Origin of the sequence: Alloalcanivorax gelatiniphagus (assembly GCF_005938655.1) — a bacterium.
In the GTDB taxonomy this organism is placed as follows: Bacteria; Pseudomonadota; Gammaproteobacteria; order Pseudomonadales; family Alcanivoracaceae; genus Alloalcanivorax; species Alloalcanivorax gelatiniphagus.
Map to the genome: position 1 here is coordinate 166,273 of NZ_VCQT01000045.1, position 54,997 is coordinate 221,269.

57 protein-coding genes (1 of these 57 cut by a window edge) are annotated in these 54,997 nt (G+C 63.7%); 27 read left to right on the forward strand and 30 right to left on the reverse strand.

The window, feature by feature from the left end:
• Positions 1-43: 43 nt before the first annotated feature.
• The 5 genes from FGS76_RS16520 (at position 44) to FGS76_RS16540 (ending at position 5,003) form a co-directional block, all read left to right on the forward strand.
• On the forward strand, positions 44-421 hold the full coding sequence (locus tag FGS76_RS16520; protein WP_240692578.1) for an MBL fold metallo-hydrolase: 378 nt from the start codon (positions 44-46) through the stop codon (positions 419-421).
• A gap of 161 nt (positions 422-582) precedes the next feature.
• A complete protein-coding gene (locus FGS76_RS16525) occupies positions 583-1,515 on the forward strand; it encodes a DUF4062 domain-containing protein (protein WP_138773749.1) in 933 nt (310 codons plus the stop codon).
• Positions 1,463-3,049, forward strand: a complete 1,587-nt coding sequence (locus FGS76_RS16530; RefSeq protein WP_138773750.1) for a hypothetical protein — start codon at positions 1,463-1,465, stop codon at positions 3,047-3,049. Before FGS76_RS16525 ends, FGS76_RS16530 begins: the two co-directional genes overlap by 53 nt.
• Positions 3,050-3,625: 576 nt before the next feature.
• Positions 3,626-4,015, forward strand: a complete 390-nt coding sequence (locus FGS76_RS16535) for a succinylglutamate desuccinylase/aspartoacylase family protein (protein ID WP_240692579.1) — start codon at positions 3,626-3,628, stop codon at positions 4,013-4,015.
• A gap of 25 nt (positions 4,016-4,040) precedes the next feature.
• Positions 4,041-5,003, forward strand: a complete 963-nt coding sequence (locus tag FGS76_RS16540; protein ID WP_138773752.1) for an MBL fold metallo-hydrolase — start codon at positions 4,041-4,043, stop codon at positions 5,001-5,003.
• Between the two features lie 12 nt (positions 5,004-5,015).
• Here the strand turns inward: FGS76_RS16540 and FGS76_RS16545 are convergent, their stop codons facing one another.
• The 8 genes from FGS76_RS16545 to FGS76_RS16580 all read right to left on the reverse strand — a co-directional run bounded on the left by FGS76_RS16545 (position 5,016) and on the right by FGS76_RS16580 (position 12,526).
• Positions 5,016-6,323: a TRAP transporter large permease gene (locus FGS76_RS16545; RefSeq protein WP_138773753.1), complete on the reverse strand. Its 1,308-nt coding sequence runs from the start codon at positions 6,321-6,323 to the stop codon at positions 5,016-5,018.
• On the reverse strand, positions 6,316-6,894 hold the full coding sequence (locus FGS76_RS16550) for a TRAP transporter small permease (protein WP_240692580.1): 579 nt from the start codon (positions 6,892-6,894) through the stop codon (positions 6,316-6,318). The genes FGS76_RS16545 and FGS76_RS16550 overlap by 8 nt, the downstream gene beginning before the upstream one ends.
• A gap of 28 nt (positions 6,895-6,922) precedes the next feature.
• On the reverse strand, positions 6,923-7,333 hold the full coding sequence (locus FGS76_RS16555; RefSeq protein ID WP_138773754.1) for a hotdog family protein: 411 nt from the start codon (positions 7,331-7,333) through the stop codon (positions 6,923-6,925).
• 5 nt (positions 7,334-7,338) lie between these two features.
• Entirely contained in the window at positions 7,339-7,794 is a 456-nt protein-coding gene (locus FGS76_RS16560; protein WP_138773755.1) for an FAS1-like dehydratase domain-containing protein, read from the reverse strand.
• Between the two features lie 83 nt (positions 7,795-7,877).
• Positions 7,878-9,029 (reverse strand): C4-dicarboxylate TRAP transporter substrate-binding protein, encoded by a 1,152-nt coding sequence (locus FGS76_RS16565; RefSeq protein ID WP_138773756.1) that lies wholly within the window; start codon positions 9,027-9,029, stop codon positions 7,878-7,880.
• A gap of 58 nt (positions 9,030-9,087) precedes the next feature.
• A complete protein-coding gene (locus tag FGS76_RS16570; RefSeq protein WP_138773757.1) occupies positions 9,088-10,317 on the reverse strand; it encodes a CaiB/BaiF CoA transferase family protein in 1,230 nt (409 codons plus the stop codon).
• Positions 10,314-11,243, reverse strand: coding sequence for a hydroxymethylglutaryl-CoA lyase (locus tag FGS76_RS16575; RefSeq protein ID WP_138773758.1), 930 nt, complete (start codon positions 11,241-11,243; stop codon positions 10,314-10,316). Before FGS76_RS16575 ends, FGS76_RS16570 begins: the two co-directional genes overlap by 4 nt.
• Entirely contained in the window at positions 11,240-12,526 is a 1,287-nt protein-coding gene (locus tag FGS76_RS16580) for a hydroxymethylglutaryl-CoA reductase, degradative (protein ID WP_138773759.1), read from the reverse strand. Before FGS76_RS16580 ends, FGS76_RS16575 begins: the two co-directional genes overlap by 4 nt.
• A 134-nt stretch (positions 12,527-12,660) precedes the next feature.
• Between FGS76_RS16580 and FGS76_RS16585 the strand changes: the two genes are divergently transcribed.
• The gene (locus tag FGS76_RS16585) at positions 12,661-14,037 is read left to right on the forward strand and encodes an aminotransferase-like domain-containing protein (RefSeq protein WP_240692581.1); all 1,377 of its coding nucleotides are present in this window, start codon (positions 12,661-12,663) and stop codon (positions 14,035-14,037) included.
• A 19-nt stretch (positions 14,038-14,056) separates the two neighbouring features.
• On the opposite strand, the gene FGS76_RS16590 is transcribed toward FGS76_RS16585, so the two are convergent.
• Entirely contained in the window at positions 14,057-14,671 is a 615-nt protein-coding gene (locus tag FGS76_RS16590; RefSeq protein WP_138773760.1) for a MarC family protein, read from the reverse strand.
• Between the two features lie 13 nt (positions 14,672-14,684).
• A complete protein-coding gene (locus FGS76_RS16595) occupies positions 14,685-15,548 on the reverse strand; it encodes a YicC/YloC family endoribonuclease (protein WP_138773761.1) in 864 nt (287 codons plus the stop codon).
• A gap of 196 nt (positions 15,549-15,744) precedes the next feature.
• Between FGS76_RS16595 and rph the strand changes: the two genes are divergently transcribed.
• From rph to FGS76_RS16610, 3 genes are read left to right on the forward strand one after another with little or no spacing between them, the layout of a single operon-like run.
• Positions 15,745-16,464, forward strand: coding sequence for a ribonuclease PH (gene rph, locus FGS76_RS16600; RefSeq protein ID WP_138773762.1), 720 nt, complete (start codon positions 15,745-15,747; stop codon positions 16,462-16,464).
• Positions 16,465-16,480: 16 nt separating this feature from the next.
• Positions 16,481-17,131 carry an orotate phosphoribosyltransferase gene (gene pyrE, locus FGS76_RS16605; RefSeq protein WP_138773763.1) on the forward strand — a complete coding sequence of 217 codons (651 nt, stop codon included), beginning with the start codon at positions 16,481-16,483 and terminating at the stop codon, positions 17,129-17,131.
• The gene (locus FGS76_RS16610; protein ID WP_138773764.1) at positions 17,128-17,775 is read left to right on the forward strand and encodes a hypothetical protein; all 648 of its coding nucleotides are present in this window, start codon (positions 17,128-17,130) and stop codon (positions 17,773-17,775) included. The genes pyrE and FGS76_RS16610 overlap by 4 nt, the downstream gene beginning before the upstream one ends.
• Before the next feature lie 106 nt (positions 17,776-17,881).
• Here the strand turns inward: FGS76_RS16610 and slmA are convergent, their stop codons facing one another.
• The 11 genes from slmA to FGS76_RS16665 form a co-directional block, all read right to left on the reverse strand.
• On the reverse strand, positions 17,882-18,469 hold the full coding sequence (slmA, locus tag FGS76_RS16615; protein WP_138773765.1) for a nucleoid occlusion factor SlmA: 588 nt from the start codon (positions 18,467-18,469) through the stop codon (positions 17,882-17,884).
• A 107-nt stretch (positions 18,470-18,576) separates the two neighbouring features.
• Positions 18,577-19,476 (reverse strand): acetylglutamate kinase, encoded by a 900-nt coding sequence (gene argB, locus FGS76_RS16620; protein ID WP_138773766.1) that lies wholly within the window; start codon positions 19,474-19,476, stop codon positions 18,577-18,579.
• A 32-nt stretch (positions 19,477-19,508) separates the two neighbouring features.
• Positions 19,509-21,377 carry a phosphohexomutase domain-containing protein gene (locus FGS76_RS16625; protein WP_138773767.1) on the reverse strand — a complete coding sequence of 623 codons (1,869 nt, stop codon included), beginning with the start codon at positions 21,375-21,377 and terminating at the stop codon, positions 19,509-19,511.
• 89 nt (positions 21,378-21,466) lie between these two features.
• On the reverse strand, positions 21,467-21,919 hold the full coding sequence (gene dut, locus FGS76_RS16630; RefSeq protein WP_138773768.1) for a dUTP diphosphatase: 453 nt from the start codon (positions 21,917-21,919) through the stop codon (positions 21,467-21,469).
• A 116-nt stretch (positions 21,920-22,035) separates the two neighbouring features.
• The gene (locus FGS76_RS16635; RefSeq protein WP_138773769.1) at positions 22,036-22,806 is read right to left on the reverse strand and encodes an ABC transporter permease; all 771 of its coding nucleotides are present in this window, start codon (positions 22,804-22,806) and stop codon (positions 22,036-22,038) included.
• Positions 22,803-23,645 carry an ABC transporter ATP-binding protein gene (locus FGS76_RS16640; protein WP_138773770.1) on the reverse strand — a complete coding sequence of 281 codons (843 nt, stop codon included), beginning with the start codon at positions 23,643-23,645 and terminating at the stop codon, positions 22,803-22,805. Before FGS76_RS16640 ends, FGS76_RS16635 begins: the two co-directional genes overlap by 4 nt.
• A 19-nt stretch (positions 23,646-23,664) precedes the next feature.
• Entirely contained in the window at positions 23,665-24,705 is a 1,041-nt protein-coding gene (locus FGS76_RS16645) for an ABC transporter substrate-binding protein (RefSeq protein WP_138773771.1), read from the reverse strand.
• Between the two features lie 54 nt (positions 24,706-24,759).
• Entirely contained in the window at positions 24,760-25,731 is a 972-nt protein-coding gene (locus tag FGS76_RS16650; protein WP_138773772.1) for an isopenicillin N synthase family dioxygenase, read from the reverse strand.
• A 15-nt stretch (positions 25,732-25,746) separates the two neighbouring features.
• Complete coding sequence (locus FGS76_RS16655; protein WP_138773773.1) at positions 25,747-26,514, reverse strand: SDR family NAD(P)-dependent oxidoreductase; 768 nt, start codon at positions 26,512-26,514, stop codon at positions 25,747-25,749.
• A complete protein-coding gene (locus FGS76_RS16660; RefSeq protein WP_138773774.1) occupies positions 26,511-27,617 on the reverse strand; it encodes an oxamate carbamoyltransferase subunit AllG family protein in 1,107 nt (368 codons plus the stop codon). Before FGS76_RS16660 ends, FGS76_RS16655 begins: the two co-directional genes overlap by 4 nt.
• Complete coding sequence (locus FGS76_RS16665) at positions 27,614-28,882, reverse strand: amidohydrolase/deacetylase family metallohydrolase (RefSeq protein WP_138773775.1); 1,269 nt, start codon at positions 28,880-28,882, stop codon at positions 27,614-27,616. The genes FGS76_RS16660 and FGS76_RS16665 overlap by 4 nt, the downstream gene beginning before the upstream one ends.
• Positions 28,883-29,179: 297 nt before the next feature.
• Here FGS76_RS16665 and FGS76_RS16670 point away from each other — a divergent pair, with 297 nt between their 5' ends.
• Entirely contained in the window at positions 29,180-29,668 is a 489-nt protein-coding gene (locus tag FGS76_RS16670) for a MarR family winged helix-turn-helix transcriptional regulator (RefSeq protein WP_138773776.1), read from the forward strand.
• On the opposite strand, the gene coaBC is transcribed toward FGS76_RS16670, so the two are convergent.
• Positions 29,665-30,861, reverse strand: coding sequence for a bifunctional phosphopantothenoylcysteine decarboxylase/phosphopantothenate--cysteine ligase CoaBC (gene coaBC / locus FGS76_RS16675; protein WP_138773777.1), 1,197 nt, complete (start codon positions 30,859-30,861; stop codon positions 29,665-29,667). The two genes, FGS76_RS16670 and coaBC, sit on opposite strands and share 4 nt — an antisense overlap.
• A gap of 199 nt (positions 30,862-31,060) precedes the next feature.
• On the opposite strand from coaBC, the gene radC reads away from it, so the two are divergent.
• The 15 genes from radC to FGS76_RS16750 all read left to right on the forward strand — a co-directional run bounded on the left by radC (position 31,061) and on the right by FGS76_RS16750 (position 43,127).
• Positions 31,061-31,738, forward strand: a complete 678-nt coding sequence (gene radC, locus FGS76_RS16680; protein ID WP_138773778.1) for a RadC family protein — start codon at positions 31,061-31,063, stop codon at positions 31,736-31,738.
• 99 nt (positions 31,739-31,837) lie between these two features.
• Positions 31,838-32,071, forward strand: coding sequence for a 50S ribosomal protein L28 (gene rpmB, locus FGS76_RS16685; RefSeq protein WP_138773779.1), 234 nt, complete (start codon positions 31,838-31,840; stop codon positions 32,069-32,071).
• 13 nt (positions 32,072-32,084) lie between these two features.
• Entirely contained in the window at positions 32,085-32,252 is a 168-nt protein-coding gene (gene rpmG / locus FGS76_RS16690; RefSeq protein ID WP_138773780.1) for a 50S ribosomal protein L33, read from the forward strand.
• 513 nt (positions 32,253-32,765) lie between these two features.
• Positions 32,766-33,005: a Flp family type IVb pilin gene (locus tag FGS76_RS16695; RefSeq protein ID WP_138773781.1), complete on the forward strand. Its 240-nt coding sequence runs from the start codon at positions 32,766-32,768 to the stop codon at positions 33,003-33,005.
• Positions 33,006-33,024: 19 nt separating this feature from the next.
• Positions 33,025-33,468 (forward strand): TadE/TadG family type IV pilus assembly protein, encoded by a 444-nt coding sequence (locus tag FGS76_RS16700; protein ID WP_170214499.1) that lies wholly within the window; start codon positions 33,025-33,027, stop codon positions 33,466-33,468.
• 46 nt (positions 33,469-33,514) lie between these two features.
• Positions 33,515-34,477 (forward strand): Flp pilus assembly protein CpaB, encoded by a 963-nt coding sequence (gene cpaB, locus FGS76_RS16705; protein WP_170214500.1) that lies wholly within the window; start codon positions 33,515-33,517, stop codon positions 34,475-34,477.
• On the forward strand, positions 34,467-35,627 hold the full coding sequence (locus tag FGS76_RS16710; RefSeq protein WP_138773784.1) for a type II and III secretion system protein family protein: 1,161 nt from the start codon (positions 34,467-34,469) through the stop codon (positions 35,625-35,627). The genes cpaB and FGS76_RS16710 overlap by 11 nt, the downstream gene beginning before the upstream one ends.
• Before the next feature lie 2 nt (positions 35,628-35,629).
• Complete coding sequence (locus FGS76_RS16715) at positions 35,630-36,817, forward strand: CpaE/TadZ family protein (protein ID WP_138773785.1); 1,188 nt, start codon at positions 35,630-35,632, stop codon at positions 36,815-36,817.
• 3 nt (positions 36,818-36,820) lie between these two features.
• Positions 36,821-37,987 (forward strand): TadA family conjugal transfer-associated ATPase, encoded by a 1,167-nt coding sequence (locus tag FGS76_RS16720; protein WP_138773786.1) that lies wholly within the window; start codon positions 36,821-36,823, stop codon positions 37,985-37,987.
• Entirely contained in the window at positions 37,980-38,897 is a 918-nt protein-coding gene (locus tag FGS76_RS16725; protein ID WP_138773787.1) for a type II secretion system F family protein, read from the forward strand. Before FGS76_RS16720 ends, FGS76_RS16725 begins: the two co-directional genes overlap by 8 nt.
• Positions 38,890-39,759 carry a type II secretion system F family protein gene (locus FGS76_RS16730; protein ID WP_240692582.1) on the forward strand — a complete coding sequence of 290 codons (870 nt, stop codon included), beginning with the start codon at positions 38,890-38,892 and terminating at the stop codon, positions 39,757-39,759. Before FGS76_RS16725 ends, FGS76_RS16730 begins: the two co-directional genes overlap by 8 nt.
• A gap of 22 nt (positions 39,760-39,781) precedes the next feature.
• Positions 39,782-40,462 (forward strand): tetratricopeptide repeat protein, encoded by a 681-nt coding sequence (locus FGS76_RS16735; protein WP_138773788.1) that lies wholly within the window; start codon positions 39,782-39,784, stop codon positions 40,460-40,462.
• Positions 40,459-40,725 (forward strand): hypothetical protein, encoded by a 267-nt coding sequence (locus tag FGS76_RS16740; protein ID WP_138773789.1) that lies wholly within the window; start codon positions 40,459-40,461, stop codon positions 40,723-40,725. Before FGS76_RS16735 ends, FGS76_RS16740 begins: the two co-directional genes overlap by 4 nt.
• A gap of 1 nt (position 40,726) precedes the next feature.
• Positions 40,727-42,448 carry a pilus assembly protein TadG-related protein gene (locus tag FGS76_RS16745; RefSeq protein ID WP_138773790.1) on the forward strand — a complete coding sequence of 574 codons (1,722 nt, stop codon included), beginning with the start codon at positions 40,727-40,729 and terminating at the stop codon, positions 42,446-42,448.
• A 58-nt stretch (positions 42,449-42,506) separates the two neighbouring features.
• Positions 42,507-43,127: an outer membrane beta-barrel protein gene (locus FGS76_RS16750; protein WP_170214501.1), complete on the forward strand. Its 621-nt coding sequence runs from the start codon at positions 42,507-42,509 to the stop codon at positions 43,125-43,127.
• A 48-nt stretch (positions 43,128-43,175) separates the two neighbouring features.
• Here FGS76_RS16750 and FGS76_RS16755 read toward each other — a convergent pair whose 3' ends face one another.
• Together FGS76_RS16755 and FGS76_RS16760 are read right to left on the reverse strand one after the other, a co-directional pair.
• Positions 43,176-44,378 carry a DesA family fatty acid desaturase gene (locus tag FGS76_RS16755; RefSeq protein WP_138773792.1) on the reverse strand — a complete coding sequence of 401 codons (1,203 nt, stop codon included), beginning with the start codon at positions 44,376-44,378 and terminating at the stop codon, positions 43,176-43,178.
• A 57-nt stretch (positions 44,379-44,435) separates the two neighbouring features.
• Positions 44,436-46,412 (reverse strand): hydantoinase/oxoprolinase family protein, encoded by a 1,977-nt coding sequence (locus FGS76_RS16760; protein WP_138773793.1) that lies wholly within the window; start codon positions 46,410-46,412, stop codon positions 44,436-44,438.
• Positions 46,413-46,510: 98 nt separating this feature from the next.
• On the opposite strand from FGS76_RS16760, the gene mutM reads away from it, so the two are divergent.
• A complete protein-coding gene (gene mutM, locus FGS76_RS16765; protein ID WP_138773794.1) occupies positions 46,511-47,320 on the forward strand; it encodes a bifunctional DNA-formamidopyrimidine glycosylase/DNA-(apurinic or apyrimidinic site) lyase in 810 nt (269 codons plus the stop codon).
• 249 nt (positions 47,321-47,569) lie between these two features.
• The gene (locus tag FGS76_RS16770; RefSeq protein WP_138773795.1) at positions 47,570-47,923 is read left to right on the forward strand and encodes a hypothetical protein; all 354 of its coding nucleotides are present in this window, start codon (positions 47,570-47,572) and stop codon (positions 47,921-47,923) included.
• 125 nt (positions 47,924-48,048) lie between these two features.
• Here the strand turns inward: FGS76_RS16770 and FGS76_RS16775 are convergent, their stop codons facing one another.
• The 6 genes from FGS76_RS16775 to metX form a co-directional block, all read right to left on the reverse strand.
• Complete coding sequence (locus tag FGS76_RS16775; RefSeq protein ID WP_138773796.1) at positions 48,049-51,138, reverse strand: efflux RND transporter permease subunit; 3,090 nt, start codon at positions 51,136-51,138, stop codon at positions 48,049-48,051.
• Positions 51,139-51,146: 8 nt separating this feature from the next.
• On the reverse strand, positions 51,147-52,313 hold the full coding sequence (locus FGS76_RS16780; protein WP_240692583.1) for an efflux RND transporter periplasmic adaptor subunit: 1,167 nt from the start codon (positions 52,311-52,313) through the stop codon (positions 51,147-51,149).
• A gap of 161 nt (positions 52,314-52,474) precedes the next feature.
• The gene (gene hemW / locus FGS76_RS16785; protein WP_138773797.1) at positions 52,475-53,611 is read right to left on the reverse strand and encodes a radical SAM family heme chaperone HemW; all 1,137 of its coding nucleotides are present in this window, start codon (positions 53,609-53,611) and stop codon (positions 52,475-52,477) included.
• Between the two features lie 42 nt (positions 53,612-53,653).
• Positions 53,654-54,253: an RdgB/HAM1 family non-canonical purine NTP pyrophosphatase gene (gene rdgB / locus FGS76_RS16790; RefSeq protein WP_138773959.1), complete on the reverse strand. Its 600-nt coding sequence runs from the start codon at positions 54,251-54,253 to the stop codon at positions 53,654-53,656.
• Positions 54,254-54,268: 15 nt separating this feature from the next.
• A complete protein-coding gene (gene metW / locus FGS76_RS16795) occupies positions 54,269-54,898 on the reverse strand; it encodes a methionine biosynthesis protein MetW (RefSeq protein WP_138773798.1) in 630 nt (209 codons plus the stop codon).
• Positions 54,891-54,997, reverse strand: partial view of a homoserine O-succinyltransferase MetX gene (gene metX / locus FGS76_RS16800; RefSeq protein ID WP_138773799.1) — the end only. 1,048 nt of this gene lie beyond the right edge of the window; the window shows 107 of its 1,155 coding nt (coding positions 1,049-1,155); the start codon falls outside the window, past its right edge; its stop codon occupies positions 54,891-54,893. Before metX ends, metW begins: the two co-directional genes overlap by 8 nt.

Sequence of the window (54,997 nt, forward strand, 5' to 3'; positions counted from 1 at the left end):
GTCAGAATCAGAACAAAGATGAACCCGCCCGCCTGGAGCTGAAATGCCAGCTTTCCCGATATACCAAGATCTCGACCACGACATCACCCGCATCGACACCGCCATGGTCCGGGAGGAACTGGCCGCCTGTTATCTGCTGCGGGGTGGGGATGAATTCGCGGTTATCGAAACCGGCACCCATCACACCGTGCCGATTGTGCTTGATCTGCTGGCGCAGCGGGGCATCGACCGTGGCCGGGTTAAGTATGTGATTCCCACCCATGTGCATCTGGATCACGCCGGCGGTGTGGGCGGGCTGATGCAGGCGTTGCCCGAGGTCACCGCTGGAAAAATTGCTGGAGCTGGATGTGATGTTGAACAGCCAGGGTGGGCGCGCGACGATAAGAGGCTAGGCCCTTGGGAGGGCTGCGCATGTACGTAGCGAGGAAGCTCTATCAGCCTGGAATATTGTCTTGATAAAAATAAAATATTACTTATTATTTTATTTTAAATAAATTTCCGAATTTTTCATCTTGAAATATAATCAGGTCAATTTGTAAATTTGATAGACGTCAACAAATGGTAAGCTTCGAGGGGTAAGAGGTGTCAGACAAAATTAAAATAATACGTATTTTTATTGGCTCCCCTGGTGGGTTGGACGAGGAGCGAAAAGTCGCACGTAGTGTGATTGATGAAATAAACTTGAGCAATTCAGAACATTGGAAGTGCGAGTTCAAGTTGGTTGGCTGGGAAGACACTATTCCTGGTTACCAGCGACCCCAAGACAAAATCAACGAAGATCTCGATAAATGCGAGTATTTCATAGGCGTTTTGGCTAATAGGTGGGGGTCTCGGCCATCTTCGAGTGACAGTGAATACACCTCGGGTTTCGAGGAGGAGCTTTCGAGGGCGACCAAGCATATAGAAGACGGCCGGATGAAAGATCTGGCTATATATTTTAAGAATATTCCGATACCCGACGGGCTTGAGCCAAAGGAAGAGTTTAGAAGAGTTATAGATTTTCGAAAAAAATGCGTTGATGAGAAAAAAATATTTTTTAAAGATTTTTCGATTTTAGATGAGTTTCGATCTCTCATACGTAAAAAGGTAATGGAGATCGGTTGGCGTGAGACTGAAATTTCGTCCGAGGAGCCTGAAAACGAAAGTCAGCCTGAACGTGCGCCTCTGGAAGCTAAAGAAGCTGACAAGACATCAAGTCCCAGCATGTATTTGATTGACGGTAGCGCGCGAGAATTCCTGTCTGACATACTGTCTAGGACTCCGGCATGGGAAGAAACAAATGCCCATGATATCGCAAGGTTTCGTCTAATCGCTTCCGCGGTTAGCAGGTCGGGAAATGATAATTCGTATATCGGAAATCATGACGCGAACTTGATTTTCCAGAAGCTACGAGATGTCGCCCTTTCCAATAAAGAAATAACAGCATTAATCGACTGTGGTGTTGCCGGTTTTGGATATCAAAATGTCCCTCTATGGCATTGGGTGTCTAAGGCAAAAGCGGGGGGGGGGCTATGATAGAGTTAAATTTTTATCTATCACCGGTAGCGAAATAGAAAAAAAGAATGCAATACATATCTTAAATATAGCGTGCCCCTCCTCTCTGGATGTGGGTGGAATTGCAGATAGAGAGAAAGTTCTTGAGCTATGGTTTTCAGAGAAATTAGGGCAGCAAACTTTCGAAGAGGCGTCGTCTTTTATAGCAAATAATGGGACGTTTAAAGATGTAGAATTGTTGGAAAGAGTTGGCTCTCGACTTTCTATAGATCGACGCAGCTTTATCGAATCAGCTATCGTGGAAATAATATCCAGGCAAAGTATAGACTTGGCGCTAAAACGGGTCGTTGAAAAGGGTGTCGACACAGTGACGTCGGATCTGGTTTCAAGATTATTTGAAAAGCCGGAGTCATTGACCACAGAAACGGTTAATATTTGTCTGTCTGCAAAGCCCGATAAAATAAGAATTGGTGCGGCGAAAATATTGCTTGAGCGTAAAGAGTTAAGCCAAGAGTCCGCTGAAAATTTACTTTCGGATAGCAATCATGAAATAAGGCTTCTGGCAGTTGAATTTTTATTAAAAGTAGGGCGGGACCTCGATAAATCCATTGTGAGGAAAGTGCTGACAATCGAAAGTCCAGGGCCAAAATATGGGCTTGGCACTTTTTCTGGAAAAGGCCCCGACAGTAAATTCTATGAGCGTTATGAGATCAGTCGCCTTTCCGAGCTTAATCTTTTAACGTTGAGAGAAAAAGTTATGGCTGCGGGAGTCTTTTGTGAGAGTGAGCTGGCTGCCATGTTCTGCGGTCACAGAAAGCAAACAAAAAATGAAATGAGAAGTTATTTGAAAGATGGATTCAAAAATTTTTTCTATAAAGCTTTAAAAAGAATGAAGGCAGATGGATCTGTAGACGATGAGGGCTACGGTAGGATAGTGACCCTCGAAGGGTTTATCACAAATAAATTCTGTACTATTGCGCTAGCGAATCTTTGTTTAATAGGTGATAAAGAGGACTTGTGTTTAATTAGAAAGGTTTTGGATGAATTCCGTGTGGATGCCTCCGAGAGCCTGCTTAATTATTTTTCCCGCTTCGGCGAATGGGAGGATGTGGACCGAATAAAAAATATGTCATATTACGTTGACGGCGAGAGATTTTTTTCTGTAAAAATGAACAGCGCTTCTGATGAAGGTAAAGCATTCGCTATTATAGAAATAGGAAAGAAACGGATTGCTGATATTTTTAGAATTGATGTTGGCAATTCTGTGATGAAGTTTATTATAAGGCAACTTCCGAAAAGTGTGATTTCTAGCCTAAGCGACGAAGTTATAATTGATGAATTGAAACGAAATGATGATGAATATAGAACAATATTTGCACTTCGGTGTGTGATATCGCTCCCAAAGCGCAGGCTTAAGGATTTGCTGAGCCTCTATGTTGATCATGATGGTTACCGTTATTATAACAGTATTCACTGGCTCGATTTAGGGTGCTCCTTGCCGTCTTCTGTTTCTAAAGAGATAGCTTTGCGTCAGCTTCACCGCTATAACCTGTAATTGGACCTGTTCGTTTTGTTGATGAGGCGGTTTAATTGTGAACCTGCGGGGTAAATTTCGATGCTCTAACTATGGTTGATCTGGTCTTGGGCAGCTTGCCGTTTTATGAATAAGCCCATGCCTATTTTCTAGAAAATTAGCTATTAAGGGTTGTCCGTCCATTTCTTTCGTCGAAAAGAGGTCGTCGCGTTTGGAGTGGTGTTTCCCTCGAAAACGATATTATTTAGCACTTCGTTGATATCAAATAATAGTTATTTTGGAAAAATCCCCATAAGATAGACGGCGCCATCTTCTCATTAAAAGTTCACTGCTGCTGCGCCTTCGCCGTGCACTAAAATTTGGCGTTGAGGGCCCAGGTGATTCAGTCACCACCGTCGGTTCGGATCTTCCAGGTCTTGCCGGTCGGGATGACGCTGCCGTAGCCCCACTGATGATATAGCGCGGCGACTTCTTGCAGGGCTTGCTACCAGCCCTGCGTCAGTTTCTAAGTCAGGTTATAGTCATAGGGCAGGGTGACCGGCCCTTGGGACTAGTTGCCGTCGCAAATTCGACACCGTGGTGGAGGAGCAGGGCAAGGTGTTCATCAGCACCGAGCTGCGCGGCGGCGGCACCTCCACCCCGGAAAGCGTGGCCCTGGCGGAACAGGGCGTGGAGAACGTGCTGCGCCACGCCGGCATCCTGGCCGGCGAACCCCTGGCCAGCCCCACCCGCCTGCTGGAGATTCCGGACGCCGCCCACTATCTGCAGAGCGAACACGCCGGGCTGCTGGAATTCGCCGTCAACCTGGGTGACCAGGTATGCGCCGGCGACCTGATCGCCCGGGTCCACGGCATCGAGCGCACCGGCGTCGCCCCGGCGGAATACCTGGCCCCGGTGGACGGCCTGCTGATCGGCCGCCGCCACCCGGCCCGGATCAGCCTGGGCGACACCTTCGCGGTGCTGGCGGTGCCGCTGGACGAATCATAAGAAAATCTTTCAGGAGCTCGGGACCATGTCCTTTCCGATATACCAAGATCTCGACCACGACATCACCCGCATCGACACCGCCATGGTCCGGGAGGAACTGGCCGCCTGTTATCTGCTGCGGGGTGGGGATGAATTCGCGGTTATCGAAACCGGCACCCATCACACCGTGCCGATTGTGCTTGATCTGCTGGCACAGCGGGGCATCGACCGTGGCCGGGTGAAGTATGTGATTCCCACCCATGTGCATCTGGATCACGCCGGCGGCGTGGGCGGGCTGATGCAGGCGTTGCCCGAGGCCACCCTGCTGGTGCATCCGCGTGGCGCGCGCCACATGATCGACCCGGCCAGGCTGGTGGCCGGGGCCACGGCGGTGTACGGCGAGGCGGCGTTCCGCGAGACCTACGGTGAGATCCTGCCGGTGCCGGAGCAGCGGGTGCGCACGCCCGGTGACGGCGATGAGGTGACGGTGGGGGACCGGCGGCTGGTGTTCCTGGATACCCCGGGCCACGCCAACCACCATTTCTGCGTTTACGATCCGGCCTCCGCCGGCATCTTCACCGGCGACACCTTCGGCCTGTCCTACCCGCCGCTGACCACCGAAAAGGGCCCGTTCATCCTGCCCACCACCACCCCGGTGCAGTTCGATCCCACGGCCCTGCAGGCGTCCATCGGCAAATTGATGAAGCTGCAACCGGCGCGCATGTATCTCACTCACTATGGGCCGGTGGAAGACCCCGGCCCGCTGGCCGAGCGCCTGCGCGGCATGGTGGACGACTATGTGGATCTGGCGGAGCGCGTGGCCGGTGGCGTCGGCGACGACCGCCTGGAAGCCGCCCTGCGCAGCGCCCTGCGCGACTACCTGTTCCGCCATGCGCGCGAGCACGGCTGCGAGCTGAGCGACCAGCGGCTCGACGCGCTGCTGGGCATGGATCTGACCCTCAACAGCCAGGGGCTGGCGGTGTGGCTGCGCTCCCGGCGGGCGGCCTGAGCCGGGCGCCGCTCAGCCGAGCACCCGGGGTAGGAACAGGATGATGTCGGGAAACGCCATCAGTGCCACCAGCACCGCCATGTCCATCACCAGGAACCACAACACTCCTTTGAAGATGGCGCCGGTGTTGACCAGGTCGCCGACCACGCTCTTGATCACGAAGATGTTCATGCCGATGGGCGGCGTCACCATGCCGATCTCCAGCAGTTTGGTCAGCACCACGCCGAACCAGATCAGGCTGAGGCCGGCGCTGTCGATGATCGGCAGTACGATGGGCAGGGTCAGCAGCATGGCGCCGATGGGCTCCAGGAACATGCCCAGCAGCAGATAGATCAGCACGATGATCATCAGCACGGCGAAGGTGCTGGCGCCGGCGTCGATCACCAGCGACGACAGAAAGTCGCCGGCCCCGGACAACGACAGAAAGCGGGTCAGCAGGCTGGCGCCCATGGCGATGATCAGCAGGGTGCCGGTGGTCAGCAGTGTTTCCAGAATGGCGTCGCGGAAGCGCCCCCAGGTCAGGGTGCGTTTGCACAGCGCCACCACGCAGGCCAGGGCGGCGCCCACCGCGCCCGCCTCGGTGGGCGTGAAAAGGCCGGCGAACAGGCCGCCGAAAATGCCCACCATGATCGCCACCACCGGCCACACTTCCCACAGTGCTTTCCATTTTTCCGCGCGGTCGATGTGCTCGTCGGTGGCCGGCGCCAGGGCCGGGTTCAGCTTGACCCGGGTCACCACCACGATGATGTAGCCAAGCACGGTGATCAGGCCGGCGGCGATGCCGCCCAGGAACAGCTTGGTGATCGACTCCTGGGCGATGATGCCGTACAGAATCATGATGATGGACGGCGGCAACAATGCCCCCACCGTGCCGGCGATGGCCACGGTGCTGGTGGCGAGCCCGGGCTGATAACGGTGCTCGATCATTTCCGGCACCGCCACCCGGCCCATGGCCGCGGAGCACGCCACCGACGACCCGCACACCGCGGCGAAACCGGTGGTGCCGAAGATCGAGGCCACCGCCAGGCCGCCGGGAATGCGCGTCAGCCACAGGCGTGCCGCCCGGAACAGGCCCTGGGTGAGCTGGGCGTGGTAGCACACATAGCCAAGCAACAGGAACATGGGCACCGAGCTCAGCACCCAGTTGGCGGAGAACTGATAGGGAATCAGGCCCAGGGAGCCCCAGGCGATGCCCCAGCCCATCATGTACCAGAGGCCGCCGAAGGAGACGCCGATCAGCGCCAGCCCCACGGGCAGCCGCAGGGCGATCAGCACGAACAGCACCGCCAGCCCGGAAAGACCGATCTGCACATCACTCATGGTGAGCGCCCTCCACGCCGGCCGATGGGCGCACGTCCGCCTCCCGGCGGCGCTCCTGCTCGCTGACACTCAGACCGCAGCGGGCGCCGGTCAGGTAAACCAGGAATTTGTAGACCAGCACCAGCACCATCAGGCCCAGGCCCAGAGGCAACACAAAATAGCCCGGCCAGGTAATGATGGTGGTGCCGCCCTCCACCAGGGCGGCGCCGCTTTGGAATTTGGTGACCGCTTCGTCCCAGGTTTTTACCGTCATGAAGCCCAGCACCGTGGCGCTCACCGGCAGCAGCCAGTGCGCCAGATGCCGTTGCAGCCGGCGTGGCAGCCGTTCCACCACCACCTCGACGCTGACATGGGCGTCGAGTTTCTCGGCGTAGGCCAACGGCACGAAAGCGGCCACCACCATGTAGTAATTGGACACGTAGGTGATGGTGCCGGGAATCGGCGACGAAAAAAGAAAGCGCAGCACCACGTCGGCGGTGATGTGCAGCATCATCAGGGCGATGGCAAGGCCGCCGATAAGCGTGGTGAAATCCGTCAGGCTCGAGAGCCAACGTCCTAGCCGGTACATCATTTTCTCTCCCGCTGGCCCACGGGCCGGCTCAGGGGCGCGCCTGGAAGCGCACCCGGGCGGTGGCCACGGTGGTGGTTTGATTGTTCTGATTATTCAGCGTCAGGCTGAGGGTGGCGCTCTGCCCCTCGCACTCGGTGACCTGGCCGGCGCCGGTGAGCACGTCGCCCAGGTACGCCGCCATTCGGTTGCTGTAGGCGAACGCGGTCAGCACGCCGTGCGTTCCCAGCCACTCCTCCACCATCTGGGTGAGCCAGTCGCCCTGCAGTGGTCCGTCGATCAGCAGTTGCGGGTGGCCTTCGGTTTCGCGGGTGTACGGCAGGTCGTAGTGAATACGATGGGGGTTCCAGATCGCCGCGTTATAGAGAAAAAGCTGAACGCTGTCCGCTGCGAAGGAACGTGTTTCCAGGGTGTCGCCAACGGCGACCTGAAACGTGGACATGACGATTACCTCGCAATCCGGGTGAGCAGCTCGGTGACCACGGGCTCGCCATCCCGGGTTTCGAAGCGATTTTCGAACACCATGAAAATCAGTGGCCCGGAGCCGCCCTGTTTTTCGTAAAGGTCGGCCAGCTTCTGCCGGCAGACCAGCACCTGCCCGGGCAGAATCCGGCCGTGCACCTGATACTCGCTGCCGCCGGCCATGATGCGTTTCAGCGGCAATTCGGGGATCAGCGGGCTGTCCGGCTGGCGACCGTCCGGCAGCAACTCGGAAAGTGGAATCACCGGCATCATGGCGCTGAACAGAAACATCAGCGGCGCCTCGTCGCCATCCAGGTAACGTTGCTGACGCTGGCCGGTGGCCACCGCGTACTTGCGGATGTCATTGCGGCTGACCTCGAACTCGAACGGCGCCACCTCGGTGCCGATCAGGGCGCGGATCTCATCGGTTAGAAGACTCATGCTTGTCTCGCCATGGAAAATTGCCGGGAGCGGATTCTGGTGGGACGGCGGAAGGGCGCGGCAACCCCTGCCGCGCCGTACCCTTAAAGACCGTGCTGACTGACGTCCACCTTGGAGAAAATCTCTTCCCAGTAAAGATCGGCCAGTGCCTGCTCGCTGTCCACGTCCTGTACCAGGTCGGTCCATTTTTCCAGCAGAGCACGGAATTCCTTGATCAGGGCTTCGCCGTTCTGCACGCCATAGCGGGCTTTGTAATCCTCGGCGATATGCTGCATGTCCTGTTCGATAAAGGCACGGTTCTTCTCGATCAAGGCCTGGTCGGCGTGATGAATCCGCACGCCGCGCTCCTTGGCTTCGGACAGAATGCGGTCTTCATGCTGGTGGTAGATCCAGGGCACGCCGGCGGAGAACACGCTGGCGGCGCGCATCATCACCGTGCGCTGTTGCTCGGAAAGATCTTTCCAGGTGTCGGCATTGATGTTGGTGCCGGCGATGGGCATCGGGCCCCCGGGCACGTCCATGTTGATATCGGTGACCACGTCGGTGAGCCCGAAGTTGTGAATCTCCGGGGAGGCCAGCACGATGCAGGACACCACGCCCTGGCTCAGCGCCTCGAACATTTCATTGGCGGACATGGTCACCGGTGAGGCACCCACCGCCTCCGCCCAGCGTGACCAGTTGGCGGCACCGACCCGCAGGCGCATGCCTTTCAGGTCGGCTTCGGTTTCCACCGGCTTGTTGCACACCAGACCATAGGAGGTGCCGCCGGTGCTGCCGGTGTACACCTGATTCTGCTGTTTGAATTCCTGGTTGCACTCCGGGCATTTGAAGAAGGTGAACTCGGACAGCGCGCCCATGAAAATCATGCCTTCCCGGCCCCGGGCTTTGTCGCCCAGCAGGCCCACCAGCATGGACGCTTCCACCGCCACGTTGCTGTGCGGAAACTCGGACGGAAAGTAAGAGGTCAGCACGAAGCCGATATCGGCCATGCCGTCGCGCACGCCGCCGGAGGTCTCGGCGAAGTTCAGCAGCGACATGGGAAAGACCCGCACCTTGAGATCGCCGTCCGATTGTTCCTCGACGGTGCTGGCATACTGTTTGGCCACATCCACCACGAAGGAGCTGGGTGGGTGACCAATGGCATAACGGAGGGTGCGTGCATCGGCGGCGCCGGCCAGCGTGCCGAACAGGACGGTACAGACCAGCGCCAGGCTGGCGAAATGTTTGCCGTTCATAGCGGTACCTTATTTTGTTGTTTAATGGTTTTTTGTTGGCGAAAAAACGAGGGCGGCGTTACACCACGCCGTCCCGCCGCAGTGCTTCCAATTCTTCCTCGGAGCGCCCCAACCAGCCCTGGTACACCGCCTGGTTCGACTCGCCCACCATCGGCGCGCGGGCGCCCTGCTCGTTGGTGCCGCCGGACATCTTCACCGGGTTGCCAAACACCTGAAAACGGCTGCCCTGGTACTCCACCGGAATCACCATATCCCGCTGGCGCACATGGGGATCGTCCACCACCTCATCGATGGTCTTGATCGGCGAAAGCGGGAACCGGGAACCGGTCATGGCCTCCAGCTCTTCCTTGGTATAGGCGGCGCACCAGCGTTCCACCACCGGGTGTACCCGGCGTTGGTAAACCTCGTGGTCGAAGCGTTTGGCCATGGTGTCGATCTCCGGATCGTTGATCAGCGCTTCGTCGCCGAACACCAGGCAGGCCTCCCGCCAGAATTTGTCCGTGTAGGCACCGAAGAACACATAGCCGTCCTTGCAGGCAAAGCGCCCGTAGGGTTTGACGAACGGGTGGCCGTTGCCCTCCGGCACCGCCACCTTGCCGGTGGTGGTGTAATTGACCAGGGCGTTTTCGGTGAGCGATATGATCGAGTCCTGTTGGGAGATATCCACCTGCTGGCCATGGCCGCTGCGCTCCGCCTCGCGCAGGGCGCCAAGCGTGCCGATGGCACCGTACAGGGCGGCGCTGAGATCGCCGAGCACGGTGCCCACGCGCATCGGCTCTTCCACGGTGCCGTTCATGGACCACAGGCCGCCGGCGGCCTGGGCGCTGCTGTCGAAGGCCGGGCGGGGCGCGTTGGGGCCGCTCTGCCCGAAGCCGCTGATCGAGGTCATCACAATGGCCGGGTTGGCGGCCTTGAGCACCTCATAACCCAGGTCCAGCTTGTCCATGGTGCCGGGCCGGAAATTCTCCAGAACGATGTGTGCCTTGCCCACCATCTCCAGGAACAGGTCGCGGCCGGCGGCCGCCTTCAGGTCGAGGCTGATCGCCATCTTGTTTCTGTTGTATTGCGCGAAGAAGCCGCTGATGGCTTCTTCGCTTCCGCCGAGGGCCGGAGGAAAAGCGCGGGTCAGATCCGGATCACGAGGATGTTCGATCTTGATCACCGTGGCGCCCATGTCGGCAAGCAACATGGCGCAGTAGGGGCCGGCCACGACGCGGGTCAGGTCGAGGACGATGACATCCTTGAGCGCGCCCTTCGGCGGCATGGTCAGGCCGGTGTTATCGATCATGTGCTCTCCGAATTTATTGTCGTATTGGCAGCGTTGTTGGCGTGATGGGCCCGGGCCACCCGGGACTGGGTGGCCCGTCCCAGGTGTCCGTCGACGAAGGCGCCGGCGGCCACCAGCCGGTCCAGGTCCACGCCGGTGTTCAAGCCGAGACCTTCGAACAGGTACACCAGCTCCTCGCTGGCCACGTTGCCGGTGGCGCCGGGGGAATAGGGGCAGCCGCCCAGTCCGGACACCGAGCTGTCGAACACCCGCACGCCCTGCTCCAGGGCGGCCAGGCAGTTGGCCACCGCCATGCCCCGGGTGTCATGGAAATGCACCGCCAGCCGCTCCAGCGGCAGGGCGGTGGCGCAGGCGGCCAGCAGTTCGCGGACCGCCGACGGCACGCCCGCGCCGATGGTGTCACCCAGGCTGATCTCATGACAGCCCAGCCGCGCCAGCGCCGACGCGGTACGCACCACCTGCTCCACCGGCACGTGGCCCTGGTAAGGGCAGCCCAGCACACAGGACACATAGCCTCGCACCGGTACGCTCTGGGCTTTTGCCTGTTGCAGCACCGGCTCGAACCGGGCCAGGCTCTCGGCGATGGAGCAGTTGATATTGCGCTGGTTGAACGCCTCCGACGCGGCGGTGAACACCGCCACTTCGGAGGCGCCGGCGGCCAGCGCGGCGGTGACGCCGCGCTCATTGGGCACCAGCACGCTGTAGGTCACATCCGCGCGCTTGGGCAGCCGCGCCAGCACCTGGTCGGTGTCGGCCATCTGCGGCACCCAGCGCGGCGACACGAAGGCGCCGGCCTCGATGTGCCGCAGGCCCGCCTCCACCAGCCGCCCGATCAGCTCGGCGCGCACCGCCGGCGCCAGGGTGCGGGCCTCGTTCTGCAGACCGTCCCGGGCGCCCACCTCGACCAGCCGCACCGCGTCGTTCATTGTTCGCGCAGCGCCTTGAGCAGCGCTTCGGCCCGGTCCGCGCGCACATCATGGTTCTCCACCATCTGGCGCACCAGTTGGTCCACCTCGGCGCCCCGGGCGCCGGCGGACAGCGCGATATTGCGCGCGTGCAGGGCCATATGGCCGCGCTGGATACCCTCGGTGGCCAGCGCGCGCAGGGCGCCCAGGTTCTGCGCCAGCCCCACCGCCACGGCGATTTCCGACAGTTCCTGGGAGGTCTTCACTCCCAGCAGTCTCAGGGACAGTTGCGCCAGCGGATGGGTTTTGGTGGCGCCGCCCACCAGGCCCACCGGCATGGGCATTTCGATGGTACCCACCAGATGGCCGCGGGCGTCCTTCTCCCAGGTGGTGAGTGATCCGTAGTGGCCCTTGCGGCAGGCCCAGGCGTGGGCGCCGGCCTCCACCGCCCGCCAGTCGTTGCCGGTGGCGACGATCAGCGGATCGATGCCGTTCATGATGCCCTTGTTGTGGGTGGCCGCCCGGTACGGGTCGATGGCGGCGAACGTATAGGCGTCGATGATACGGTCGATCACGTCCGCGCCACCAAAGGCATCTGTTTCAAAGTGTTCGGGAGCGATGCATACCTGGGCGCGGGCCAGCCGCAAATCCGCCAGATTGGACAGAATCCGCAGGCGCACCTTGCCGCCGGTGATCTCCTCCATCAGCGGCGCCACCGCTTCCGCCATGGTGTTGACGGTGTTGGCGCCCATGGCGTCGCGCACGTCCACCACCAGGTGGGCCACCACCATCGGGCCCCGGGGGCTGTCGGTGAACAGATGCACTTCCAGATCCCGGCAGCCGCCGCCCAGCTTGTTGAGCAGGGCGTCCTTGCTGTTCGCCAGCTCGATGATGCGCTGGCGATGGCGCAGCAGGCTGAGCCGGGCGTTGGCCGGGTCGTGCAGGCCGATGATCTGGATCTGGGCGCGCATCAGGGGCGCGCTGCTGGAAGTCAGAAAGCCCCCCGCCGGCCGCGCCAGTTTGGCCATGTAGGACGCCGCCGCCACCACCGAGGGCTCTTCCACCACCATCGGCACCACGACCTCACGGCCGTTGATCATGAAATTGCCGGCCAGCCCTAGGGGCAGCTCGAACTTGCCAATCACGTTCTCGATCATGCCATCGGCGATGTCCATGGGCAGCGCGCCCTGGTCGCGCAGCAGGGCGGTGTCCTCCTCGCTCAGTCCGAACTGGCGGCGCATTACCTCCAGGCGCTCGGACGGAGAAAGATTACGGAAACCGGGGAGTTGGGAACTGGCAGTCACTGAAGACCCCTTCTGGGCAGCGTTGTTGTTAGAGGGCGCGTGTGATGGCGCCGGTTTCGATCTAACATATCGGCGCCTGTACCCATGAAAAAGGTACAGTTAGCGCAAACAGTGGGTCGGACCAGAAGGACATCATGACGATGCGGCGAATCACCCTGACACAACGGATCGCGTCCGATATCGCGGGACAAATCAGCGAGGGCATCCTGCGCGAGGGAGACAAGCTGCCGTCACTGCGGGAGTACATGCGCCTGCACGGCTATTCCAAGAACACGGTGATCACCGCCTACGAGTACCTGGCCGCCGAGGGGCTGGTGGAGGCCCGCCACGGGCGTGGTTTTTTCGTGCGCGCGGTGCCCGCCGCCGGCGACGGGGACCAGGCTCCGCCGCCCTACGCCCGGGCCCTGGACACCATCTGGATGATGCGCCAGCAACTGGTGCGCGAACCCGGCCATTCCCACCTGGGCGAAGGCTTCCCGCCGGTGGACTGGCTGATGGACATGCGCCTGGACAAGTTTCACCGCCAGGTGGTGCGCGGCGGCGTCACCACCCTGTTTCGCTACGGCAACCGTTACGGCAATGCCAGTTTGCGCGAGCAGCTGGTGAAAAAACTGGCCGGCTACGGCATCAACGCCAGCCCCGCCCAGATGCTCACCACCTTCGGCGCCAACCACGGCATGGACCTGATTATCCGCCGCTTCGTCAAACCCGGTGACCCGGTGCTGGTGGAAAGCCCGGGCTACTATCCGCTGTTCGGCAAACTGCAACTGCAAGGCGCGCGCATGCTGCCGGTGCCACGCCGCATCGACGGCCCGGACCTGAACGCCCTGCAACGCTACCTGGAACGGGACAAGCCCGCCCTGTTCTTCATGCAATCCGTGGGGCACAACCCCACCGGCACCGACCTCTCCGAAATGAAGGCCCGGCGCATTCTCGAACTGGCGAACAAGCACAACCTGCTGGTGGTGGAAAACGACGCCATGGCGGACTTCAAACTCAACACCTGCACCCGGCTTTCCAGCCTGGATCAGCTCAAGCGCACCCTCTACGTAGGCAGCTTTTCCAAGCCCATCTCCGCTGCCCTGCGCGTGGGCTTCGTGGCCGGCGACGAGGGCCTGATCAGCGAACTGGCGGACGTGAAAATGCTGCTGCACATCGGCGGCACCGAATACGCCGAACGCACCGTGGACGTGATTCTGAGAGAAGGGAACTACCTTCGCCACCTGTCCCGGCTCCAGGAAAAACTGCGCGCCGCCACCGTCATCGGCCTGCGCGTGCTCGACGAACTGGGCGCCGACGTCTTTCACCGCCCGGAACAGAGCCTTTACCTCTGGGCCCGCTTCCCCGGCATCGGCGACGCCAACGACCTGACCCGCCGCTGCCTGGAACGGGGCGTGATGCTCGCCCCCGGCTCGATCTTCTCGGTGGACCGCCGCGACCGGGTGCCCTGGACGCGGCTGAATGTGGCTTATTTGGACGACCCGGCGTTCCGGGCCAGTTTGCGGGCTTGAACAGTGATCGGACGCGGCGTTATGTACCGGCGGAAAGATGGAGCACTTCGCCGACCCCGGCGACCAGCATTTGCGTGCCAATCACCGCCAGGATCAACCCCATCAAACGGGTGGTGATACTCAGCCCGTTTTCGCCAATCAGGTTAATGATGCGGGCGCTGAAGATGAAGCAAATGAAGGTAATGATGCACAGCGCCAGAAAGGCCAGGCAGGTGATGGCGGTGGCGGGCCAGCCGCCGGCAACGGAATAGTTCATCGCCGTGGCGATGGTCCCCGGGCCGGCCAGAAGCGGCACCGCCAGCGGCGAGGTGGCGATATCCGTGTCGCCATCGTCCTCGCCGGTGTGCAGCTTCGACGGGCTGCCCTGCAGCATGTGGTAACCCACCAGGAATACCAGCACGCCGCCGGTGATTCTGAGCGCCGGCAGGGTGATATCGAAAAGCGCGAAGATGGTCTTGCCCAGCAGTGCGAAAAGAACCACCACGATAAAGGTGATGGTCACCGCCTTGGTGGCGATCATCCTTTGCCGGGCGGGGGTTTCCGAACCCGCCAGGCCCGCGAACACCGCGGTATTGGCGATCGGGTTCATGATCGCGAAAAAAGCCATGAAAACAGTCAGAGCATGGTCGAGCATGGTGGTGTTCCCGTTATTCGATGTTCTGGACCTGTTCGCGCATCTGCTCGATCAGCACCTTCAGTTCCACCGCGGCGGCGGTGGTTTCCGCGTCCACGGATTTGGACCCCAGAGTGTTGGCTTCCCGGTTCAGTTCCTGCATCAGGAAGTCCAGGCGGCGGCCCACCGGGCCGCCCTTGGTGACCACGCGGCGGACCTCGGCCACATGGGTCACCAGGCGGTCCAGCTCCTCGTCCACGTCCATTTTCTGGGCGGCCAGCACCAGTTCCTGTTCCAGGCGTTCCGGGTCCGGGCTTTCCACCGCATCCTGCACCCGTTGTTTGAGGCGGTCGCGGAGGGCGTCGCGGATCGCCGGCAGGGCCTGGCGGACCCGGGCCACTTGCTGCTCCACCCGGTCGAGCCGGTCGAGGATCATCTTGCCCAGTTGTTCGCCTTCCCGTTCGCGGGTTTCCAGCAGGGCGTCCAGGGCCTGGTCCAGCAGTTCCAGGGCGGCGGCTTCCAGGGCGTCGCTGTCGATCTGGCGGGCGCTGAGCACGCCGGGGAACTGCAGCACTTCCAGCGGGTTCACCTGGCCCGGGTGCATGATCAGGTCGCCCACCCGGCGGGCGGCGTCGGAGAGACGTTTGACCAGGGCTTCGTTGAGTTCCAGCTCGGCGTCGGTGGCGTCGGGCTGGTAGCGCAGGGTGATATCGACCTTGCCGCGCCCGAGACGCTGGCGGCAGCGCTCGCGGGTGGCATTTTCCAGGCCGCGCAGGGCGTCGGGAAGCCGCGGCATGAGTTCCAGGTAGCGGTGGTTCACCGAGCGGAGTTCCCAGGCCAGTTCGGCGCCCTGGAGGTGGCGGTCGGCGCGGGCAAAGGCGGTCATGCTACGGATCATGGGGTTCCCCGTGGTCTGGTTGCGGATGGGTGGGTCGGGTGCAATGGAGGTCGGCTGAGCCCGACAGTGTACCGGTTCACACCGTCGCTGACATGGCCCGTCACGGTGGCCCGGCCGGCGCGCCGGCGGTGGCGCCTCGCACAGGGTGGCGGGGGTTCGCTACAATGGTGGTCTTTTCATCCATCAAGGAGTTTTCATGCGCCCTTCCGGCCGACAGCCTGACCAGATGCGCGAAGTGTCCTTCGTGCGCGATTTCACCATGCACGCCGAAGGTTCGGTGCTGGTGACCTTCGGTAACACCAAGGTGCTGTGCACCGCGTCCGTGGAGGACGGTGTGCCGCGCTTCCTGAAAGGCAAGGGCCAGGGCTGGATCACCGCCGAGTACGGCATGCTGCCACGGGCCACCCACACCCGCTCCGGCCGGGAGGCGGCGCGGGGCAAGCAGGGCGGGCGCACCCTGGAGATTCAGCGCCTGATCGGCCGTTCGCTGCGCGCGGCGGTGGATCTCAAGAAGCTGGGCGAGAACACCATTTTCCTGGATTGCGACGTGCTGCAGGCCGACGGCGGCACCCGCACGGCGGCCATTTCCGGGGCCTGCGTGGCGCTGGTGGACGCCTTCACCACGCTGCTGGAGCGCAAACGCATCAAGGAAGACCCGCTCAACGGCCTGATCGCCTCGGTGTCGGTGGGCCTGTACAAGGGCGAGCCGGTGCTGGATCTGGATTATGATGAAGATTCCAACGCCGACACGGACATGAACGTGGTAATGACCCAGCATGGCGGTTTCGTGGAGATTCAAGGCACCGCCGAGGGCGATGAGCCGTTCACCCGGCAGCAGTCCGATACCCTGCTGGGGCTGGCGGAGAAGGGCATCGGGGAGATCGTTCAGAAGCAACAGGCCGTGCTGGGCTGGTGAGTCGGGGGAGTAACCCATGAAGAACTACAAAAAGCACTTTCTGCGCTTCGCCGAGGAGCGTCAGGCGCTGAAGTTCGGTGAGTTCACGCTCAAATCCGGGCGCATCAGCCCCTATTTCTTCAATGCCGGCACCTTTTATACCGGCGAGGCGCTGGCGCGCCTGGGCCGTTATTACGCCGACGCCATCGTCGAGTCCGGCATCGAGTTCGACATGCTGTTCGGGCCCGCCTACAAGGGCATCCCGCTGGTGGCGGCGGTGTCCGTGGCGCTGGCGGAGCACCATGGCCGCGACCTGCCCTGGGCGTTCAACCGCAAGGAGGCCAAGGACCACGGTGAAGGCGGCTGGCTGGTGGGCGCGCCGCTGCGCGGCAAGGCCCTGGTGATCGACGATGTGATCACCGCCGGCACCGCCATCCGCGAGGTGGCGACCCTGTTCGACAAGACCGACGCCGACATCGCCGGGGTGTTCGTGGCGGTGGACCGCCAGGAACGCGGTCGTGGTGAGCTGTCCGCCATCCAGGAGGTGCAGGACACCCTGGGCGTGCCGGTGCGCAGCATCGTCAGCATGACCGACATCATCGGTTGGCTGGAGGAGCAGCCGGATCGTGAGGCGGACCGGGCGGCCATGCAGGCCTACCGGGACCAGTACGGAGTGGCCAGCGCGTGAAGCGGGCGGTGGCGCTGTTGCTGATGCCGTTGGTGCTGGCCTCGCTGGGGCTGTGGCCGGTATCGGCGATGGCCGCCCCTGCCAAAGGCGCGGACCAGGGGGCCGGTACGGTGATGTACCGCCACACCACCCCCGACGGCAATATTGCGATCAGTGCCACCCTCAGCCAGCAGGCGATTTTCGCCGGCTACCAGGTGCTCGACCACAACGGGCGGGTGCTCAAGGAGGTGGCGCCGGCGCCGCCGGAGGAGCAGGCGCGTCGGCGCCAGGAACTGGCTGCCCGCCAGCAGGCGGCCCGTCAGGCGGAGCAGGATGAATCGCTGCGGCGGCTGTACGCCGGTCCGGAGGACGCGGAGCGGGCCCGGGAGCGGCAGGTGGACGCGCTGGAGCTGAAAATCGGCTATGCGCGCAACACCCTGGTCCAGCTGGAAAACAAGCGCGACGAGGAAATCAGCAACGCGGCCCGGGCGGAACGGGCCGGCCGCGAAGTGCCGGACGGTACCCGTGAGGCCATTGATCGCTACCGGCGGCAGATGGCCGAAACCCGGCGGGAAATTACCGCCTACCAGGCCGATATCGAGGCGGTTCGGACGCAATACGAGCCGATCATCGAGCGGCTGCGCCAGCTGGAAGCCTCCCCCTGACATCCCCTTATTTTGTAGGAGCGGCTTCAGCCGCGATAACGGCACTCGTGACTCACCTGAGCGGTGGTGGCTATCGCGGCTGAAGCCGCTCCTACGGTTAGAGGGGTTAGTCGCGGAATACGGTGGGGGCCAGCAGCCCCCATTGCTCCGGCCAGTCCTGGCCCGGACGAATCCGAAAACCGGAACGCACGAACTGGGCGATGCGCCCTTCCACCACCGCCATCAGCAGGTTGGCGGTGACCGTGGGGGTGGCCCGGGTGCGTTTGTCTTCCTTGAACTCGGCGTCGCGCACCACCTGTTTGATCTGGCTTTCCACCCGGTCGTAGAACTGCTCGATGCGGCGGTGCAGCCGCTCGTTCTCGCCGGTCAGGGCATCGCCGGTGAGCAACCGGGTAATGCCCGGGTTGCGCTCGGTGAAGCCCAGAATCAGGGTCAGAATCTGCTCCACCTGCATCAGGGCGTGGCCCTCGCCGGTGATGCGGTTGATGCGCGAGAAGATCGCCTCTTCGATAAAGTCGATCAGGCCCTCGAACATCTTCGCCTTGCTGGGGAAGTGCCGGTACAGGGCGGCTTCCGAGACGCCCACCTCCCGCGCCAGGCCGGCGGTGGTGATGCGCCCGCCGGGCTCGGCCTCCAGCATATGCGCCAGGGCCTGCAGGATCTGCTCCTTTCTGGATGGTTTATTCTCTGTCATGTGCTGCTTCCCTTTGCCCCCTGGGTGGCATCGCGGCTGAAGCCGCTCCTACAAGATGGTTCGCGCCATCGTAGGAGCGGCTTTAGCCGCGATTCCGTTGTCCCAATTCAATGTTTGCTGATCAGCGTCCCCACGCCTTTATCGGTCAGGATCTCCAGCAGCACCGCGTGGGCCACGCGGCCGTCGATGATGTGCGAGGTGTGCACACCGTTCTCCACCGCCTCCAGGGCGCAGCGGATCTTCGGCAGCATGCCACCGTGGATGGTGCCGTCCTTGATCAGCGCATTGACCCGTTCCGCGGTCAGACCAGTGAGTACGTTGCCTTCCTTGTCCTTGAGACCGGCCACATTGGTGAGCAGGATCAGCTTCTCGGCGCGCAGCACCTCGGCCACCTTGCCGGCCACCAGGTCCGCGTTGATGTTGTAGCTCACCCCCTGGTCGTCCACGCCGATGGGCGCGATCACCGGGATAAAGTCACTGCCGCCGAGCAGGTCCAGTACCCGGGTGTCGATGCTGCGCACCTCGCCCACATGGCCGATGTCGATGATCTCGGAGGCGTTCAGCTCCGGGTCGTCGGCGTCCAGGTTCTTGAGCACCATCTTGCTGGCGCGGATCAGGCGACCGTCCTTGCCGGTCAGGCCCACCGCCTGCCCGCCGTTGTGCTGGATCAGGTTGACGATGTCCTTGTTGACCAGGCCGCCCAGGACCATTTGCACCACGTCCATGGTTTCCTGGTCGGTGACGCGCATGCCCTGCACGAACTTGCTTTCCTTGCCGAGCCGGGTCAGCAGGTCGCCGATCTGCGGGCCGCCACCGTGCACGATCACCGGGTTGATGCCAACCTGCTTCATCATCACCACATCGCGGGCGAAGCTGTTCTTCAGCTCATCGTTTTCCATGGCATTGCCACCGTATTTGATTACCACGGTGGTGCCGGAGAAGCGCTGAATATAGGGCAGCGCTTCAATCAGAACGCGGGCGGTTTCCTGGGCGCTCTTGGTGTCCATTGTTCTCTCCAGCCATCTCGTCAAATAGGCGTTTACGGGTCCGCGAAGGCGCGGGCGCCGTCACCGCTTTGCAGCGACAGAATCTCCAGCAGCCGGGCGGCGGCGTAGAGACCGTCATCAAACCCGAACCAGCGGTCGGCGAAGCATATATGCCCTTCGCCGTCGCCGGCCAGCGGCGCCCCGCTTTCCCTGAGCCGCGCCTTGAGGGCCGTGGCGCCGGCGGGGGCGATCACCGGGCGACCGCCCAGCTCGCGCACCGGTGTGGCCAGGGCACGGCTGCATTCTACGTCGAACAGCACGTCGCTGCCCGGATTACGGCCCAACAGATCACGGGCCAGCAGCATCAGCACCCGCTCCGCGGGCACGGTGGCGCCGTCGGCGGCCACCACCGTCAGGCGGGTGCCATCGGCGCTGAGCCCCAGGCCCACTTCGGCGCCGGCCTCGGGCACCGCCCGGGACAGCGGGGTCTGGCCGGCCGGGGTCACCGTGCAGCCGAGTTCCTCCAGCAGGGCGGCGGCGTTGCCGTCGGCGCTGTCCACCACCACCTTCATGGGGCGGGCCAGAACGATGTCATCGCCCAGGTCGCGCAGATAGCGGGGGCCGAGCTGGCGCGGCTCGCGCTGGCCCTGGCCCCGGTGGAGGCGTCCTTCCCGCAGCCGCTGCCCGAGGGCGGTGAGGCGTTCATCGGTGAGGGTGTCGCCGTCCAGGCGGACTTCCAGGGTCGGATGGCCGTCGGCGTCGCCGGCCAGATACAGGCCGGCGCGGGTCTCCAGCACTTCCGTGGCGTAGTAGAGCAGCGGGCGGCTGGCGACCCCCAAATCGAGCACCTGCCGGCCGCTGGCCAGCAGGCCCTCCGCCAGCGCTTCGTAGAGCGGCTCCGGGGCATGGGGCTCGCGGGCCAGGAACAGGTCGTGTTCGCCGCCATCGCCGGCCTCGCTGCCGATGGTCTGGCCCAGCTGGTGCAGCGATTCCCGGTCCAACCCTGGCCCGCCGAGCCGGTCGCCGAGGAACAGATGCGCCGGCAATTCCGGCCCGGAGGGTGGCGGTGGTGCGGCCACCGGCGTGGCGACTGGCTTGGAGGGTGCCGCTGGCGCCGGCGGCGGCTTAGGCGTGCCACGGGCCGGGGGCGCCTTGGCGGCGTTGGCGGCACGGCGGCGGTGCAGCACCGTCAGCACCAGCCCGGCGGCCAACAGCATCAGCGCCACCGTGCCGCCCACCGGCAACAGCAGCGTCTGCCACAGCGCCGCCGCCGGCGGCACCGTGACGGTCAGGGCCAGGGGCTTGCTGGCGGCCCGTGCCCGGGCCCCGTCATCGGCGGGTTGCCCGGGGCCGAGCTTGGCCACGGTGAGACCGTCCTGCTCCAGGGTCAGGGTGGCCCCGGTGGGCAGCCGGCGGTCGGCGCCGGCAAGCCAGGCGGTCAGAGGGTGCTCCAGAATCAGGGCGCCGCCGGGGGCGGCCCGGGCCAGCAACAGGGCCGGTTGGGCGCCGCCCCGGGAGGACAGGGCGGTACTGCCCGGCTCCGCCAGTTGGCGCAGCAAATCCTGCATGACATAGGACAGGTCCGGGTCCAGGGCGTTGGCGGTGGGCACCAGAATCAGCCGGCTGCCGCCCTCGCCCTGATCTTGGTTCGGCAAATCTTCGCTGACCAGGGCGCCACCGGCCAGGGCATCGGCGGCGCGGGGGCTGTCCGCCAGCCGCGCCAGGCGTTGCCGGTCACCGCTGACCAGGCCCCCCAGTGAGGCGGCCAGGTCCCGGGCCACGGTGTGCGATTGGCTGACCGCCTGTTGCCGTGCCTGCAACTGGAAATAATGATCCAGACCGCCGGCCAGGGCGCCGATCACCAGCGCGGCTAACAGCAGTAGCGGCGCCGGCCCGCTGAACGGGTTCTTGTTTTGCGCCATGCATTCCCCCTTTTTTCTTTCGCGGCTGAAGCCGCTCCTACCGGAGGTGTAGGAGCGGCTTCAGCCGCGATGGGCGCCCCCGCGCCCCGTCAGTGCCGACCGCTGTGGCCGAAGCCGCCCTCGCCCCGTTCGCTGTCGGTAAAGTCGTCCACCTGGCGCAGGGCCACCTGCATCACCGGTACCACCACCAGCTGGGCGATGCGGTCGCCGGGTTCGATGGTGAACCGGCTCTGGCCCCGGTTCCAGCAGGAGACCATCAACTGGCCCTGGTAGTCCGAATCGATCAGCCCCACCAGGTTACCCAGCACGATGCCGTGCTTATGGCCCAGCCCGGAACGGGGCAGGATCAGGCCGGCGTAGGCCGGGTCGGCGATATGGATCGCCAGGCCGGTGGGCAGCAGGGTGGTGTCGCCGGGGGCCAGGGTCAGCGGTGCCTCCACCATGGCCCGCAGATCAAGGCCGGCGGAGCCGGTGGTGGCGTATTCAGGCAGCGGAAATTCCTCGCCCAGGCGCGGGTCGAGAAGGCGATATTGCAGTTCCACGGTATCAGGGCACTCCGGTCCGGATGGCGGGGCCGGCGGCGCCGGCGTGACGCCGTTACTTTACCACCGGGTGCCCTGCTTTGCAGAGGTCGACAAAGGTCCTGGTGAGTGGCCCGTCACAGAGAGCCGCCGCCGCGGGTGGCCCAGCGGGTGGAGCGTCGCTCGATCAGATCGGCGATCAGGTACATCAGGATGCCCAGCACGCCCACCACCAACAGCGCCGCGAACACCAGCGGTACCCGGAATGAAGAACTGGCGGTCAGCAGCAGATAGCCGATGCCGCCGTCGCTGGCCACCATTTCCGCGATCACCGAGCCGACAAACGCCAGGGAAATGGCGACTTTCAGGGAAGCGAACAGATACGGCAGGGCGCGGGGCAGACCCACCTTGCGCAGTATCACGCTGCGTTTGGCGCCCAGGGAGCGCAACACGTCGGCCAGCTCCGGTTCCAGGGTGGCGATGCCGGTGGCGACGTTGGCGAGAATCGGAAAGAAGGCGGTCAGGAAGGCGGTCAGAATGGCCGGCACCGAGCCGATGCCGAACCACATCACCAGCACCGGGACCATGGCCACTTTGGGGACCGAGTTGAAGCCGATCAAAAGAGGATTGGTGGCGCGATACATGGCCTGGCTGGAGCCCACCAGGGCACCCAACGCCACCCCCACCACCAGAGCGAGGAAGAAGCCCACCAAGGTGGTGTACAGCGTCTGCATGGAAGCGGACAGAATCACCGGCCAGAACTCGATGCCGGCGCGCACCGAATCAATGGGCGAGGGCAGAATCGATTGCGGAATATCGAACGCCAGGCAGGCCACTTCCCAGATCGCGAAGAAGCCGAAGGCCGTGACCCAGGGGCTCAGGGCCTGGCGCAGTTTGCGTCGGTTCATACTGGGTCCTCCTGGGCATGTCCCACGTGCTGGCGGAGCTGGTAGACGGCGTCGGCGAAGGCGGGTGAAAAGCGGGCGTCCCGATCGCGCCGCAGCTCCGGGGGAATGCGTTGCGAGTGGACAATGCGTCCCGGGCGGGCCGAGAGCACATGCACGCTCTCGGCCATGTACACCGATTCGGTGAGGTCGTGGGTGATCAGAACGGCGGTGAAGCGCTGCTCCTCCCACAGCGCTTTCATGGTGTCCCACAGGTCCTCACGGGTGAAGGCGTCGAGCGCCCCGAACGGCTCGTCGAGCAGCAACAAATCGGGCTCATGGATCAGCGAGCGGCACAGCGAAACCCGCTGCTGCATTCCCCCGGACAGCTGCCAGGGGAACCGGTCGGCCACGTCCTTGAGCCCGACCTTTTCGAACAGCGCCATCGCGCGTTCCGCATGCCGGGCCCGTTCCTTGCGGAAGCTACGGCGGTGGGGTTCGACGATTTCCAGCGGCAGCAGCACATTGTCCAGCGAGGTGCGCCAGGGCAGCAGCGTCGGGTTCTGAAAGGCCATGCCGACGATCTTCAGTGGCTTGCTGACTTCCTTGCCGGCGACGATAACGCCGCCGCTATCGGGCTGGCGCAATCCGCTGATCAACTTCAGCGTGGTCGATTTGCCGCAACCGGATGGGCCCACCAGAGCAGTGAACTCGCCTTGCTGAACGGAAAGGTGGAAATCCTGGAGGGCCAGCAGGCCCTCGCCGAAATCACCGTAGGTCAGGCTGACATTGGTGAGTTCGACGAAAGGGCGCTGGCCCCCGGGCACCGGTTCCTCCCGGGGCGGCGGGGGCGTATTGATCATGGCTGGGTATCCCATGGGATTACTGGACCGTCCAGGTCAAGGTCTCGTGGTCAGGCAGATAGGCGTCGGTATAGACGTCATCGGGGTTCGGTACCGCGATACCCAGCGCCCGGGCGGCGCCACCGGTGGTGTCGGCCAGACGTTTCGGGTCCACCTGGCTCATGCCATGTTCCACCACCCACGGGGTCGCCACGGACCAGTCCAGCGACAGCTGCAGGCGCTCCTGTTCCACCGCCTTGTCGGTGAGCGGGTCTTTTTTGGCGAGCACTTCGATGGTGCCTTCCGGGTCCCTGGCGCTTTCCATGAAGGCCTGCGCCACGCAGCCGATAAACCGTGTCAGCGCTTCCGGGTGTTCCTCGGCGAACGCCGGACGGGTGACCAGTGAGCTGCCGTACAGCGGCACGCCATTTTCGGCGTAGCGCATCACCACCAGTTGGTCCTCCGGCACGCCAGCGGCCTTGGCGCCGATATAGCCGGTGAAGGCATGGCCGGCGATGGCGTCGGCCTGCTTGCGTGCCAGGGTGCTTTCACGAAGTTCCGGTGACACGCTTTTCCAGTCCACATCGTTCTCATCGAAGTCGTTGGCTTTGGCGAGCAGACCGAATAGACGCCGGGAAGCATCGCCGGGCGGTGCCGCGATGGACTTGCCCACCAGGTCCGAGGGCCGGGTCACGCCGGTATCCTTACGGGTAATGATCGACAGCGGCGAACCGTCGTAGATCACAAAGATGGCGATCAGGGCGTCATCCGGATTGCGCGTGTTGAATTCCAGCATGGCGTTGATGTCGGCGAAGCCCACGTCGTAGGCGCCGGTGCTGACTTTGGTGATGGTGTCGCCGGAACCGAAGCCCCGGTCGGTGACCACGTCCAGGCCGGCCTTGTCGTAACAGCCGTTTTCATGGGGCAACAAAAAGGGCGCCTGGGGACCCTGGAAGGCCCAGTCGGCGGCGAAGCGGAGATCCGCGGCGGCGGTGGCCCCGGCCATGGTCAGGCCGGAGATCAGGGCGCCGGTGAATGCCAGCGTGTGAAAGACACGGGAAAACGGATTGTTGGAAGACATGCTGCGTATACCCTCTTATGGGAAAACAAAAGTGAAAAAGGTCGGGCGCCGCTTTCAGTTGCGGGTGACCCGGTACTTCTCATCGCGGTATTCCCCGGACAGCACCGGTGGGTACCGGGCTTCTCCGGAGGGCGCCACACTTTCGATCAAGGCGTCATAGTTGGGGTGGTGGAAAAACCCCATGGAAATTCGTTGCGACAGGGACGCCGCGCTGGCGGGCGGATTCACCACCCGATGCACGTTGGAGACCCAGCGATCATTGGTCCAGCGCATCAGAAGGTCGCCGATGTTGACCACGAAAGTGTCCGGCGCGGTTTCCACCGGAATCCATTCGCCATCACGTACCTGCACCTGCAGTCCACCGGGCTTGTTCTCTCCATTGAGGATGGTGAGCAAGCCATAGTCGGTGTGTTCGCCGGCACGTAATTGTCCGGGTTCCGGCGCGGTCTTCTGTTCCGGATAAAAGTTGATGCGCATGGCGGTGATGTGCCGGTCGATCTTGTCGGCGAAGAACTGTTCGTCCAGGCCCAGCGCCAGGGCGGTCAGTTCCATAAGCTGCTCCGCCAGCCTTTCCACGCGTTGGTAGTAGTCGTTGGCGGCGTCGGCAAAATCCGCTGGCCGGTCCGGCCAGCGGTTGGGAACAAAAAACCGTTGGCCTTGCTCGCTGGTGTAGTAAGGCTGGTCCGGCCAGCTCGGCCGGCCGAAGTGGTAGTACTCCTTCAGATCCGGCGGCGTGTCGATGGTGTTGCCGTGGGAGAGTGCCTCGAAGCCGATAGCGCGGTAGCCGCGTGGCACCGAGGGGTCCTCCGGTTGCGCCAGCAGCTTTTCCTGCAAGGGCAGATTGAAGAATTGGCTGGCCCGGTCCCGCAGTCGTTCGATTACTTCCACCGGGATGCCATGACCGCGAATGGTGAAAAAACCGACTTCGGTGCAGGCCGCATCGATCTCTCTGGCCACACGGACCCGCGCAGGGTGATCGCCATTGAGTGCGGGGGCCAGATCAATAACGGGAATAGTGGCGGTCATGGCAGGCTCCTGGGATCAGTGGAAGTAGGCGCCGCCGTCCACCACCAGCGTCTGGCCGGTGATGAAAGCGGCCTGGTCGCCGGCGAAGAAATCAATGGCGCCGGTGAGGTCAGCGGGCAGCATGTCGCGGGCCAGCACCCGGTTGCGCAAGGACGGTTCCTTGACGCCGGCCACCAGATCCGGATTGCCGTGCACCCCGTCGCTCAGGGTGAAACCCGGGGCCACGCTGTTGACGGTGATGGCGTGGCTGCCCAGTTCGGTGGCCAGCGCCCGGGTCAGTGAGATCACCGCGCCTTTGCTGGCCACGTAGTGGGCCATCCACGGGTTGCCCTTGAAGGCCACGCCGGAGGAAATATTGATAATGCGGGCGTGTTCGCTGCTCTTGAGCAACGGCAGTAACGCACGGCAGACCAGGAAAATGCCCATCACGTTGACGTCGAAAACGCGCCGCCATTGGTCCACGGAAAGCGTCTCGAAGGGGGCCGGCTTCAATGACGAATAGATGCCGGCGTTGTTGAGCAGAATGTCCAGCTTGCCGTGTTGGCCGATGACGGTGTCGGCCAGAGTGTTCACCGCGTCTTCCGAGGACACGTCCACGGTGGTGCCGTGGGCGGACAGGTCCAGCTCGCGCAAATCGGCGGCGGCCTGTTCAGCGCCTTGGCGGTCGGCGATGATCACGGTGGCGCCACGCTGTGCCAAATGTCGGGCGGCGGCGAAGCCGATCCCCATGGCGCCACCGGTGACCAACGCCACGCGCCCGGTCAGAGGGCGTTCCAGGTTCATGCGCTACTCTCCGGAAAATCGAAAAGACTCAAGGGCGGTTGGTAGAAGCCCCGGCCGAGCAGACCGGAGGCCTCGTCGCGGCCGAGAATCGCCAGATTGATGATCGGCGGACGGCCGTCGGCGAGCAGGCGGACCGGGTCCAGCGTGCCGCTATCCGGATCGAACAGATCACGCCTTTCGCCGGCGTACCCGGGCAGGCTGTCGGCCCATTCCTCAAGCAGGGCCGGCGAGGCGCTGAGCGCCTGACCGCCCAGACCGCAGACATCGATCACCGCGCTGTCGCCGATGGCGCCGAGGGCGTTGTCCGGGTCCGCGCCGGACAGCAGGGTGCCACGCGGAGGTGCCGCCGGCGCGGTACGCCACTGGCTGGCGCCGCGCGGGCGCACGCCGAAATCCACACCGTTACCGCCGGCGGCGCAAATGGGGGCGTCCCGCAGCAGCCAGGCGCTGGCGGCCATCAACGGGGTCAGCGCGAAAGACAGATTGCCGCTCAATTCGTTTTTAACCGGCTCGGCGAGGCCCTTCAGCCGGTCGAGCAGGGCCCGGGTCAGGGCACCGGTGCGGGAATGACAGTCGTCGCCTTCGGTAAGGGCGGAGGTCACCACGGAGTGGAAGCAAATGGGATGTTTGCGGATTGCCGCCGCCAGATGGTCGGCGGCCAGCTGTGCCAGTTGTTGGAAGCGGAGCGGCCCGTCAACGGTCAGCGAACCGAAACGCACCGCCGGCGGCGGGCCTTCCACCAACGGAGCGTAGCGAGCGGTATCACCATCACCGGCCACGACCAGCGGCATGCTGGCGCTGACCACCTGGGCCAGCGGCGTCACCACGCCGTAATCCTGGGCCGGGGCCAGGGTCAGGTGACCCTGCTTAAGCATATCCAGGGCTTCCGCCGCCCGGTTGGCCAGCCCTTCGGACAGAGCCGCCACCACCGCGGCGTTGCGGATGGCGTTGGGGGCGGCGCCACGCAGAGGCGGGCCGGCATGCAGCAGAGTGTGATCCGGCAGGTCCGGCAGCGCCTGGCGACGGGGTATCAGGTCATGCCACAGGGCGCCGGCGAATGGCGCCGCGAACGGGTGGCCCGGGTGTTGCCTGGCGTGACTCATACGGCGGCCCCCGCCAGATCCGGCAGAATCGGCGCATCGGCGTCGTAACGCACGCCATTGAGCAAACAGAACACCGGGTTCAGAAGGCGTTGTGCGTCCACCGCCGTGTTCTCGTTGTCGCGCAGCACGAAACGGCCGCGCTGGTCGTCCAGAACGGTGATGTCCGCCGGATTCCCCGGCGCCAGGGAACCCAGTTCTTGCGGCAGTCCGAAATTGGCCACCACATTGGTGGTGACCATCTTCACCACCTCCACCAACGGCAGTCCCAGAGCCAGCATGGAGGTCATCGCCGATGCCAGTGAAAAACGCTGCTTGCCGAAGAACATATGTTCCTGGTCGGTGTGTTCTTTCGGGGTGCCGGCGGGGCGCGGAACATGGGTGTTGTAGCCGTGCATATCCGCACCCAGGGTCTGCGGCACGATGCCGGCGTCCAGGGCGATGCGCGCCATCTTGAAGCTGAAATGCGAGCCGTGGCCCACGTCCACCTTCAGGCCCCGGTCCAGCGCCTCGCGCACCATCGGGTGCACCTTGCCTTGCTGGTTGACGAAGCCGCCCGGGTGGCGGGTGAAAGGATGGGCCAGGATGTCGCCGGGCTTCAGCAGAGGCACCACGTCATCAAGCACTGAGTCCGGATCAATCGGGTGCTTGTCGGTGGGCAGCGGCCATAGCTGGCCGAAATGAATGTACAGCGGCAGGCCAGAGCGTTTGCCGATCTCCGCGCATTGGCGCATGACATCCAGCCCCCAGCGCGACATGCCGCCGATCTCCGCATGGGCCTTGAAGCCCTTCACCAGATCCGCGTTGGCCAGTGCCGAGGTCACCGTGGCTTCAACGTCCACGCAATCCGGTTTGTACAGAGAGGGGTAGTAATGACCTTCCAGGCCGCCCACCAGATAGGTGGAAAGAAACGCGAAGGTCCGGGAACGGTGCCCATTGGCGATGTATTCCCTGAACGCGGGCAGCGTCATGCAGGAGGGGCCGCCCTGATCGATCAGCGTGGTGACGCCGGAGCGAACCCCGCACAGGTCCGGGTCCAGACCGAAACGCCCGGTCACGTATTGAAAGACATGGGCATGGGTGTCGATCATGCCGGGAATAACCAGCTTGCCGCTGGCATCGATGGTTTCCGTGGCCGACGCCGATGCCGCGCCGCCGGGTTTGACCACCGCCTCAATGCGACCGCCGGTTACCAGCACGTCGTGGGGGCCATCAATATTCTGGGCGGGATCGATCACATGCCCACCCCTTATTAGCAGATCCGTCATGATCCGGGCTGTCCTCTAGGTCCTTTTGTTCGGGGAAAGCTGCAACGGATATGCCAACGGTGGGGAAAATTTGAGCGCGCTTTTTTTAACCTTTTGAAAGAGAAAGGGTTTTTCCGATCAAGACTTTAGATTGATAGGTGGTATGCCTCCTATATGGTGGGACGAGTACGTACCGCCTGCCGCATTAAGAGGCATACCACCTAAATGCGTGCACTGGCACAGCGCTTGTTGCGCCCGCCCATCGAGCTGGGGTGCAATAGAGCGGATGCCGCTAATCTCTTGAAGGAATGAATATCGATGGACGCTTCTTCTCAACCTGCCTCGGCGACCTCCCGGTCTTCACTCCTGGACCGGCCCGGGTTCTTGATCCGTCGGTTGCATCAGATTCACTGTTCACTGTTTCTCGAAGAAACCCGCCGCTTCAATATCACGCCGGTGCAGTACAGCTTGCTGACCGCATTGGCGGAGCGGGGAGAACTGGATCAGGTGGGGCTGGCCACGGAAATCGGGTTGGAGCGCACCAGCGTGGCGGAAGTGATACAGCGCCTGGAGGCGCGCGGGTTGGTGTCGAGGCGACGCAGCGAAAGCGACCGGAGAGTGAAGCGGGTGCGTTTGGAACGTAAGGGCCGTGCGTTGGTCAAGCGTGTGGATGAGGCCGCGCAACGGGCCCATGACCGCACCATCGAGGCACTGCCTGAGCCGGAAAGGGCGGCCCTGTTGTCGCAATTGGTGCGCCTGGTGGAGGCCAACAACGACAAAGGTCAGGCGCCCTTCCGAATGCCCTAGCCCTGGCGGATGGCAATCAGCTCGATCAGCTGCTTGGCGATCTGCGTCTTGGACGCCAGCGGCAGCACCTTGTGCCCGTTGGGCCAGATCACGGTGAGTGCGTTGTTGTCGCTGTTGAAGCCCACATCGGTGCCGGACACGTCGTTGGTGGCGATCATGTCCAGGTTCTTGTTTTTCAGCTTGCCCTGGGCGTACTCGATCACGTCCTGGGTCTCGGCGGCGAAGCCCACCGTGAAGGGCCGGTTGGCGTGGTCCGCCACGGCGGCGATGATGTCCGGGTTCTTCACCAGGGTAAGGTGAATTTCCTCGGTGGATTTCTTGATCTTGTGGTCGGCGGTGACGGTGGGCCGGTAGTCGGCCACGGCGGCGGTGGCGATAAAGATGTCGCAGCCCTTTTCCACCGCGTCCAGGCTGGCCTGGTACATGTCCTCGGCGCGCACCACGTTGATCCGCTCCACCCGGTTGGGGGTGTCCAGCACCACCGGCCCGGCGATCAGTGTCACCCGGGCGCCGGCTTCGGCGGCGGCGGCGGCCAGGGCGAACCCCATTTTGCCGGAGCTTTTGTTGGTCAGGTAACGCACCGGGTCGATGGGTTCGCGGGTGGGGCCGGCGGTGATCACCACATGGCGGCCGGTGAGCAGGTCGTAGTCGAACACGTCCGCCGCCTGGTGGATGATCTCATCCGGTTCCTGCATGCGGCCCGGGCCCACCTCGCCGCAGGCCTGGCCACCGCTGCCGGGGCCGAAGATGTGCACGCCCTTTTCCTGCAGGATCAGTTGGTTTTTCTGGGTGGCCGGGTCGGCCCACATTTGCTGGTTCATGGCCGGCGCCACCGCCACCGGGGCGCCGGTGGCCAGGCACAGGGTGCTGAGCAGGTCGTTGCCATGGCCGTAGGCGAGCCGCGCCAGAAAGTTGGCGGAGGCCGGGGCGATCAGTACCAGGTCGGCCCAGCGCGCCAGTTCGATATGGCCCATGGCGGCTTCGGCGCGGGGGTCCAGCAGGTCGGTATGAACCGGGTGGCCGGACAGGGCCTGCATGGTGAGCGGGGTGATGAACTCGCAGGCGCCCTGGGTCATGACCACCCGTACTTCGGCGCCGGCGTCTTGCAGGCGGCGCACCAGGTCGGCGCTCTTGTAGGCGGCGATGCCGCCGGTCACGCCGAGGAGGATTCGCTTGTTGACCAGTCGCTGCATGCTGTTATTCCGTACAGTATTTTGAGATTTGGCTTACACGATGGGTAGCCGATGTCGTCTGCCGTGGTGGAGGCGGCTTTGATTTAATGGGGGTCGCGGCTTTCAGGGACAGGGGCCTAGGGTAGCACCAAGGTATGGCCAAGCGTAGCGATGCCGGGGTGGAACGGAACGAAAACGGAACGAAAACAGGGAGGTGTGTATGGCGATCTGCGATTGGCCCGAGGACGAGCGGCCCCGGGAGAAACTGTTGAACAAGGGGGCGGCCACGCTGAGCGATGCGGAGCTGCTGGCGATCTTTCTGCGCAGCGGCTCCCGGGGCCGCTCCGCGGTGGACGTGGGCCGCGACCTGCTGACCCGCGCCGGCAGCCTGCGTGAGTTGCTGGATCTGCCGCCGGCGCGGCTGGCGCGGCTGCCGGCCATGGCATCGGTGAACCGGCGGGCACTGTTGCTGGGCGCCCTGGAGCTGGGCAAAAGGTACCTGGCCACGGAACTGAAGCGCGGTTTCAGCCTGGATAACCCGGAGCCGGCGGCCCGGTTGCTCACCGCGGAACTGCGCGGCGAGCCTCGGGAGGTGTTCGCGGTGTTGTTTCTGGACAACAAGCACCGGGTGATCGGCTTCGAGAAGATGTTCTACGGCACCGTGGACGGGGCCGCCGTTTACCCCCGGGAGGTGGTGCGCCGGGCGCTGGAGTACAATGCGGCCAGCGTTATCGTGGGCCACAACCATCCGTCCGGCGTGGCCGAGCCCAGCCAGGCGGACCGGGACGTCACCGATCGGCTGCGCCGCGCCCTGGAGCTGGTGGACGTGCGGGTGCTGGACCATCTGGTGATCGGTGACGGTCATTGGGAGTCGTTCAGCCGCCGAGGTTGGGTATGACGGCGCCTCCACGCTTGAACATTGCCGCGGGGGATGGTATAAAACGCGCCCTTTACGGGGCTGCCCCGCCCCACAAGTTTGCATCACGGGAGCAAGATCATGTCCAAGGTTTGCCAGGTGACCGGCAAGCGGCCGGTGACGGGCCACAATGTGTCCCACTCCAACATCAAGACCAAGCGCCGCTTTGAGCCGAATCTCCACTACCACCGTTTCTGGGTGGAAAGTGAAAAGCGCTTCGTGCGCCTGCGGGTGTCCTCCAAGGGCATGCGCATCATCGACAAGAAGGGTATCGACACCGTTCTGGCCGATATCCGCGCCCGTGGCGCACTGTAAGGAGAGCTGACAGATGGCCGGTCCGATTCGAGAAAAGATCCGTCTGGTGTCCTCCGAGGGCACTGGTCACTTCTACACCACCACCAAGAACAAGCGTTTGCATCCCGAGAAGATGGAAACCAAAAAGTTCGATCCGGTGGTACGTAAGCACGTGATCTACAAGGAAGCGAAGATCAAGTAACGCTTCCTGCTTCCCGCTGCCAGCCTGGCAAGGGGCATCAGAAAACCCGGCACGGATATCCGCGCCGGGTTTTTTCGTGTTTGATCGCGCCGGCCCGCCGGCTTCCCTCCCCGCTGTTTCAACGAATCCCGCCTGGCCAGCCATGGCCGCCATCCGCCTTCCACAAGTGTGTTGAACCGGCCTTGATTCCGCCTGCCGGAAGAAACAAATATTTTCATAACGATACAAAGATACCCTTTTCGTTTTTACCAAGTTTGCCCATATTGAGAGTGCCCCAGGTTCCTTGGCGTAAGGAAATGGCGCCTCTTGTCCGGCCATTTCGGACGGGGGATCAACCGGTTATCGCTCTGGAGGTACCGGTTATCGTGTGTATATAACAGGTAACTCGTTGATTTGTTGGGGGAGTGAAATATCTATGCAATTCCAGACTGTTGTGATCAGGGTCACAAAGTGCCTAGTATCCCAGAGGGAAGCGTCATTGATCGCACAAGAAAGTGCCAAGGAGAGCTCACTATGAAACCGATCACTCAACTTCACTTCGGTCTCCAGAAACTGGCGGTACGGCTGTTCGGCGGTGCCTCCACCCGCGCGGACAAGCAACGTGGGGCCAGCGCATTGGAGTACATCGTTCTGGCGGCGGCGATTATCGTGATCGTTGGGGTGTTGGCTGGAACAGACGTAGGCGCGCAGTTTAAGCAAGCGTTCACAAGCCTGTTTACTGATGCGACCAGCCCGGCACCCCCGGCCAACTAAAGAGCTGCTCAAAGTGGGCGTGAAAAACCACCAAGGGGCGGTGGCATTGGAATTCCTGATGCTGTTCCCCTTCGTGGTGGCCATGCTCTATGGTGCCGCCGTCTACGGCATCGTGTTCTTCAGCCAGTACCGGCTGCAGAACGTGGTGGACCGGGCGGTGGCCACGGCCCTGTACGTGGACCGTTCGGCCTATAACGCCGATGAATTGGAAACCGAGGTTGAAGGCCGTGCCCGGAATGCGCTGGTGGCCCTGCTGCAACAGCAGCCGGAACCGCTGGCGAGCATGGATCTGGACGGTGCTTCCTGTGGGGTGAAAGAGGTTGGTGGCGTAACCATGTTGCGCTGCGGGCTGACGTATAACTATGAGGAGAACCCCATCGTGCCGGTGATGAGTTTCGGCATGCTGGGCACTTTTCCCCCGGTGCCGTCCACTCTGAACGCGGAGGCGCGCGCGGCCTTCTGACCTCCCCGATACGCTGTCGATGGACAGGGAAGTTTTCGGAGGGGACATGGGATCGAAACTGCTGTACACCCTGCCGGCCCTGGGGCTGGCGTTTCTGGCCCTGGTGCTGGCTCTGATTGGTCTGAGCCAGGGGCCGGAGTCGTCGGCGCCGCAGGTGACCGGCCGCAAAGCGGACACCACCGAGCAGGCCCCGGTCCATCGCTACTGGGTGGTCCGCGAATCGGTTCCCGTGGGGGCAACGCTCACCGAGGATAAGCTCGGCGTGGTGTCCTCGCCCACTCCGATTCCGGAGGCGCTGGCCGCTGATCAGCCGGTGGCCGGCAAGGAAGTGAAACGGCTCGCCCGCGCCGGTGAACTGTTGAGCGCCCATCATCTGGAAGCCGGTGGCAACCTGCCCGCCAGTCTGCCCGAGGGGCACCGTGCCATCGCCATCGCCGTGGACAACGTGGTCGGCGCCGGCGGTTTGCTCCAGCCCGGTGACCGGGTGGACGTGGTCACCGCGTTCCGCCGTTCCGACAAGGACAATCCGGTGGCGCTGGTGATGCTGCGCGGCATCACGGTGCTGGCGGTGAAAGGGGCGCTTTCCGCTGCCGAGCAGAGCGACGACAACCGCCGTAATGACACCGTGGTGCTGTCGGTGCCCGAGGAAAAAGTGTCCGCGCTGATGCTGGCCTCCTCCCAGGGGCAGGTTCGTCTGGCGGTGGTGGCCGACCAGGAACCCGCCGCCGATCAACAGCCCGAGGATCAACAACTCGCGGATCGGCAATCCACGGATCAAGAATCCACGGAACAACAGCGCACGGCCGATACGGCGACGCCGCCGTCCCAGGTCGGACCTGCGCCCCGGGTGGTGGCCAGCGACGAGTCCGGCCCGGACCAACCCTTCTACTTCGATGATTTCTTCCCCGAACCGTCCAAGGCGGCCGCGCCGGCGAAGCCCCGTGCCTCGCCGGGCCGGCGGGTGCAGGTGCTCGAGGGTCCGGAAATGAGGAGCACCTATGTTCGCTAGCCGCGTAGTTATCGCCGCTCTGGCGCTGCTCTGCAGCCTGGTGGCTCACGCCGAACCGATGGCGGGCTCTACCCGTCTGGCCCCCGGCGACCAGAAGGTACTCACCTTTCCCGCCCCGGTGACCAAAATCGCCACCTCCAACCCGGAGGTGGCGCGTTTGACGGTCAGCGGTAATCAGGAGGTGGTGCTCACCGCCATGGCGGAAGGCACCTCGGAACTGACCATCTGGCTGCGAAACCGGGAAGTCCCCCTGCGCAGCAGCGTGGCGGTGGCCACCACCCTGGGCGGCAGTCTGCCGTTCGGCACCCAGGTACAGACCGATATCCGCGTGCTGGAAGTTAGCCGCTCCGAACTGAACAGCCTGGGGGTGTACTACGCCAACCTGTTCAACGGCGGTGAATCCGCCGTGGGCATCGCGCCTCCGGGCAGCGGTTTTCGGGGGTTCCCCGGGGCCGGTGGCGCCCAGGCGCCGATTGGCGGCGACGGTTTCAACCTGTTTGGCATCGGCAGCAATTCCCTGACCATCATTAATGCCCTGGAGAGCGGTGGCTTCGCCTACACCCTGGCGGAGCCCTCGCTGACCAGCCTGAGTGGCCAGAGCGCATCTTTTCTGTCCGGTGGTGAGTTTCCGGTGCCCACCCGCAATGACAACAACGGCGTGCAGGTGGAGTTCAAGGAATTCGGGGTGGGCCTGAGTCTCACCCCAACCGTGATCAGCGGTGATCAGATCATCCTCAAGGTGGCGCCGGAGGTCAGCGAGCTGGACTTCTCCGCCGGCGTGGAAACCGGCGGCGTGGCGGTGCCCGGGCTGCGCGTGCGCCGGGCGGAGACCACCGTGTCCCTGGCCCCGGGAGAGACCTTCATTATCAGCGGGCTGGTCAGCCGCAGCACCATCAACAGCAGCGACCGGGTACCAGGCCTGGGTAACCTGCCGGTGTTGGGTGCCTTTTTCCGGTCCAGCCGCATTTCCCGGGACGATAAGGAATTGGTAATGGTGGTTACCCCGCATCTGGTGACGCCCCGCAAGGCGGGTCGACCGCCGGTCACCCTGCCCGGTGGCGCCTACCATGAGAGCAGCACCGGCTGGTTGGACATGGCCACGGAGCCGCGGCGCGGTTCGCAACCCATTCGCCACGGAGTGAGCTGGTAGTCATGAGCGATAACGATATTGTTCTCTCCGTGGTCGATGACCCGGGCATCAAGAGCTGGCTGGAGCGGGCGGTGGACGATCCCTTCCGGGTGGAGTTCGTGAACCGCTCGGACGTGACCCGGGTGCTGCGCCTGCTGGAAGCCACCACCGCCCATCTGGTGCTGGTGGAAGTCAATGAAAGCGAGCTGGACCAGTCCCTGGCGATCATTACCGCGCTGACCAGCGCCCGGCCCTGGGTCACGGTGATCGCGGTGTGCGGTTACACCAACCAGGAACTGCTGCTGCAAAGCATGCGTGCCGGGGCCCGGGACTGCTTCCTGGCCGGCAACGATGCCGCCGAGGTCCGCGACCGGCTGCGCCGGCATCAACTGGTGCGTACCGGCCATTACGGCGACGAATCGCGCTCTTCGGTGAACAACCTGACCCTGGTGGCCGGAGCCGACGCCAACGTGGACACCCGCTTTCTGGCTCAGAACGTGGCCGTGGGTATCAACCGGCGCCATCCCCAGTGGCGTTGCCTGGCCATCGATACCCAGCCCCGCGAGCGCGGGGTGTTTTATCTGGAGGCCGGCAACGACTTTACCCTGGAAAACCTGCTCACCAGCCCGGAAACCCTGGACGAGACCCTGATTGAAACCGCCCTGGAAGAGTACCGGCCGGGGCTGCGGCTGCTGTCCGGCGGCGATGCCACGGAAAAATCCGCCGGCGATGGCAGCGCGGATTTGTTCATCGCTCTTAACCGGCTGATGCAGATGTTCGACCATATCGTGGTGAACGTGGGGGTGTTGCAAAGCCGCTACTGGGTGCGCGCCCTGGGGGTGCACACCCGGCATCTGCTGGTCGGCATGCAGCCGCGGGTGGATCATGTGCACGCCGCCCGCGCGCTGGTCCAGGACTGGGGTTCCCACCTCGGCAAGGGCGGCCAGATTGGCTTGGTGGTGGACGGCTACGACAGCGCCGTGCCTCCCGGCAAGGAAGAAATCAGTGAGACCGTGCGGGCGCCGGTATTCTCGACACTGCCGATGGACTGGCGCCACCGGCTGATGTCGATCAATACCGGGCGGCCGATTCAGGAACAGGCGCCCCGATGTGCCTATAGCCGACATCTGGGCGGTTTGCTGAACATCATGGACGGTGACGCGGACACTTCTCGAGGCCAGGGCCTGCTGACTCGCGTTCTGGGGAGATAAGCCGTGCCGGGCCGTATCGACCAGGAATACCAGCAGCTCAAGGAGCGCGCCCACCGCTGGGTGGTGGAGCGCCTCGACGAGGAAGGTATCGAAGTGGGCCGCTCGGAACGGAGCGTGCTGGCCGAGTTCGTCAATCACCAGGTGGGGCAGTACATCACCCAGAACCGGGTGCCTCTGTCCACCCAGGATCTCAAACAGCTATCGCGGGATACGCTGTACGAAGTGGTGGGCTTCGGCCCCCTGGAACCGTTGCTTATGGACGAGCGCGTCAACGACATTCTGGTCAACGGCCCCGAGCATGTGTTCGTGGAAGTGGCCGGTATTCTGCAGCGAGCCCACACCCGTTTTATCAACGACGATCATGTGGTGCGCGTGATCCGGCGCATGCTGGCGCCACTGGGCCGGCGTCTGGATGAAGCCAGCCCGATGGTGGACGCGCGCCTGCCGGATGGTTCCCGGGTCAACGCCATCATTCCGCCGCTGGCCCTGGACGGCCCCTCGATCAGCATTCGTAAGTTCACCGGCAACCACCTGACCGCCCGTCAGATGATCGAGAGCGGGTCCATGACCCAGGCCTGTCTGGACGTGCTGATCCGGGCGGTGGAGTCGCGCCGTAACATTATCATCAGCGGTGGTACCGGCACCGGCAAGACCACCATGCTGAACCTGATCAGTCAGTACATTCCGCGCACCGAACGGATTCTGACCATCGAGGATTCCGCGGAACTGGTATTGCACCACCCCCATGTGGTGCGGCTTGAAACCCGCCCCGCCAATACCGAGGGGCAAGGGCGTATCTCCGCCCGGGAGTTGGTGGTCAACGCCCTGCGGATGCGCCCCGACCGCATCATTCTCGGCGAGGTACGGTCATCGGAAGTCATCGAATTGCTGCAGGCCATGAACACCGGTCATGAGGGTTCGATGAGTACCATCCATGCCAACAATACCCGCGATGCGCTGGTGCGCATCGAGACGCTGCTGGCGGTGAGCGGTTACGACGCCAGCGAGAAGGCCATTGGCCGGCTTATCGGTTCGGCGCTGGACATCATTATCCAACTGGTGCGGCGGCCGGATGGCAAAAGAGCGGTGAGTGAAGTGGTTTCCCTGAGCCCCACGGATACCGACCCCTATCACATGGATTACCTGTACCGGAGCCAGCAGGATGAGTAGCGTCGCGTTGCTCGCCGCCGCCCGCACGCTGGCGATCCTGGCGCTGCTGCTGTTGGGCGCCCAATGGCTGTGGATACGCTTCCGCGAGCGCCGCTTTCTCAACGAGCGCGTGCGGCAGCGTCTGACCGTGGCGGCCAGCGCCACCACCGAGGGCGCCGCCCGCGTCCGCTTGACGCCGTTGGAGAGCACCCTGTTGCGGGCGGATATTCAACTATCCCGTTCGCAGCTGATGCTGATCGGCGCCCTGCTGGTGATTTTTCTGGTGGCGGTGCTGGTGATCAAGGGGCTGCTGGTATCACTGATCAGCGGCGTGATGATCGCCATCCTGCTGTGGATGTACTGGCGCATTCGCTTTCAGCAGCAACGCCGTCGTATCTACGAGGAACTGCCGGGCATCATCGATTCCGTACTGCGCTATATGAGCGCCGGCCGCTCCCTGGAAAGCGCCCTGGTGGAAGCGTTCCGGGAAAGCTCGGCGGTGTTCGACGCGTTGCAGTTCCGCCTGCGCAGTGCGGTGGAGTCGGGCCGTGACTACACCGGCCTGTTCGAGGATTACGCCACTTTGTACCGGGTGCCCTCCTTGGTGCTGATCTCCATTGCGCTGCGTACTTCGGCGCGGTTTGGGTCCTCCATTCAGCCGGTGTTCCGGCAGGTTTCCGAATCGTTGCGCTCCCAGCAGGAGCTGCGGCGGGAGTTTATGGCCGCCACGGCGGAAATCCGCTTCACCGCCCTGGCCTTCGCTCTGCTGCCCCTGGGCCTGGCCGCGTACATGATTCTCATGAACGAAAACTACTCCGACGTGCTGCTGAGCAGCGATACCGGACACTGGATGCTGGGCATCGCCGGCGGACTGCAGGCGCTGGGCATGATTCTGATCTGGCGGATGATCCAGGGGGTGGGACGTGACTGACGGCCTGTTTTTATTGGCATTGCTGTTCGCCCTGCTGGCCGGCTGGGTCGGGCTGTTCATGACCCCGCGCTGGATCCGGCGTACCCGGGTGCTGCGACGCCTGAATCCTGAAGGCGGAGACGATGAAGACGACGCCCAGTTCTGGCTAAACAGTCTCGCCAAACGCCTGACGGAATCCTCACTGGCCAGGGAAGACTATCGGGAAATTGGCGAGGCCTACCAGGTAACCGGCCTTTCGCCGGAGCGCGCCCAGCTGCTCTACCTGCTGTTCTGCTGGCTGATCCCGGCGGTGGTGGTGGCGGCGGGTTTCACTCTGTTCGGCATGTTGCCGGGCATGATGATCGCCGCCGCCGCTTTCCTGCTGCCGCGCCGTACGATCCGCTCGCTCGGCCACAAGGCCGAGCAGCAGCAAAATCTGGAAGCCATCGAACTGTGCCATATGACGCGCATGCTGATGGAAGCGGGCCTGTCCCTGGAACGGGTGCTGCGGCTGATCGCGGTGCAGGGCCGGCCCATGTTGCCGGCTCTGTCGATAAGACTGGACCGCTTCAACCGCCTGATGGAATCTGGGGCCGAGCGTACCCAGGCGCTGGATGAGCTGGGTGAGAACCGAAATATTCCGGTGCTGCGCAGCTACGTGATTCTGATGAAGCAGAGCAGCCAGATCGGTGCGGCGGTGTCGAACAGTCTCGACCATATCATCGAAGAGGCGCAGAACGTGGAGCGCAACCGTATCAGCGAACAGACCAACAAAATCGGCGCGAAGATGACCGTTATCATGATGGCCTTCATGCTGCCCGCGCTGTTCATTCTCATTGGTGGCCCGGCGATGATCTCCATCGCCGATTCCTTGGCCCGATAAAAGACAGGAAGGGAGTAGAGGGATGCGTTCAACCATTTTCGGACTGGCGGTGGCAGTGGCGGTGCTGGCCTCGGGCTGCGTTCATCAGCCGCCGGCCTCCGATACCACCCAGCGGGCCGCGCCGGAAAACCTGACCTGCAACGCCCGGATTCAACCCGAGGAACAGGTTCAACTGGATCGCGTGGATACCCTGATGGCCCGTGATCACGACCATGCGGCGCTGGCGCAGTTGGAAGCACGCCCGCTCTCCACCGTCGACCACTGGGTCCGTTACGGACAATTGAAAGCGGCCACCGGTCAGCTGGATGAAGCAGAGCGTATTTTCCAGGGTCTGGTGGACCAGTGCGGTACCGGACGCAGCCATCACGGCTTGGGTATGGTGTTGCTGAAGAAAGACGAAGTGCTGGCCGCCCTGCATCACCTCAAGATCGCCCGGGAAAAAACACCGGCCTCGCCGCAGGTGCGCAACGACTACGGCTATGTGCTGTTGATGATGGGCGAATACGACCAGGCCGCCTACGAGCTTCGCACGGCCATGGAGTTGGGCGATGGGCAAGGACCGGTACGCCAGAATCTGGCGGTGGCCTACCTGCTTACCGAGAACTGGGCCGGCCTGCAATGGATGACCCAGGAATACAACTTTACCGGCAAGGAACGGGAATACGCCGAACGCCTTGCGCAAACGTTCAGGAGCGTGCAATGAAAGCCTTGCTCACGTTACTTATCCTGGTGCCGCTGGCGGCCACGGCGGAACAACCGCCCGCCCACGGTCTCTCCGGCGACATCGCCGCCGACCGCCTGCCCACCGCCACCGAACGGGCGCTGGAACAACAGCGCCGTTCGCCGCCGGCCGCGCACAGTGAAATCTCCAATGGTGTCTACGTGGATTCCCAGCGCCGCTTGAGCGACAGCTTCCGCCGGCCGATCCCGGACAGCTTCGGCAACCAGACCCGGAAAGAGAACTGACATGAGCCGGCAGCGCGGTGCCCTGACTTTTGTCGTGCCACTGATCATGGTGGTTATCGTGCTGTTCGGCACCCTGGCCATCGACGGTGCGCGCCTTTATTCGTTGCGCCAGGACATGCAAAGCCAGGTCAACGCCGCCGCCACCGCGGCAGCCGGTGCAGCGAAAGCCTGCTCGGGACCAGAGGTGGAATTGTCGGAGATAAGGCGGCGCGCTTTGATCGCGGCGCGTGAGCAAGGTTTCGATGGCGATGACGCTGACTTGGACATCGAGCCAGGGCTGATGTACGGCAATGAAGAAGACGGGACCGTTGCTTTCAAGAAAGAAGCGCAACTTGAAAAAACCAACGCGGTTTTTGTTCAGTACGAAAAGAACGTCCCTATCTCATTGTTGCTGCCTGCGGAGACGTTCGGGACAATCCCGATCAGTGTCAACGCCGCCGTCCGTAAAGAGGTGGTAGCGACCATCAGCGCCTCCGGCGGCACCCTGCTGGTGGATTCGGGGATTTTGGGCGGCCTGCTCGGCGCCGCACTTCAGCAGCCGGGATACTCATTGGACCCGACCAGTCTTTCCAGCTTGCGCAATACCACCGTCCTCCTTGGGGACCTTCTGAATGAACTCGGGGTGAACAGAGTCGAGGACTTATCGCCGATTGGCGGCGCCGAACTGGCGCGCGCCTTGAGCGCCGTGGGCGCAGGTGCGTCCGGGGTGGGAAGTTTGCTGGACAATCTGGCTTCGGCGTCGGGAATCGAAACCATAAAAGTATCTGATGTCCTCAAAGTCGTGGAAAACAGCAGCGTTCCCGCGAACAGCGAATTTCCGCTTTACGATGTGGTGATCAGTCTGGCTTTGAATCTGCTGCAAGAGCTGCAGGAAAGCAACTCTGACGGTTTGGTGTACCTGCCCCTTAACGTGAATCTTGGTCTGCCGGGGGTGGCCCAGGTAAGCGCGACCGTTGGCTTGCATGTGGGGGAGCCCTCATCGGTGGCTATAGGTCCGGCAAGGCGGGACGACGATGGCGCCTGGTCCACCCGGTTCTATGCACCGGACATTAGCTTGTTGGTCGCGTCCACCGTGAAGGTTTTGTCCTTGCCGGGAACATCAGTCGGTGTGGCGGATATCGATTTACCGTTAGCGGTTGGAGCCGGTGGTGGCAGCGGAGCATTGGTGAGTGCCAGATGCGCTGAAGGCACCAAGAACGACGTGGTGTTCGGCGTGGACATAGAGCGTGAAGTGGCCAGAGTGGCCTCCGGCCGGATTGATAAGAACACGGGCAGGGTTGTTGAAGAGCCCATCAAAATTGGCTTGCTGCGCCTGTTGCCCTTACTGCCGAAGCTCATCGAAGTTACTGCGGTCATTGATGGAACAGTCCCGGCGGGTAGTGAAGAGGCTTTTCTGGAACCCGGTTACCCTCTGTACTGCTCCGAGCAGGAAGGTTGCGCCGAGGTGCATTACCAGGATTCCGGTGCGGGTGCCTCCGGATTGGACTTAAGCGTTAATTTGGACAAGACCAAATTACTTGGGCTCGATCTTGGTTGGCTGCTTAACCCGGTGGTGAACGGATTAGTCTCCGTGCTTGACGACGTGGGCGGCTTGCTTGTCTCGGGGCTGGTTAATCCACTGCTCAATACCCTCGGGGTGGGGCTTGGCAGCATGTCGGTTACCATCACCGGCGCCAACCAGGACAATATTCAGCTGGTGGAGGGTGTGATTGTTGAGGAATAGGGGCCTTGATTCCGGGTCCGCTACAAGGAAGAACACAATGAGAAAAGGAGAAAGAGAAATGAAAGTAAGAGAAAGAAGAACTTTTGCCGCGTGGTGTGCCGGCGTTATTCCGCTCGCCGCTGTGCTGGCGTTGCCGGTCAATGCTGAGGCTCGAGAAGGCCTTTTTCTGGGCGTAGGGGCCGGCTGGTCAGGAAGTGATGTGCAACTGGACGCCGGCCCGGCGCTTGATATTGACGGTGCTGCCGCGGATGGTCTGGCGGGCATCGCCTTCGCCGGCTATGGCTGGCGTGGTCGCCAGGGTTTCTTCGCGGTCGAGGCGAACATGGGTGCCCGCAATGCCGACGCGGACATTAATTTTTCCGGTGGCAAAATCAGTGTGGAAAGCTCAACCAGCTACGGACTCGGCGTATTGCTGGGCGGGACGTTGGAAGGCGCAACGCCCTACTTGAGGTTGGGGTGGCAGGTATCGAACTACGAAGTGAACGCTTTCCAAAGCGATGACCAGGATCACGATGGGTTTCGCTACGGTCTTGGGGCGTTGCTGCCGCTCCAGGAGGACCTTGATATGAGACTGGAGTGGACCCAGACCCGCTATGGGGCGGAAAAATACTTCCAGGATCAGCTTGAAGTGGAGCCCACGGAGAACCTGTTTTCCGTGGCTCTTTCGCTGCGCTATTGAGTCAGGCTGTGATGGCCGTCCGCCCGGCCAGGCCGGGCGGACTGATCCTTAAACCCGCGCGGCGGTGACGCGGTAACCCTTCAACGTTTGCACGAAATCCTGCAGGGCATGAATCCCGGACGCTTCCGCGTCGCGGCACCATTGCGCCAGGGCTTCCAGCATATGGGCGGAGTCACGGCTTTTCTGGCTCCAGATTTCCTGGAGGCGCAGGCGGTAGTCGTAGATCGTCGCCAGGGTTTGGTTGTGCTCGGTGAGGCGGTTCAGGTGGTGGGTGTGGCGTTTCTTGAAGAAACGCTGGTCCCGGTGCAGCAGCGTGCTGGCGCGATGGTAAAGGTCGCGGGTGGCCTCACAGGCGCGGGCCCGTTCCTGGGCGAACACCGGCTTGATCACGGTGCGGCGGTAGTGCGCCATCACCTGGAAGCGGTGCTGGAGTAGGGCGCGCAGGGTTTCCAGGTCAACGCTGGGTTTGGCGCGGGCCAGCACCGGTTTCGGCGCTACTTTCTTGACCTTGGCGAGATGCAGAATCTCTAACAGGCGAATCCAGGCCCAGCCCATATCGAACTCGAAGCGCCGCACCGACAGTTTGGCGGAGTTCGGGTAGGTGTGGTGGTTGTTGTGCAGCTCTTCGCCGCCAATCAGGATGCCCCAGGGCAGCACATTGCGGGAGGCGTCCGTGCATTCGAAGTTGCGGTAGCCCCAGTAATGGCCGATGCCGTTGATCACGCCGGCGGCGAACAGGGGAATCCAGATCATCTGTACCGCCCAGACGGTGATGCCGGCAACGCCGAACAGGGCCAGATCGATGGCGCCCATCAGGGTGATGCCCAGGTAGCTGTAGCGGCTGTAGACGCGGCGTTCGACCCAGTCATCCGGGCAGCCGGCGCCGTACTTGTCCAGGGTTTCCTGGTTGGCGGCTTCGGCCTGGTACAGCTCGGCGCCTTCGCCGAGCACCTTGCGGATACCGAGTACCTGAGGGCTGTGCGGGTCTTCCTCGGTGTCGCAGCGGGCGTGATGCTTGCGGTGGATGGCGGTCCAGGCGCGGGTGTTCTGGCCGGTGGTGAGCCACAGCCAGAATCGGAAAAAGTGCTTCAGGGCCGGGTGCAGCTCCAGGCTGCGGTGGGCCGAATAGCGGTGCAGATAGACGGTCACGCTGACAATGGTCACATGAGTCATGGCCAGGGTGATCAGCAGCAGGGTCCAGGGGCCGGGCGCGAGCAGGCCGCCGGAGAGGAAGCTCAATACATCATTCATGGGAAGTAACACGGTTGCGGAACGCTCGGTTCCATTGGGTAATCGGTATCTCGGTAATCAGCATTGTTCCAGGCGGGTCATCAGCAGATGACCCTTTGAGTGTACCCGAGCCCGCCAGCCCGGCGCCAGATAAACCGTGCCGACGGCCTCGAAGATCAATGCCGGCCCCGTCAGGCTCTGGTCCGGCGCGAGATCCTCTCTACGGTAGACCGGCACCGGGCCGGTCAGTTCCGCAAGCCGTGCCTGCCAGGCCGGGTCGCCGGCGCCACCGGCCAGGGCCGCCGGGGCCGGTGAGCGGGCGGCGGCCTGACAGCGCACGCGCACGTTCACGCGGCGCACCGGCAGCGCCAGCCGGTGCCCGTAGCGGCGCTCATGGAGGGCGTGGAAGGCCTGTTCACAGGCCTCCGGGTCACCGCCCCAGTCCAGCGGCAGGGTGGACGATTGGCCCTGGTAGCAGAGATCCAGGCTGATGTCGGTATGGATGTCGGCGTTGGCCACGCCCTCGGCGGTCAGCTGCGCGCGGCCGCGCCGGTCCAGGGCCGCCGCCAGGGCGTCCACGGCGGCGGCGTCGGCCGCCGACGGCAGCGCCTGGATCAGTTCCCGCTTGCGGGGGGCGTACACCAGGCCCTCGGCGGACAGCACGCCGGCGCGCACCGGCACCACCGCCCGGGCCATGCCCAGGTTCTCCGCCAGAGCGCACACATGCAGGCCGCCGGCGCCGCCGAAGCTGACCAGGGTGAAATCCGCCGGGTCGAAGCCCTTCTGGATGGAGATCACCCGCAGGGCCTGGCTCATGTGCTCGTTGGCCAGGTCGATAATGCCCCGGGCCGCCGCGTCCGGCTCCAGCCCCAGCGGCTCAGCCAGCCGCGCCACCGCCGCCCGGGCGGCCTCCACGTCCAGTTGCAGGCTGCCGCCCAGGGCGAACTCCGGCTGCAGCCGCCCCAGCACCACATTGGCGTCGGTGACGGTGGGCGCCTGGCCGCCACGCCCGTAGCAGGCCGGGCCCGGGTCGGCGCCGGCGGATTGCGGCCCCACGTGCAGCAGGCCGGCGTCGTCCACCCGGGCCAGGGAGCCGCCGCCGGCGCCGATGGTGTGCATATCCACCATCGGCACCGCCACCGGGTAGGGGCCGATATGGCCGTCCCGGGTGAGGCGGATATCGCCGTCCAGCAGGGCCACGTCGGTGGAAGTGCCGCCCATGTCGAAGGTCATCAGGTGGTCGCGGTCCAGGTCCAGGGCCAGCCGCCGGGCGGCGCTGAGGCCACCGGCGGGGCCCGAGAGCAGCAGGTTCACCGCCCGCCCGGCGGCCTGGTCGGCGGCCACGGTGCCGCCGTGGGACTGCATGATCGCCAGGGGCGCCGGCCGGGTGTGCTCGGACAGGCGGTTCAGGTACTGGTGGATACGGGGTGCCAGCCAGGCATTCAGCCAGGTGGCCAGCCCGCGCTCGTACTCGCCCCGGGTGGGCAGCACCTGGCTGGACAGGCTGACCGCCAGGCCGGCGTCCCGCAGGGCCCGGGCCAGGCGTTCCTCATGCTCGTCGTTCAGGTAGGAAAACAGCAAGCTGACCGCCACGGATTCAGGTTTGTGAGTGCTAACACGCGACACAATCTCCTGAATATCGGCCTCGGTGAGCGGCGCCAGCGGCTCGCCGTCGGCGTTCAGGCGGGCGTCCAGGCCTTCCACCGGGGTGTCGTGCAGGGCGGTGCGCCTTACTTGGGGGGTCAGGTTGTACAGCTCGGGCCGGTTCTGGCGGCCGATCAGGGGCACATCCTCCAGGCCCCGGTCGGTCACCAGCACGGTGCGCGCCCCCTTGCCCTCCAGGGCCGCGTTGGTGGCCACGGTGGTGCCGTGCACGATGCGCAGTTCGCCGGCGGCCAGGGCGCTGTCCAGGCCCAGTTCGCGGATGCCCTGCAGGATCGCGTGTTCCGGCGCCGACGGGGTGGACAGCACCTTGTGAATACGGGGTTCGCCCTCTCCCAGCAGCACGAAATCCGTGAAGGTGCCGCCGGTATCCACGCCCAGCCAGTACGCCATGGTGTCTCCGTGTTCCGTGTCCACTACAATGCGAGGCCCATGTTAATGTGCCGGGCGGGTGCATGCACTCGCCCCCGACCGCGGATTCCTGCCCGACTATGCCTGAACTGCCCGAAGTGGAAACCACCCGGCGTGGTATCGAGCCCCATGTGGCCGGCCGCGTGCTCACCGCCGTCACCGTGCGCGAGCCGCGCCTGCGCTGGCCGGTGGACGCCCGGGTGGGCGACCTGCGTGACCGGCCCATCCTCGCCCTGCGGCGGCGCGCCAAATACCTGCTGATGGACCTGGGGGACCTGGAGCTGGGTATCCACCTGGGCATGTCCGGCACCCTGCGGGTGGTGGAGGGCGACACGCCCCTGCGCAAGCACGACCATGTGGACCTGCACCTGGATTCCGGGTGGCTGCTGCGGTTCAACGACCCGCGCCGGTTCGGGGCGGTGCTCTATCTGGCCGAAGGGCTGAGCCATCCGCTGCTGGCCAATCTGGGCCCGGAGCCCCTGGACGACGCCTTCTCCGGGGATTGGCTGTACGCCCGCAGCCGGGGCCGCAAGGTGTCGGTGAAGAGCTTCATCATGGACAACGCCACGGTGGTCGGGGTGGGCAACATCTATGCCCAGGAGAGCCTGTTCCTGGCCGGTATCCACCCGTCCCGCCCGGCCGGGCGTATCAGCCTGGCCCGTTATCAGCGCCTGGCGCTGTCGATCCGGGCGGTGCTGGCCAAGGCCATCGAGGCCGGTGGCACCACCCTGCGGGATTTCACCCGCGCCGACGGCCAGCCGGGTTACTTTGCCCAGCAGCTGCGGGTCTACGGCCGGGCCGGGGAGCCTTGCCCGCAATGCGGCGCGCCCCTGCGTGGCGGCCGCCACGGCCAGCGCAGCACGGTGTTCTGCGCCGCCTGCCAGCGCTGAGGGATTAGCCGGAAACGACCGTAGGAGCGGCTTCAGCCGCGATAGCCGGTTGGCCCGGGCAATATTGCCGGTCTCAGAACAAAGCTGTAGATTGTGAAGTGCATGTCGGAAGAAGAATGTCTTAGAAACGACAATAGGTTGGGAACGAAAACAGCCGTATTACATTAACAAGCCTCCGGTGTAAGCCACTGGCGTGCCGGGGCCCATCGGCGATGCCCATCGACGATGCAGAGCAAGAGGGGAACCACCATGAAGCGAGCCCTGCGCCTGGCCGCGGCCACTGCCCTCGCCTCGACGCTGTCACTGACCGCGCCCGCCCAGGCCCGCGAGATGGACCTGGACGACGCCCGTCCGTCGGCGCTGGCCATGTTCGGCGATGCCTTGATCGTCCGCCCGGTGATGACCGTGGCCACCGTGGGCGGCGCCGCCATCTGGCTGGTGACGCTGCCGTTCAGCGTGATCGGCGGCAATCCCGGTGAAGCGGCCGACACCCTGGTGAAGGACCCCGCCGCCACCGCTTTCGTGCGCTGCCTGGGCTGCACACCCCAGCAGCACGACCGCCTGCGCGCCGACAAGCGGGTGGCGCAAGCCAACGAAGAGTGACCCCGTCCTGGTAGGAGCGGCTTCAGCCGCGAGCACCCGGATCAAAAAAAGCCCCGCCTTGAATCAACAAGGCGGGGCTTTTTTGTGGCGGCGGGTTCACGGCGGGCAACCGCCCGCCGCGCCGGTCAGTGGGTCGCCGCCGGCTGCTCGTCGTCGTCGTGGCCTTCGTCGCGGCCCAGCAGCATGTACATGGCCGGCACCACGAACAGGGTGAACAGGGTGCCGATGGTCATGCCGGCGGCCACCACCAAACCGATGGCGAAGCGGGCGCCGCCGCCGGGGCCGCTGGCGATCAGCAGCGGCACCATGGCCAGCACCAGGGCGGCGGTGGTCATCAGCACCGGCCGCAGCCGCACCGCCGCGGCGTGCTCGATGGCGCGGCGCTTGCTCATGCCCTCGTCCTGCATCTTGTTGGCGAACTCCACGATCAGAATCCCGTGTTTCGAGATCACGCCGATCAGGGTCACCAGGCCCACCTGGGTGTAGATGTTCAGGGTGGTCAGGCCCAGGCTCACGAAGATCATGGCGCCGCACACCGACATGGGCACGGTGATCAGCATGATGATCGGGTCCCGCCAGGACTCGAACTGGGCGGCCAGCACCAGATAGATCACGATCAGCGCGAAGAAGAAGGTCAGCACCAGTTCGCTGCCCTCCTTCTTGAACTGGCGGGACTGGCCGGAGTAGTCCACCGAGTAGCCCGGCGGCAGCACTTCGTCGGCGGCTTTTTCCAACACGTCCAGGGCCTCGCCCAGGGTCACGCCAGGCCGCTGCACCCCGGAGATGGTCACCGAGTTCAGCTGCTGGAAGCGTTTCAGCTGCTGCGGCTGCACCGTTTCTTCCAGGCTGATCACCGTGGCCAGCGGCACCAGGTCGCCGGCGCCGGTGCGCACGTAATACTGCTTGAGTTGCTCCGGGGTCAGCCGGCCGCTCCGCTCCACCTGGGGAATCACCTTGTAGGAACGGTTTTCCAGGGAGAAACGGTTGGCGTAGCCGCCGGCCAGCATGGCGCCCATCTCCCGGGCCAGCTGCTGCATGGTGAGGCCCAGGCTGGCCGCCTTTTCCCGATCGATAACGATGTTGTAGCGGGGCTTATCGATCTTAAGGTCCGAGTCCATGAAGATGAACTTGTTGCTGGACCGGGCTTTCTCGAGCACCTCGTTGGCGAACTCCTGCAGGTTTGCGGTGGGCTCGGTGGTACCGATCACGAATTCCACCGGCAGCATGCCGCCGCCGGTGGGCAGTGACGGCGGCACGAACGAGGCCACCTGCAGGCCGGCGATGTTGTTGACCTTTTTGGATAGCTCGGCGTTCGCTTCCGCCGTGGTCTGGTCCCTTTCGTTCCAGCTTTTCAGTACGAAGCCGGCCAGCGCCGAGTTGGACGCGGAGGTGCCGGCGCCGCCGCCGATGCCGTTCAGCAGGAACACGTTATCCACCGAGGGCATGGTATCGGCGATCTGGTTGAACTCCCGGGTAAAGGGTTCCAGATAATCCAGAGTCACGTAGGGATCGGCGGTGGACGAAGTCAGCACGAAGCCCTGGTCCTCCGCCGGCTCCAGTTCGCTGGGCGAGCTGACGAACAGGAAGTAACAGGACACCAGAATGATCACGCCGAACACATAGATCACCGGGCGGTCGTTGAGGGCGCCGTGCAGGCGCCGCTCGTAACCCTTTTCCAGCTTCTCGAAATTGCGGTTCAGCCAGGCCTCGAAGCGGTTGCCGCGATGCTCCGGGTCATGGGGCTTGAGAATCTTGGCCGCCATCATCGGCGACAGGGTCAGCGCCACGATACCGGAGAGCAGCACGGCGCCGGCCAGGGAGAAGGCGAACTCCACGAACAGGGTGCCGGTGAGCCCGCCCATGAAGCCGATGGGCAGGTATACGGCCACCAGGGTGGTGGTCATCGCCACCACCGGCCAGGCCAGCTCCCGGGCGCCCTTGATGGCGGCGTCGAAGGGCGATAGCCCCTCCTCCACATGTCGGTGCACGTTCTCCAGCACGATGATGGCGTCGTCCACCACGATGCCGATGGCCAGCACCATGGCCAGCAGCGTCAGCAGGTTGATGGAGAAACCCATCAGCAGCATCAGGAACAGCGCGCCCACCATGGACAGCGGCACCGCGATGGCCGGGATCAGCACCGAGCGCAGCGAGCCGAGGAACAGGTAAATCACCAGGATCACGATCAGCACCGCTTCCACCAGGGTCTTCACCACCTCGTCGATGGAATCCTGAATGTACTCGGTGCCGTCGTAGGGAATGTCGCCGCTCATGCCTTCCGGCAACTGCGGGAAAATCTGATTCTCCAGGGTGTCGCGCACGGCGGCGATCACGTCCAGGGAGTTGGCGTCGGTGGCCACTTCCACGCCGATAAAGGTGGCCTGTTTGCCGTTGAAGGTCACCGACGACTGGTAGGATTCCGAGCCCAGTTCCACATCGGCCACATCGCCCAGCCGCACGATGGCGTTGCCCTCGGAGCGGATGATCAGCCGCTTGAACTGCTCCGCGGAATTCAGGTCGGTGCTGGCTTTAAGGTCCAGGGCCACGTTGACGCCCTTGGTGCTGCCCACCGCGGCCAGCACGTTCTGCTGTTGCAGGGCGCCGTACACGTCCGAGGGCGTCACGCCCAGGGCGGCCATGCGCTCGGCCTTGAGCCAGGCACGCATGGCGAAGGTGCGGTCGCCGAGCACGCGGGCGCGCTGCACGCCGGGAATGGTGGCGAGTTTGGGTTGCACCTCGCGCACGATGTAGTCGGTGATCTGGTTGTTGTCGAGAATCTCCGACGAAAACGACAGGTACATGGCGGCGATGTCCTCGCCCACCGCCAGCTCGATGGTCGGGTCCTCGGATTCCTGGGGCAGCTCGCTGCGCATCTTGTTGACCTTGGCCACGATCTGCGTGAGCGTCTCGTTGGGGTCGGCGCCCAGGCGGATATACGCCTGAATCGAAGACGCGCCTTGCAGCGAGGTGGAAACCAGGTAGTCGATGCCCTCGGCGGAGGCGATTTCCTGTTCCAGGGGCGTGGTGATAAAGCCCTGGATCAGGTCCGCGTCGGCGCCGGTGTACACCGTGGTCACGGTGACCACGGCGTTTTCCATTTCCGGATACTGGCGAACGTTCAGCTCCGTGGCGGCGCGCAGGCCGAGCAGGAAGATGAACAGGCTGACCACGCTGGCCAGCACCGGTTTATTGATGAAAATATCCGTGAATTTCATGGGCGGCCTCAGCTGTTACCCGGCGTCGGCGCCGGGTCGGCGGAAGGCTGCACATCGTTTTCGATGGTCACCTTGGCGTCGTTGCGCAGTTTCAGCAGGCCGCTGGTGGCCACCACTTCGCCGGGCTTGAGGCCTTCCACCACCGCCACCAGGTCGCCGCGCTGGCGGCCCAGTTTCACGAAGCGCTTCTTGACGATCTTCTGGGGTTCGCCGTTGTCCTTGCCCTCTTCCTGCTTGGCTTTGCCGTCGCTGTCCTGAAGCACGAATACGGCGTTGCCGTAGGGGGCGTAGCTGATCGCGGTGCGCGGCACCACCACCACGTCTTCCGCCTGGGGCAGCTGGATGTTCACCTTGGCGAACATGCCCGGGCGCAGCTTGCGGTCCGCGTTCTCGAAACGGGCCTGGATGTTCACGTTGCGGGTGGCCGCGTCCACGCCGGGCTCGATGGCACTGATCTCGCCTTCGAAGGTTTCATCCGGGAAGGCATCCAGCCGCACCCGCACCTTGAACCCCTGCTCCACCTTGCTCAGCTCCTGCTCCGGCAGCGAGAAGTCCACGAAAATCGGCTCCAGCTGGGTCAGGCTCACCACCGGCGTGCCGGGCTGCAAATACTGCCCCAGGTCCACCCGGCGAATGCCGAGCCGGCCGTCGAAGGGCGCGCGCACGGTTTTGTAGTTGAGTTGTTCCTGCTGGGCCTGGGCCTGGGCCATGGACTGGTCGCGCTGGGCGCGGCGGTTGTCCAGTTCGGACTTGGAAATGCTGCCCTGCTTGAAGAGCCGCTGGTAACGGTCGAACTCCTGGCGGGACAGCCGGGCGGTGGCTTCCAGCGCATTCAGCTGGGCACGGTCGGCGGCGGATTCCAGGGTCACCAGCACATCGCCTTTCTTCACCGTGTCGCCGGACTCGAACTCAATCTTCTGCACTTCCCCGGCCACCTGGCTGGTCACGTCCACGCCGTTCACCGCGTTGACGGTGCCCACCGCCTCCAGCATCAGCGCCCAGTTGTCCGGTCGGGCTTCATAGGTGGACACGGCGGCGGCGGGTTGCGGCATGTTGTCGAAGTATTCGTTGATCTTCATGCCGACAAAAGCTTTCCAGCCGAAGATACCCCCAAACACGATTGCCAGGATGATCAGCATGATCACCATGCGCTTGCTGATAATGCGCTTGCTCATTGGTCCGGATCCCTGATTAAAGGCGGTATTTTTTAAAGGGTTATGCCTGTAAGGGTGGGTATTCGCGGGCTTGCCTTGCAGGAAGCTCTCTCCCTGGAGCTGGCTGTCGTTCCCTTACAACGTAAAATCTGACCGCGAGCATACGACAGCGTGGCGGGATATTAAACCAGCCGTTCGAACAGACGTTCGAGAACCGTATCCAGATGGCGCAGGCCCAGGGCCGTGCACGCGGCACGGTCGGTATTGTCGACCAGCAAACCCTGGGCCCGGAATGGCGCCAGAGTGTCCTTAATGGTGGCCGCCGCCACGCCGCTGCGGGCCGCCAGCGTTTCCACCGCCACGCCGTCCAGCAACCGCAAACCATTGAGCAGGGCTTCCTGAAGCGGCGCTTCGATGACCGTTTCCTGACGGCGGGCCGCCGCCGGGTCGCCCAGGTAGTGGGCCGGTTGGCGGGTTTTCTGGTAGCGCAGGCGCCGGTCCGGCAGGGTCAGTTTGCCGTGGGCGCCGGCGCCGATGCCCAGATAATCCCCGAACCGCCAGTAATTCAGATTATGACGGCACGCCTTGCCGGGCCGGGCGAAGGCGGACACTTCGTAGCGGTGGAAGCCGGCGTCGGCGAGCAACGCGAACCCGGCCTCCTCGGTATCGGCCCGGTGGTCGCCGTCCGGTTGTTCCGGCGGGGCGCGGAAGAAGGCGGTATTGGGCTCGATGGTGAGTTCGTACCAGCTCAGATGGGTGGGCCCCAATTCCAGTGCGGCGCGCAGGTCGTCCAGGGCTTGCCCGGTGGTTTGCCCGGGCAGCGCGTGCATCAGGTCCAGATTGAAATTATCGAAGCCGGCGGCGCGGGCCTCACGGGCCGCCGCCCGCGCCTGATCCGGCCCGTGGATGCGCCCCAGGGCGCGCAGGTGATCCGCGTGGAAGCTCTGCACGCCGATGGACAGTCGGTTGATGCCGGCCTCGCGGAAACCGGCGAAGCGGCCGGCTTCCAGGGTGCCCGGGTTGGCTTCCAGGGTAATCTCCGCGTCGGCGGCCAGGGTCAGCCGTTGGCGCAGACCAATAAACAGGTCCCGGTAAAAGTCGGCGCTCATCAGGCTCGGCGTGCCGCCGCCGATGAATACCGTGTCCACCGTCCGGCCGGTTATCCAGGGCAGGTCCTGGTCCAGGTCGGTGAGCAGGGCGCGCAGATAGGCGTCCTCTTGCGGGTCGCCCTGGTGGGAGTTGAAGTCGCAATAGGGGCACTTGCGCACGCACCAGGGCACGTGCACATAGAGGCTCAGGGGCGGTGAGGTCATGGCCATTCGCGGCTGAAGCCGCTCCTACGATTGCCCGTAGGAGCGGCTTCAGCCGCGATCCCCGTTCAGGCGGGCGATCAGTTCCGCCAGGGCCCGGCCGCGATGACTGACGCGGTTTTTCTCCACCGGGTCCAGTTCGGCGGCGGTCTTGCCCAGGTCCGGCAGCAGGAAGTAGGGATCGTAGCCGAAGCCGTGCTCGCCCCGGGGGTCCAGCACGATCTCGCCCTCCCAGGTGCCCTGGCAGATCAGCGGCGTGGGGTCCTCGGCGTGGCGCATCAGCACCAGCACCGCCTGGTAGCGGGCGGTACGGGGCGCCTCCGGCAGGTCGCCAAGCATTTCCACCAGCAGGGCGTTGTTCTTGGCATCACTGGCGTCGGCACCGGAGAAGCGCGCGGAATAAATCCCCGGCGCGCCATTGAGGGCGTCCACTTCCAGGCCGGAGTCGTCGGCGATGGCCGGCAGACCGGTGTGGCGGGCGGCGTTGCGCGCCTTGAGAATGGCGTTCTCCACGAAGGTCAGGCCGGTCTCCTCCGCCTCGGGCACGTCGAAATCACTCTGCGGCACCACCTCGCGGTCCAGCGGCGCCAGAATGGCGCGCATTTCCTCGAGTTTCTTGCGGTTGCCGGAGGCCAGCACCAGGGTCGTCATCATTGCTCTCCGCGATCAGCGGGTGACACGGTAAACGGCGATTTCGCCGAACATATTGGGCCAGGCCCGGGTCAGGGCGCCGCTGCGATGGTGGCGGTTGACCACGGTGCGCTCGATGATACGAATATCCTTGCGCTGACAGTGGACCTGGAAATCCTTCACCGTGCACAGGTGAATGTTGGGGGTGTCGTACCACTCGTAGGGCAGCGCCGAGGATACCGGCATGCGGCCCTTGAAGCCCAGATAGGAGCGCACTCGCCAGTGGCCGAAATTGGGGAAGGTGATGATCGCCTCGCGGCCCACGCGCAGCATCTCGTCGAGAATCGCGTCCGGCCGCAGCACCGCCTGCAGGGCCTGGGTCATGATCACATAGTCGAAGCGCTCGCTCTGGAAGTTGCCCAGGCCCTTGTCCAGATCCTGCTCGATCACATTGACGCCTTTCTCGAAGCAGGCGGCGATGTTGTCCTGGTCGATCTCCAGGCCATAGCCGTTCACGTCGCGCTCCTGGCGCAGCGATGCCAGCAGGGAGCCGTCGCCGCAGCCCAGGTCCAGCACCGTGGCGCCACGGGGAATCCAGTCGCTGATCAGGCGCAGGTCGTCGCGGTGGGCGGCCGTCTTGCGTGGGTCCGTGATTGCCTCAGACATCGGCGCGCACCTCGTCCGCCACCCGGCCCAGGTAGGCGCCCAGCAGCTTGGTGTATTCAGGAATCGGCAGCAGGAAGGCATCGTGCCCCTTGGGGGTGT

What these genes read in the sequence shown, in the direction of transcription:
- FGS76_RS16735 (WP_138773788.1), top strand. Translation starts at nt 39,782, where the DNA reads ATGCGTTCAACCATTTTCGGACTGGCGGTGGCAGTGGCGGTGCTGGCC.
- rpmB (WP_138773779.1), top strand. Translation starts at nt 31,838, where the DNA reads ATGTCCAAGGTTTGCCAGGTGACCGGCAAGCGGCCGGTGACGGGCCAC.
- FGS76_RS16585 (WP_240692581.1), top strand. Translation starts at nt 12,661, where the DNA reads ATGACGATGCGGCGAATCACCCTGACACAACGGATCGCGTCCGATATC.
- FGS76_RS16555 (WP_138773754.1), bottom strand. Translation starts at nt 7,333, where the DNA reads ATGTCCACGTTTCAGGTCGCCGTTGGCGACACCCTGGAAACACGTTCC.
- FGS76_RS16625 (WP_138773767.1), bottom strand. Translation starts at nt 21,377, where the DNA reads ATGGCGCAAAACAAGAACCCGTTCAGCGGGCCGGCGCCGCTACTGCTG.
- mutM (WP_138773794.1), top strand. Translation starts at nt 46,511, where the DNA reads ATGCCTGAACTGCCCGAAGTGGAAACCACCCGGCGTGGTATCGAGCCC.
- FGS76_RS16715 (WP_138773785.1), top strand. Translation starts at nt 35,630, where the DNA reads ATGAGCGATAACGATATTGTTCTCTCCGTGGTCGATGACCCGGGCATC.
- FGS76_RS16670 (WP_138773776.1), top strand. Translation starts at nt 29,180, where the DNA reads ATGGACGCTTCTTCTCAACCTGCCTCGGCGACCTCCCGGTCTTCACTC.
- pyrE (WP_138773763.1), top strand. Translation starts at nt 16,481, where the DNA reads ATGAAGAACTACAAAAAGCACTTTCTGCGCTTCGCCGAGGAGCGTCAG.
- FGS76_RS16710 (WP_138773784.1), top strand. Translation starts at nt 34,467, where the DNA reads ATGTTCGCTAGCCGCGTAGTTATCGCCGCTCTGGCGCTGCTCTGCAGC.
- FGS76_RS16650 (WP_138773772.1), bottom strand. Translation starts at nt 25,731, where the DNA reads ATGACCGCCACTATTCCCGTTATTGATCTGGCCCCCGCACTCAATGGC.
- FGS76_RS16520 (WP_240692578.1), top strand. Translation starts at nt 44, where the DNA reads ATGCCAGCTTTCCCGATATACCAAGATCTCGACCACGACATCACCCGC.
- hemW (WP_138773797.1), bottom strand. Translation starts at nt 53,611, where the DNA reads ATGGCCATGACCTCACCGCCCCTGAGCCTCTATGTGCACGTGCCCTGG.
- FGS76_RS16595 (WP_138773761.1), bottom strand. Translation starts at nt 15,548, where the DNA reads ATGATCCGTAGCATGACCGCCTTTGCCCGCGCCGACCGCCACCTCCAG.
- FGS76_RS16645 (WP_138773771.1), bottom strand. Translation starts at nt 24,705, where the DNA reads ATGTCTTCCAACAATCCGTTTTCCCGTGTCTTTCACACGCTGGCATTC.
- FGS76_RS16540 (WP_138773752.1), top strand. Translation starts at nt 4,041, where the DNA reads ATGTCCTTTCCGATATACCAAGATCTCGACCACGACATCACCCGCATC.
- argB (WP_138773766.1), bottom strand. Translation starts at nt 19,476, where the DNA reads ATGGACACCAAGAGCGCCCAGGAAACCGCCCGCGTTCTGATTGAAGCG.
- FGS76_RS16560 (WP_138773755.1), bottom strand. Translation starts at nt 7,794, where the DNA reads ATGAGTCTTCTAACCGATGAGATCCGCGCCCTGATCGGCACCGAGGTG.
- FGS76_RS16530 (WP_138773750.1), top strand. Translation starts at nt 1,463, where the DNA reads ATGTCCCTCTATGGCATTGGGTGTCTAAGGCAAAAGCGGGGGGGGGGC.
- FGS76_RS16635 (WP_138773769.1), bottom strand. Translation starts at nt 22,806, where the DNA reads ATGAACCGACGCAAACTGCGCCAGGCCCTGAGCCCCTGGGTCACGGCC.
- radC (WP_138773778.1), top strand. Translation starts at nt 31,061, where the DNA reads ATGGCGATCTGCGATTGGCCCGAGGACGAGCGGCCCCGGGAGAAACTG.
- FGS76_RS16755 (WP_138773792.1), bottom strand. Translation starts at nt 44,378, where the DNA reads ATGAATGATGTATTGAGCTTCCTCTCCGGCGGCCTGCTCGCGCCCGGC.
- FGS76_RS16665 (WP_138773775.1), bottom strand. Translation starts at nt 28,882, where the DNA reads ATGACGGATCTGCTAATAAGGGGTGGGCATGTGATCGATCCCGCCCAG.
- FGS76_RS16550 (WP_240692580.1), bottom strand. Translation starts at nt 6,894, where the DNA reads ATGATGTACCGGCTAGGACGTTGGCTCTCGAGCCTGACGGATTTCACC.
- FGS76_RS16545 (WP_138773753.1), bottom strand. Translation starts at nt 6,323, where the DNA reads ATGAGTGATGTGCAGATCGGTCTTTCCGGGCTGGCGGTGCTGTTCGTG.
- FGS76_RS16745 (WP_138773790.1), top strand. Translation starts at nt 40,727, where the DNA reads ATGAGCCGGCAGCGCGGTGCCCTGACTTTTGTCGTGCCACTGATCATG.
- FGS76_RS16750 (WP_170214501.1), top strand. Translation starts at nt 42,507, where the DNA reads ATGAAAGTAAGAGAAAGAAGAACTTTTGCCGCGTGGTGTGCCGGCGTT.
- rdgB (WP_138773959.1), bottom strand. Translation starts at nt 54,253, where the DNA reads ATGACGACCCTGGTGCTGGCCTCCGGCAACCGCAAGAAACTCGAGGAA.
- FGS76_RS16695 (WP_138773781.1), top strand. Translation starts at nt 32,766, where the DNA reads ATGAAACCGATCACTCAACTTCACTTCGGTCTCCAGAAACTGGCGGTA.
- FGS76_RS16575 (WP_138773758.1), bottom strand. Translation starts at nt 11,243, where the DNA reads ATGAACGACGCGGTGCGGCTGGTCGAGGTGGGCGCCCGGGACGGTCTG.
- slmA (WP_138773765.1), bottom strand. Translation starts at nt 18,469, where the DNA reads ATGACAGAGAATAAACCATCCAGAAAGGAGCAGATCCTGCAGGCCCTG.
- FGS76_RS16780 (WP_240692583.1), bottom strand. Translation starts at nt 52,313, where the DNA reads ATGAGCAAGCGCATTATCAGCAAGCGCATGGTGATCATGCTGATCATC.
- rpmG (WP_138773780.1), top strand. Translation starts at nt 32,085, where the DNA reads ATGGCCGGTCCGATTCGAGAAAAGATCCGTCTGGTGTCCTCCGAGGGC.
- FGS76_RS16660 (WP_138773774.1), bottom strand. Translation starts at nt 27,617, where the DNA reads ATGAGTCACGCCAGGCAACACCCGGGCCACCCGTTCGCGGCGCCATTC.
- FGS76_RS16640 (WP_138773770.1), bottom strand. Translation starts at nt 23,645, where the DNA reads ATGATCAATACGCCCCCGCCGCCCCGGGAGGAACCGGTGCCCGGGGGC.
- metW (WP_138773798.1), bottom strand. Translation starts at nt 54,898, where the DNA reads ATGTCTGAGGCAATCACGGACCCACGCAAGACGGCCGCCCACCGCGAC.
- FGS76_RS16570 (WP_138773757.1), bottom strand. Translation starts at nt 10,317, where the DNA reads ATGATCGATAACACCGGCCTGACCATGCCGCCGAAGGGCGCGCTCAAG.
- FGS76_RS16590 (WP_138773760.1), bottom strand. Translation starts at nt 14,671, where the DNA reads ATGCTCGACCATGCTCTGACTGTTTTCATGGCTTTTTTCGCGATCATG.
- FGS76_RS16775 (WP_138773796.1), bottom strand. Translation starts at nt 51,138, where the DNA reads ATGAAATTCACGGATATTTTCATCAATAAACCGGTGCTGGCCAGCGTG.
- FGS76_RS16655 (WP_138773773.1), bottom strand. Translation starts at nt 26,514, where the DNA reads ATGAACCTGGAACGCCCTCTGACCGGGCGCGTGGCGTTGGTCACCGGT.
- FGS76_RS16770 (WP_138773795.1), top strand. Translation starts at nt 47,570, where the DNA reads ATGAAGCGAGCCCTGCGCCTGGCCGCGGCCACTGCCCTCGCCTCGACG.
- rph (WP_138773762.1), top strand. Translation starts at nt 15,745, where the DNA reads ATGCGCCCTTCCGGCCGACAGCCTGACCAGATGCGCGAAGTGTCCTTC.
- FGS76_RS16760 (WP_138773793.1), bottom strand. Translation starts at nt 46,412, where the DNA reads ATGGCGTACTGGCTGGGCGTGGATACCGGCGGCACCTTCACGGATTTC.
- coaBC (WP_138773777.1), bottom strand. Translation starts at nt 30,861, where the DNA reads ATGCAGCGACTGGTCAACAAGCGAATCCTCCTCGGCGTGACCGGCGGC.
- FGS76_RS16725 (WP_138773787.1), top strand. Translation starts at nt 37,980, where the DNA reads ATGAGTAGCGTCGCGTTGCTCGCCGCCGCCCGCACGCTGGCGATCCTG.
- FGS76_RS16565 (WP_138773756.1), bottom strand. Translation starts at nt 9,029, where the DNA reads ATGAACGGCAAACATTTCGCCAGCCTGGCGCTGGTCTGTACCGTCCTG.
- cpaB (WP_170214500.1), top strand. Translation starts at nt 33,515, where the DNA reads ATGGGATCGAAACTGCTGTACACCCTGCCGGCCCTGGGGCTGGCGTTT.
- FGS76_RS16740 (WP_138773789.1), top strand. Translation starts at nt 40,459, where the DNA reads ATGAAAGCCTTGCTCACGTTACTTATCCTGGTGCCGCTGGCGGCCACG.